The following is a 57,671-nucleotide window of genomic DNA, read 5'->3' as shown; positions in this document are numbered from 1 at the left end:
ATTTTAGTTTGTCCAGTAAGTATGATTCAGCCATGACGAGTGCGATCGCTCCTTAAAAAAATAACAAATTGGCTCGAGCATATAAATGAAAATCGACCCAGCTGATGCAGGGCCGTCGTTAACAGCAGAGCCAACCCGCTACTTTTTGTTTTGATCGTCGCCAGATGTTTGAGTGCTGCTCATGCCGTACTTGCGGAGGAAGCGCTCTACTCGACCCTCAGTGTCAATAATCTTCTGAGTCCCGGTGTAAAATGGGTGATTTCCAGACCAAACATCTACGTGCAATTCTGGCTTAGTAGAGCCAATGGTCATAACAACTTGACCGTTGCAGTAAACTTTAGCATCTGGATACCACTTGGGGTGAATATCAGATTTAGCCATTGTTCTTTTTGTGATCAATCTATATCAATTATAACTTTCAGGTTTCAGTTGAAGCTAGGGAGTGGAGAGATGCCCCACGCCCAATTCCCTAACGCTTAGAGTACTGAGGCGCTTTCCGAGCTTTATGTAAACCATATTTCTTCCGCTCTTTTGCTCTGGGATCGCGAGTCAAATAACCTTCAGTTTTCAAAGGTGGGCGGTTGTCTGGGTCTAGTTGGCATAAAGCACGAGCAACTCCCAAACGAACAGAATCAGCCTGTCCGGTCAAGCCGCCGCCTTCTGCTTTCACCAAAATGTCATATTCGTTTTCTAGTCCCAAAGTTTCCAGGGGTGCTTTGATCACTCCCAGATAGTTGGGGTTGAATTGGAAATATAAAGTTCCATCTTTACCGTTCACAATCAGTTGACCGGTGCCTGGAACCAAGCGTACTCTTGCTACTGCGTTCTTACGACGACCAGTACCCCAGTATACGGCGCGACCGCTATTAGCATCTGCTACTACCATTAATTTTCTTCTCCAGGAATTGTACTAACTTTTAGTTCTTTAGGTTTTTGAGCATCATGGGGATGCGTAGGCCCAGCGTAAACTTTCAGCTTGGTGAACAACTGCTTACCAAGGCTATTTTTAGGTAGCATACCTTTAACAGCTTGTTCTAAAATCCGTTCTGGTATGCGCTCTTGCAGTTTAGCGAAAGTTTCCGTTTTCATCCCACCGGGGCGACCAGAATGGCGGCGGTAAAGCTTTTGAGTGCGCTTTTTGCCTGTGACTGCTACTTTCTCGGCATTGATGACAATTACAAAGTCACCTGTATCTAGATGGGGTGTATATTCGGGTTTCTTTTTGCCTCTCAATACCTGGGCGATTTCACTAGCGAGGCGACCGAGACGTTTATCGGTGGCATCTACTATGTACCACTCACGCTCAAGGGACGCTTGAGAAGGAAGGTATGTTTTAACTGTTGTCATTTGTCATTTGTCCTTTGTCATTTTTAATTTGTCATTAGTCATTTGTTATTTGTCCTTTGTCACTACTGACCAATGACTAATGACTCTTGACTAGTGACGAACTTTGGTAAGGTGTCGTACCAAATCTCTTTTGGAAACGGAAAATCGGGATAGCCGACTCGCAACAAGCATAAGCCTTGAGGCGGTGCGGCGTATTTCACTTCTTGCCGACGTTGTTCTTTCCAGAGTTCGGTGAAGCTAGAAAGTGTTCGTTGTCCAGAACCTACTTGTACCAGCATCCCTACCAACAGCCGTACCATGCCATACAAAAATCCATCTGCCTGTATTTCAATATGGATAAATGGCCCACTGCGACGACACTCTGCTGCTTGCACCTCTACCCAGGAATGCGATCGCTTTGAGCCTGCACGATGAAAAGCAGCTAAGTGATGCTTTCCCAACAGAGGTTTCAAGGCAGCTTGAATTAAAGATTCATCTAGGGGTGCATAATAATAATGCCAACTGAAGGGTCTTATAAACAAGTTAAGCCGATCTTCAGTATATATTGTGTAGCGATACCGTCGATAGGCTGCACTAAAGCGAGCGTGCCAACGGTTATCAACACTAGCTGAAGCCCTGATTAATATATCTGGTGGTAGATAGCTATTTAGGATTGTTGCCCACTTGTGAGGCGGAATTAAACCTGTAGCTTCAAAATGGGCTACTTGAGCAGCAGCGTGAACTCCAGAATCGGTTCGCCCAGCACCGTGTAATGTTACATGATGCCCAATAATAGTAGCGATCGCAATTTCGATTTCTTCTTGGACAGTCCGTTGGTTTTTTTGCCGTTGCCAGCCATGAAAATGAGTGCCCAGGTATTGGATTACCAAGGCTACTCGATGAGTTTGTGTCGGCTGGTGGCTTTCTAACATACAGATTTTGTCTTTGAAGTTCTGATCTAAGGAAGCCTTAGCTCAGACTTATCTCTTTGTCATTTGTCCTTTGTTATTTACTAATGACCATTGTACAGACGCGATTAATCGCGTCTCTGACCAATGACTAATGACTTAAACCAATTCAATTATTGCCATTTTTGCATTATCACCCCGACGTGGTACGGTATGCAGGATGCGGGTATAACCGCCCTGGCGAGCGCCATATCGAGTTGGAGCTTGCTCAAATAGAGCGTGAACCAGTTGTTTGTCGAAGATGTAGCCAAGAGCTTCCCGACGTGCTGCCAAGGAGCCATTTTTGGCTAGGGTAATCATTTTTTCCACTTCACTTCGCAGAACTTTTGCTCTAATTAAAGTGGTGGTGATTTTACCATGACGGATTAGCTCGGTGGTGAGCGATCGCAGTAAAGCACGGCGTTGATCTGCTGGTTTACTGAGTTTTTTGACGCGACAACGGTGACGCATAATTATGCACTATGAATTATGAACAGTTTTTCTTAAGGGTGTTTAGAGCCTCTTTCCATTGGCAGGGTGATGCCCAAGCGTCGCTGCAAAGCTTCCACGACTTCTTCTGCTGACTTCTGCCCAAAGTTCTTAATTTCTAAGAGGTCTTCTTGGGTATAATCCAACAAATCTGCCACAGAGTTAACTTGTGCCCGTTTGAGACAGTTATATGCCCGTACAGAAAGTTGCAACTCTTCGATGGGTATCTGGGCAGTTGGGTCGTCTGGAATGTCCGAACCTGTGTCTGTTGGTTCTAGGGAGATATCTTTCAACGGGTTGAATAAATCTACCAATATTGCAGCGGCCGAAGATAGTGCTTCCTGGGGGGAAATACTGCCATTTGTCCAAACTTCTAACAGTAGTCGGTCTTTTGGAATCAAGCCGTCCCCACGAGATTCTTCAACACTGTAGTTGACTTTTCGCACCGGCATAAATATTGAGTCGATTTGGAGAAAATCCAACGATGTGGCTTCCTCACGTCCTCGCTCTACGGTGCGATAGCCTTTGCCTTTCTCAATCCGAAACTCCATTTCCAGCTTTCCACCCTCAGCGATGGTGGCTACATACTGGGTCGGATCGATGACTTCTACTTCACTGGGCAAATCAAAATGTGCCGCAGTGATTGTTGCTGGGCCGCTAACGAGTAATCTACCAATCTGGGGCTGCGAAGAATAGTTTTTCAGGATAACTTCCTTCATTCTCATGAGAATTTCGAGCACATCTTCCCGTACGCCTGGAACTGTGGCAAACTCATGTGAAACTTTTTCAATCCTCACTGCTGTAACTGCCGTACCCTCTAGATTAGACAGTAAAACCCGCCGCAGTGCGTTGCCAACAGTTGTTCCTTGACCGCGTTCTAGAGGTTCCAAAACAAATTTACTGTAATGGTTCCGACTTTCCTCGGTATTCGACTCTACACATTCAATTTGAAACTGCGCCACGGATGAGCCTCCCTTTTTCTAAGGTGCTGCTAGCAGACAAATCAATTGCCTCCAGAATTGATTGCCAATTTTCGATTTTGGACTTTGGATTTTGGATTGTGCTTCTTTCGTTCATGCTCCACCTCTTATTGGCGGAACAAATCTTAAATAATCAACTTAAAATCCACGAGGCCCAGCACCCTTATATTCGGGTTCAATCTAAAATCGCAAACCTAAAATCCAAAATTGATTAATAATATTTTGGGTAGCCTGAAGTTTAACAGCTTTTCCGGCGGGAAAATCTGACGCGCTTCTGGTCGCCCAAGCTTTGACTCAATAACAGTTTGCACGTTAGACGCCCAAGCGGTCATTGCTGAGTGTAAGTTTTCGTCCTTACTGCCCAAGTCTTGGTGTTTAAACTCGACGGCGCTTGGGTGGACGACAACCATTGTGAGGAATCGGGGTAATATCCCGAATCAGTGTAATTTCCAGTCCTGCTCCTTGGAGTGCCCGAATAGCGGTTTCTCTACCTGCTCCTGGCCCACTGACCATTACCTCGATTTGGCGCATTCCTTGATCTATAGCTCGGCGAGCTGCACTTTCAGCTGCGGTTTGCGCTGCAAAGGGAGTCCCCTTTTTTGCTCCCTTAAAACCGCTAGAACCAGCGCTAGCCCAGGAGATAACATCTCCATTTTGATCGGTAATGGTGACAATGCTATTGTTGAAAGTAGACTGGATGTAAGCCATTCCACTGGGTACATTCCGTTTCTGCTTCTTGCTCCCGGTTTTTTTAGTTGGTTGTCTCGCCATACTTGTTTAGTTGATTTAAGGTAAAACTTGCTCGGATTAGCAAGCGTTGCAAAATTATTTCCCTGGAGCCTTCTTCTTCCCTGCCACTGTCTGCCTTCTGCCTCGACGGGTTCTGGCATTTGTGCGAGTTCTTTGACCTCTGACTGGTAAGCCCATACGATGACGACGACCTCTGTAGGTACCGATATCAATTAAGCGCTTGATGTTCAAACCTTCTAAGCGCCGCAAATCGCCTTCAACTTGATAGTTGGTTTCTATTTCCCCTCGTAGGGCTGTCACATCGGCATCACTTAAGTCTTTAACGCGGGTGTCTGGGTTCACACCAGTAGCCGCTATAATTTCTTGAGAGCGTGATAATCCAATTCCGTAGATGTAAGTTAGACCGATCTCGACGCGCTTATCGCGTGGAAGGTCTACTCCGGCAATACGTGCCACAATGAACTCTCCCTATTGTTCTCGCAATTACTTTTGGTTGGAAAAACGTGATTGATCGCGTCTTTTCGTTTTAATGATGATATGCGTCCTGCAACTGACTCTGTTGGTAAAAGTGTTATCCTTGACGTTGTTTGTGCTTGGGGTTCACGCAAATCACCATAACGCGACCACGACGTTTGATCACGTTACACTTTTCACAAATTTTCTTGACTGAGGCTCTAACTTTCATGCCTTTTATTTTTTGACTCCAAATATAAAATTATAGCATTTCTAAGAAAATTAATCCAGTTAAATGACTAGCAAACAGTCAAAAAAATGGTTTTATGGTAATATTCTCTACATATACTTACTTCTTTCGTAATCGATAGGTAATTCTGCCTTTGGTCAAGTCGTAGGGGGTTAACTCCACCTTGACGCGATCGCCAGGCAAAATCTTGATATAATTTCGGCGAATCTTGCCGGAAATATGTGCTAGCACGTTAAAGCCATTGTCCAAGTCAACGCGAAACATTGCATTGGGCAAGGACTCTGTAACCGTGCCTTCCATTTCAATCAAATCTTGCTTAGACAATTTGTTTTTTCCTCAACTCAACAATTTCGTGTTCAGTTGCAGCGCTTCATCTGCAAATAAACACATTTTCAGAAATATATCAATAGTTTATTAATATATCTTAGCTAAAATTGATCTTTTTCTTGGGAGGAGGCATTGGGCATTGGGCATTAGGGGATTGGGAAAGAGGAGGCAGAAGGCAGAAGTTCTTTAATGCGTGAATTTTGAATTTTGAATTTTGAATTTTGAATTGATTTCTCCCTCATCCTCCTCATCCTCAGGCGATTACCTTTTGTAGTTCACCAGTGACATCTTCTTGGGACTGATTGCCATTGACTGTTAGGAGTTTTTGGCGATCGCCATAATAATCAATTAAAGGTGCAGTTTCAGCGCGGTACACTTCTAAACGACGACGAATCACCTCTTCGGTATCATCTTTTCGTCCTCTAGCTAGCAAACGTGCGATCACAATTTCATCTGGTGCATCTAGATTGACTACCTTTTCGCCACTCTGATGTATTTCTTCTAGTAACTTCTCCAGAAAACCTGCTTGGGTCACTTTTCGGGGAAAACCATCAAGAATCCAACCATTTTTGGCATCTTGTTGACTGAGGCGCTCCTGTACCAAGTCCTGCACTAACTGATCGGGTACTAACTCGCCGCTATCAACGTAACTTTGAGCCTTGATTCCCAAATGAGTTTGCTCTTTCATGGCTTGTCTTAAAATTTCACCAGTAGAAATATGGGGAATATTCAAGTGTTCAGCCAAAGTTTGAGCTTGTGTTCCTTTACCTGCTCCAGGTGGCCCCAAGAAGATTAATCGCGTCACTATTATTTCACCATTCCTTCGTAGCGCTGAGAGATGACATAAGTTTGGACTTGTTTGGCTGTCTCAATTGCCACACCAACTAAAATTAACAACGAGGTTGCACCAATTCCCCGGAAAGTTTTCACATTCAAAGCGCTTTCCACAGCTGTGGGGATAATAGCAACAAAGCCCAAAAAGATCGCACCCAAAAAAGTTAGTCGGTTGGAAACGCGTTCGATATACTCGCTAGTTGCCTTGCCAGGACGAATTCCAGGAATACTAGAACCCATTTTCTTCAAGTTCTGCGCCACATCTACCGGGTTAAGAATCAACGAAGAATAGAAGTAGCTGAAGAAAACAATGGAAATCATGTATACCAAAGCATAGACCCAGGAGCTAGAACCGCTTGGACTCAAATAAGTGTTAACTATATTTGCCAAATCGGCATTTTTAGTAAAATTGGCGATTAGCAGTGGCAAACTGAGGATGGCAGCAGCAAAAATAATTGGCATTACGCCGCCTTGATTTAACCGCAGGGGCAGATAACTACGCTGCTCTGCCAAAACTCGCCGACCTACTTGGCGACGGGCCGAAATAATTGGGATGCGCCGCATTCCTTCTTGGACAATCACAATACCAACAATTGTTGCTAGGAAGACCAAGATCAGGACGATCACTCGACCGACTGCTTCCCGACCGCCGACTTGCACCAAGTCGATGGTATCGCCTAAAGCTTTTGGTAATGAGGCAACAATGTTGACAAAAATCAGCAATGATGCTCCATTGCCAATGCCCCTTTCTGTAATCAGTTCTGATGCCCACATGACGAACATTGAACCAGCAGTCAAAGCGATCGCAGTTTCAGCTACAAAGATTGGCCCTGGCTTTAGGGCGAATTGCTGGAGGAATAATGCCGAAAAAGCTGTACTTTGAAGAATTGCCCAACCGACAGTGACATAGCGGGTAATTTGCGATATTTTTCGCCGACCGGCTTCCCCCTCATTTTTCTGTAAATTTTCTAAAGATGGAATCGCCGCAGTCAGCAATTGGATGATAATAGACGCATTAATGAAGGGCAAAATTCCTAAAGCAAAGACTCCCAAAGTCGAAAGTCCTCGCCCGGAAAATATATCCAATAAGCCGAATATGGAATTACTCCCCGATATGGCTTCGGCAAATCTCGGTCTATCAATCCCTGGAACGGGCAAAAAGATACCTAAGCGAACCAAAATCAAAATACCGACAGTGACAAGCAGCCTACCTCTAAGGCCAGCTGCCTGTGCCATCTGCATAAAAGTTTCTTGAGCCGTTGGGGCTTTATCTCGACTGATCATAGAGTGCTACCTTTATAGTGAACCAAGCACTGGCAGCGAGTTGGCTTGCATTTAAGTGCGCTATTCCGGCTCACTCATAAGACTTCACAACTACCACCAGCTGCCTCAATTTTGCTACGAGCTGAACCTGTGAAAGCTGCCGCTTGTACTTTGAGCGGAATGCTCAATTCCCCGTTACCTAAAATTTTCAATGGCCCCTTGACAGCAGTCAGGATACCTGCGGCTTTCAATGAGGTCAAAGTTACTTCCGTATTCGCAGGAAGGGAGGCTAGCTTCTCTACATTAATCGTAGTGTAAATCTTCTGATTAATTATCGGAAAGCCCTTCAGCTTAGGTAAGCGGCGGTACAATGGCTGTTGACCACCTTCAAAACCTGGTCGTGTACTACTACCAGAACGAGATTTTTGACCCCGCATACCTAGACCGGCACTAGCACCTTGACCAGCAGAAATACCTCTAGCTACACGGCGCTTGCGTTTCTTTGAGCCTTTTTGCGGCTTAACATCATGGAGTCTCATAATTTATCAAGTTTTCATTTGTCGTTTGTTATTCACTAATGACCATTGTACAGACCCGATTAATCGCGTCTCTACTGACCGATGACTAAATTAGATGTAGAGATTTTGAATAGGAATATCGCGATCTTCAGCGACTTCAGAAAGGGTACGCAGTGTAGATAAGGCATTAACTGCGGCTCTAGCATTATTGAGCGGATTGTTGGAGCCTAGTTGTTTGGCTAAGACGTTACGAACTCCTGCTAATTCCAACACAGTTCGCACAGCACCACCCGCAATTACCCCAGTACCAGGTGCGGCTGGACGCATAATCACTTTTGCACCGCCACCGATACCATCAATCGGATGGGGTATGGAGTTGGACTTGGTGATTGGAATATCAATGAGGTGTTTTTTGCCGTCGGCTACGCCTTTTTTGACGGCGCCAATTACATCTGAAGCTTTGCCTACTCCGACTCCAACTTGACCGCGTTCGTTACCAACGACAACGATCGCTCGGAAGCTGAGTTTTTTACCACCTTTGACCACTTTACTTACGCGTCGGATTTGGATAACCCGCTCTTGCCAAGTGGTTTCTTCTTTTTTGGCACGCTTTGTTCTACTTTTACGCTCTGTTGCCATAATTTCTGCCTCTTTTGTCATTAGTCATTAGTCATTAGTCATTAGTCATTAGTCATTAGTTCTTATACAAGGGACAAAGCGCAAAGTCTGAGCGCCGGATTCCGGCGATTGGAACTTTGTAAGAGAGGACAAATGACAAAGGACAATTTAAAAATCTAAACCAGCTTCGCGTGCTGCTTCAGCTAGTGCTTTGACACGACCATGATATAAGTTACCACCACGATCAAAGACTACTTTGGTAATGCCTTTTTCTAGCGATCGCACTGCGATCAACTTACCAACTTGCACCGATGCATCGCGGTTTGCACCTGACGCTAAACTAGATTTCAACTCTGGTTCTACAGTCGATGCGGCCACGATGGTTTGATGCTGAGTGTCATCAATTATCTGGGCATAAATATGCTCATTAGAACGAAATACCGCTAAACGCGGACGTTCTGGGGAGCCAATAACTTTGCCGCGAACGCGTCGATGACGACGGCTTTTTGATTCTCTACGAGTAAGTTTCATTTCTACTTCTTACCACCCTTACCAGTCTTACCAGCTTTCCGTCTGACTACTTCACCGGCATAGCGAATGCCTTTACCTTTGTAAGGTTCTGGTGGACGAACGGCACGAATTTTGGCGGCTGTGTTACCGACAATTTCTTTGTCATAGCCGCTGACAATGACGTTAGTAGTACCTTCTACAGCAAACTGAATCCCTTCTGGGGGTTCAATTTGCACCTGATGGCTGTAACCCATATTTAAAATTAGGTTACGCCCTTGAATTTGTGCCCTGTAACCAACACCTTGGATTTCTAAACGGCGCTGAAAACCTTGGGAAACTCCCTCGACCATGTTGGCAACTAAAGTACGGCTCAAGCCATGCATTTGCTTTGAGGTACGAGTTTCATCCCGACGGTTTACCTGTAATATTTCTCCCTCTTGAGAGAGTGAAACATTCGCAGCTAGAGTGCGAGAAAGTTCTCCCTTGGGCCCTTTCACCACAATATTTGTACCATCGATCGCCACTTGAACTTTGGCGGGAATAGTAATTGGACGTTTACCAATACGAGACATGACTTTTTGTCCTTTGTTATTTGTCTGTTGTCTTTTGTCCTTCACTAATGACCAATGACTACCAAACGTAACAAAGTACTTCGCCACCCAAGTTCTGACGCCGCGCTTCGCGGTCAGTCATAATCCCACTGGATGTAGAAATAATGGCAATGCCAATGCCGCCTAGTACCCTTGGTAATTCTTTTCGATTTGAATAAACACGTAAGCCAGGCTTACTGACCCGCTTTAAGGCGGTGATTAGAGGCTGACGGTTTTTACCTTTGTATTTCAGGGAAATCACTAAATTGCGTTTTACCCCTTCTTCTGTTTCTTCAATTTCAGCAATAAAGCCTTCCTCCCGTAGCACTTTGGCAATGCTCCGGGTCAATTTTGTCGCTGGCACTTGTGTAGTTTGATGCCGCGCCAGGTTGGCATTGCGGATGCGCGTCAGCATATCTGCAATTGTGTCGTTAGCCGCCATCGTTCCCTCTATAGATGAACTTATTGATCGCGAAAGGGCATTCCTAATTCTTTAAGTAAGGCGCGTCCCTCTTCGTCGTTTGTTGCTGTGGTGATGATGGAAATATCCAGACCACGCACTTGATCGATGCTGTCGTATTCTACTTCTGGAAAAATTAGCTGTTCTCTCACACCCAGAGTATAGTTACCACGTCCGTCAAAGCTTTTAGGGCTAACGCCGCGAAAATCTCGAATTCTGGGTAGTGAAAGGCTAACTAACCGATCAAAAAAGGCATACATCCGTTCGGCTCTGAGTGTCACCATGATCCCTACAGGCATCCCTTGACGAATCTTAAAGCCCGCGATCGCCTTTTTCGCCCGTGTCACCACTGGTTTTTGACCAGTGATTACTGAAATTTCGTTTATGGATGCTTCCAGCGCCTTCGCATTTTGAGCCGCTTCACCCAAACCTCGGTTAATCGTAACCTTTACCAACTTCGGTACTTGATGAACGTTGGTATATTGAAACTGATTGATCAGTTTGGGGACGACTGTCTCTTGATATAAGCTTTTGAGTCTTGTTGTCGCCATAGTTTTTTGTCCTGATATCCCTGGGCTTGGTCAGGGAACTTTTATTGTCCTTTGTCTTTTGTTATTTGTCTTTTTACTAATAACTAATGACCATTGTACAGACGCGATTAATGAGCTAACGCGTTGCGGGGGTTCCCCCCGTTGTAGCGACTGGCGTCGCGTCTCTACTGACTAATGACCAATGACTAATGACTATTTATCTATAATTTCGCCAGTTTTCTTGAGTTTTCTGACTTTTTTGCCTTCTGAGGTAAAGGTATACCCAATACGACTGGCAACGTTTTGCTTGGTAGAATAAAGCATCACATTGGAGCTATGAATCGGGAATTCTTGGGTAATAATTCGCCCTGATTCCCCTTCTTGCTGGGGTTTGACGTGCTTGGTCTTGATGTTGACACCTTTGACGATGACTTTACTCAGTTGGGGAAGTGCTTGGATAATTTCACCAACCTTTCCTTTGTCTTTGCCAGCAATCACTTGTACGGTGTCGCCAGTTTTGACATGCATTTTGTAGAATACTTTGGGCCTACCCTGTTTGGCTGCCATTAAAGCACCTCCGGAGCCAGAGAAACAATTTTAGTAAAGTTTTTATCGCGCAGTTCCCGAGCAACTGGGCCAAAAACCCGTGTACCTCTGGGATTACCGTCTTTGTTGATGATTACAGCAGCGTTATCATCAAAGCGAATGCTCATGCCGCTGTCACGATTTACAGCTTTTCGAGTCCTGACAATTACTGCTTCTACAACATCAGACTTTTTTACAGCCATGTTGGGTGTAGCATCTTTGACAACTGCGATAATTTTATCGCCGATAAAACCATAGCGGCGGTTGCCTCCACCCAAGATGCGGATGCACATTAGTTTGCGGGCGCCGCTATTATCTGCGACATTCAGGTAAGTCTGGGGTTGAATCACAATTATTTTTCCTTGTAATGTTGTTAGTTGCTAACAACGATGAGGTTTAAGTGGGCTTGACGTTGAGGATTTCTGTGATTTTCCAGCGCTTGGTTTTACTCAGGGGTCTAGTTTCCTGAATGCGAACGCGATCGCCTACTTTACACTGATTTTCTTCGTCGTGAACTTTATATCGTTGGGTGTTAACCACAATCTTGCCGTACTTGGGGTGAGGAGCGCGGTTTTCTATGGCGACTACCACAGTTTTTTGCATTTTATCGCTCACTACCAAGCCAACTCGTTCTTTAACTGCCATAATCTCCTACTTTTTTTCTTTAGCCGGATTGACTTGCTGCCCGTTTGCGTTCTGTTTCTACCGTCAGCAATTGGGCTAGGCGGTGGCGCATTTGTCGGAACTGGTGGGGCTTTTCTAATTGTCTGGTGGCTTTTTGCAAGCGCAACTGAAATAGTTGTCTTTTGATTGCGACAATTTCATCAGAGAGTTTCTCGTCGCTTAATTCTCTAGCTTCTGAAATCTTGGGAAGAGGCATAAGCTACTCCTGCTCCTGTGGTTGAGAGCGCACAATAAACTTGGTTTTGATGGGCAGTTTAAATGAAGCCAAACGCATCGCTTCACGGGCGATTTCTTCAGAAACTCCAGCAATTTCAAACAAAATCCGTCCTGGCTTGACTACAGCTACCCAAAACTCTGGCGAACCTTTACCGGAACCCATCCGGGTTTCAGCAGGACGCATGGTTACAGGTTTATCAGGGAAAATCCGAATCCAGATTTGTCCACCCCGACGAATATAACGAGTCATCGCCCGACGGGAAGCCTCGATTTGCCGGGAGGTAATCCAAGCAGGTTCTTGCGCTTGGAGTGCAAAATCACCGAAGTTGAGAGTACTACCACGGGTGGCTAGTCCCTCCATCCGTCCGCGCTGTTGTTTGCGGAATTTAGTTCTTCTAGGGCTTAACATGATTGGCTACTAGGCATTGGGCATTGGGGAGCCAGCGCTGTGGGCGGGTTTCCCGACTTGAGGCGACTGGCGTCATTGGGCATTGGGCATTGTCAATTCTTTATGCCCCATTCCCTTTTTATCCTTCATTTGAGCGGTCTTCAAATTGCTGGCGACGACGTTGTTGTTGACGGCGACGGGGATCGCGTTCGCGATCCCCGCGTTCGCGATCTCCGCGTTCGCGATCGCGGCTTGCGGGTGGTAACGGAGTTTCTTCCTGTCCAGGAATAATTTCTCCCTTAAACACCCATACTTTTATACCCAAAATGCCGTAAACAGTTTTTGCTGTGCAATAAGAGTAGTCAATGTCAGCCCGTAAGGTATGTAAAGGTACTCTACCTTCACGAGTCCACTCTGTCCGGGCAATTTCTGCACCATTGAGGCGACCGCTAACTTGGATTTTAATACCTTGGACACCGGCGCGCTGGGCACGTTGAATCGATTGCCGGACTACCCGCCGAAAGGAAACCCGACGTTCCAATTGTTGAGCAATGTATTCGGCAATTAGGTAGGCATCAGCATCAACCCGTTGAACTTCAACTACGTTAATGCGAATTTGGCGATTACTACCCAACAATCCTTGGAGTCCGGTACGTAAGGATTCAATACCTTGTCCACCGCGACCCACTACTACGCCTGGTCTAGCTGTGCGTATTTCTAAGTCGATTTGGTCAGCTTTGCGCTCAATCCGCACTTCGGAAATCCCGGCGTTGTTTTGAGCCTGTCTACCCAGCTTTTGTTCTATGTATTGACGGAGTTTGTGATCTTCTTGGAGAAGTTCTGGATAGCGATCGGGAACAGCAAACCAACGGGATTGATGTTCTTGTGTAATACCCAGGCGAAAACCAACTGGATGAATCTTTTGTCCCACGAATGCTTCCTCTAAAATTTCTGACTTTACGCAATTTATTCCTGTAAAAAAGCTTATTTTTCTGGGGCGGCTGCAACAGCCACAGTAATATGACACGTCGGCTTGCGAATTTGGTAAGCTCGACCTTGCGCTCTTGGCTGGAACCGCTTCAATGGTGGCCCTTGATCGGCATAAGCCTGAGTAATCACTAGTTGAGTCCGATCTAACCCAGCGTTGTGTTCGGCATTGGCAGCAGCGCTTCTGAGAACCTTCAAGATGGGTTCAGTGGCGCGATAGGGCATAAATTCCAGGATGATTAACGCTTCTCGGTACGATCGCCCGCGGATTTGATCGAGTACCCGACGCACCTTGTAGGCCGAGATCCGGATAAAACGAGCGATCGCTTTTACTTCAGTAGTATTAGTAGCCATAATTTTCTCCAATTTTGTCCTTTATCTTTTATCTTTTGTCCTTTGCCTTTTGTCGAAAGCTAGTAACTAATGACCCTTCAAGTAAGCCAGTTGCTCATGGGGGAAACCCCCAGACGCTCGTTCGCTCTTAGCGTCTCCCCTTGGGAGATGACTCGAAGAGGCTGCGCTATCGCCTTTGGCGTCTCCCCTTGGGAGAAGACCGCACTGGCTCACCAATGACAAATGACAAATGACCAATGACTAATAACTACCTACCTGCTTTTTTGTCGCTTTTTCCATGACCTCTGTAAGTGCGTGTCGGGGCAAATTCACCCAACTTATGTCCTACCATCTGTTCATTTACAAAAACGGGAACGTGTTGGCGTCCGTTGTGAACAGCTATGGTATGTCCTACCATCAAAGGTAAAATTGTCGAAGCTCGTGACCAAGTTTTAATAACTTCTTTTCTATTGTTATCGTTGAGCTTTTCAATTTTCTTTAGGAGATGATCCGCAACAAAAGGACCTTTTTTTAGAGAACGACCCATAGTTCAATTTTTGATTTAGGATTTAGGAATTATGAGTGAGGAGTTAGGAGTTAATAAGTTAAATTCAACTCATAACTCATAACTTCTAACTCTTTAAGATTCACGACCACCGCGACCGCGTTTAGAAGACTTGCGACGACGACGCACAATCAACTTGCTGCTAAGTTTCTTGCGATTGCGTGTCTTCGCACCCAATGTAGGTTTACCCCAAGGTGTAACAGGACCCGATCTACCGATAGGCGCTCTACCTTCACCACCACCATGTGGGTGATCCACTGGGTTCATGACGCTACCTCTAACCTTAGGACGGCGACCTTTCCAGCGATTTCGTCCGGCTTTACCTGCACTCAGGTTTCTTGCATCGGTATTGCCTACTTGCCCTATGGTGGCGTAACACTCACGTCGAATCAAGCGGACTTCTCCTGAAGGCAACTTGAGAGTTACATAATTACCTTCTTTTGCCACGACTTGAGCGCTAGCACCAGCAGCACGTACAATTTGACCACCTTTACCAGGAGTAAATTCTACGTTGTGAACATTAGTACCCAAAGGAATCTTTGAGAGCGGTAAGGCATTACCATCTTCAAAAGGAGCCTCAGGGCCAGAAATAATTATTGTTCCAACTTTCAAGCCGTTGGGGTGAAGGATGTACCGTTTTTCGCCGTCTTGGTAATACAAAAGGGCAATTCTGGCATTGCGGTTAGGATCATATTCAATTGCTGCAACTTTGGCAGGAATATTATGTTTATCCCTTTTAAAATCGATGATTCGATAAAGCTGTTTGTGTCCGCCACCCCGGCGACGACTAGTAATCCGTCCGTGATTATTCCGACCTTTGGCGCGATGTTTCGAGGTTGTTAAGGATTTCTCTGGCTCGGTTTTGGTAATTTCCGCAAAGTCAGAGATTGTAACTTGGCGAGTGCTGGGGGTATAAGGACGATAAGAACGAGTACCCATATTTTTAAGTGCTGAGTGCTGAATACTGAGTTTGAAATTTTGAGTGCTGAGTTTTGAGCGTAGTAACTCATAACTCTTAACTTTTAACTCACAACTTTTTTAGACTTCTGGGAATAGAACTTGTCTAATCTTGTCTTCATCCCCAGCTGCGACGGTGACAATGGCTCGCTTATATTGAGGTTTATAACCAATAAATTTACCAACGCGCCGCTTTTTACGCGGTGGTAGAGTGGTGTTGACTTTTACAACCTTGACCTGAAACAAGTCTTCGATCGCAGCCTTGATTTCTGGCTTAGATGCTTTGGGAATTACTTCAAAGGTATACTTGTTTTGCTCCATTAAGATGGTCGCTTTCTCGGTGACAATTGGGCGACGCACTAAGTCAGCAAGGTCGCGGGGGTCAAAGCTAGGCACTGTAGACCTCCTGAATTTTTTCTAGGGCTGATGCCGTAACTACAATCTTGTCAGCGTGCAGTAAATCAAAAACATTTAGCTGGTCGGCTGCAATTAGTTTTAAATTTTCAATGTTGCGGCCTGATAAATAAACGTTATCTGTAGCCGCAAGTTCAGATAAAATTAATAGTGTCTTGCTTTCTGGTACTACTCCCCAACGGGCAAGCGCTGCCACTAATTCTTTAGTCTTCGGGCGAGATAGCTCGGTGCTAAATTCTTCTACTACGATCAAGTCGTCAATCCGGCTGACAAATGCTGTCCGTAGTGCTAAACGTCGCTCTTTGCGGTTCAACTTCAGGTCGAAGTCTCTGGGCTTTGGCCCAAATATCACACCACCACCACGCCACAATGGTGAACGAATAGAACCTGCACGAGCGCGACCTGTACCTTTCTGTCGCCAAGGTTTACGACCGCCACCTCTGACTTCCGAACGAGTTTTTGTACTGGCATTTCCTTGACGAGCATTGGTCAATTGCCGTACTAAGGCGCGGTGCACAATATGAGACGCTGTTTCTTCCTTGGCAACGCGTAACTCGAAGGTCGTCTCGCCCACCTGTTCTCCTTGCCAATTTTTAACTACGCTTTCAACCATTTTTGTTATTTGTCCTTTGTCATTGGTAAGCCACTGCGGTCTTGGGGTCTCCCCAAGTGAAGCATGTGGCGTCTTTTGTCATTGGTCTTTTGCCATTTGTCTTGTGTCATTTGTCCTTTAATCAATTGACTAATGACCATTGTACAGACGCGATTAATCGCGTCTCTACTACTGACCAATGACTAATGACTTCTGACTATCCCACTATTTTTGCAGGCACAACACTTACCAGAGCGCCTGGTTTACCAGGAATGGCTCCTTTAATTAGCAATAAGTTGCGTTCTGGATCGACTCGCACTATGGTCAGTTTGCGGATTGTAATACGTTTTCCACCTAAACGCCCTGCCATCCGTTTACCTGGATAGACACGACCGGGTGTTGTACCAGCACCAATAGAACCGGGTGCTCTGTGGTTTTTGGAACCGTGTGACATTGGCCCGCGACCAAAGTTGTTGCGCTTCTGGTTTCCCGCAAAGCCGCGACCTATGCTTGTACCGACGACATCGACTATTTGACCAGCGCTAAAAATATCTGCTTTAATCTCTTGACCTAAAGCATAATCACTAGAGCTATCGGTGTGATATTCATTTAAGTGACGCAATGCTGGGGCAGATGATTTAGCCAAATGACCCAATAATGGTCTGTTTAGTGCCTTGGGTTTGACTTCGCCATAACCAACTTGAATGGCAAAGTAACCATCGGTTTCTTTCGTTTTAACTTGTGTAACGGTGCATGGCCCTGCTTGAATGACAGTTACAGGAATAGACACTCCTGCTTCGTCAAATATTTGGGTCATGCCCAGCTTGGTGCCGAGAATACCTACAGACACAGTAACTGGTTCTCCTTTCTACTTGCTGACCTTGGAATTGGACTCTAGCGGACACGCTTTGTACGCATCAGTTTAGGCTAGGTTAGCCTGCAAAATTTGGAATGGCTTTAGTAAACCGCTCCAAATGCTTTCGGACACAACAAACCGTGTCCTTACTGCTTGGTGAATTTGTTTAGCTTCACTCATTAGATCACCAGAACAGCCACAAGTTTCTTCCCCTTGGGAAGGAGTAACTTCTGGAATCAATGCAAGGCGCTACAGCTTTAAGCTGTGTGCAGCAATGCTTTCGTCCAAGCAATTGCTCTGGCACTTTCTGGAGGCAGCGCTGTCGGCGGGTTTTCCGATTTATATACGCCTGAAGGGCGGCTTCCCGGAGATTGGCTACTGCCGTGTTGCAGTTGGACTTAAGCGGTTATTACCGCCCAGTATCCGTTAACTGAGACTGACGTAATGCCATAAAACCAACATTGCTGCTCAGTTTTTACTTCCTTAAACACCTTAAACTATTGTTTAAGCTTTTGCCTGCTTTTTTACAGGCACAGGAGTAAACGTACCTTAGAGCTTAGGATTAACTTTAGTTATTCTTCCATAAACTCTAATGTTGACCTGAAAGCTTTCTTAGTTTACCAGTCTACGATCGCTCTGAGTTAAATTATCCAATTTGGATTAAGTCATCAGCTTTTGATGCTAACACTACTTCAGAATGACAGTAAAAAGTCAACTTAATTTGCGTTTTTGGTCACAATCTAATAATATAAATTATTTATTTATGTTTGTCCAGTAATTTCTAGAACTATTTTTAGGGAGTGAGGGAAGCAGGAGGACAAGGAAGAATAACTATGCCCAATGCCCCATGCCCAAAAAAATGCTTTTAATCTATCGGTTCACAGTAAATAATAGAGATATCTAAGTCGGATAAGACGAAAATCTATGGCACTAATTACCACTGGCAACGGTTTAATCCGCGATCTGGAAAAGTTTGGCGCTTTGGGGGTGTATGTACCTCTGGAAGGAGGTTATGAAGGTCGATATCAGCGCCGACTACGGGCAGCTGGCTATACTACCCTCCACATTACTGCTAAAGGACTGGGTGATGTCGCTGCGTATCTCACAAGAATTCATGGAGTCAGACCTCCTCATCTTGGTAAAAAAAGTACTGGTAGCGGTGCGGCAGTAGGTCAAGTGTACTATCTGCCACCAATTCTCAATTCTCATTTAGAACAGCTACCTCCAAAGTCTAAGGGGCTGGTCTTGTGGATTATTGAAGGGCATATTCTTTCCAATCAGGAACTTGAGTATTTGACAAATTTGCCTCAACTAGAACCACGTGTAAGAGTAATCATTGAGAAGGGTGGCGATCGCTCTTTCCGTTGGACTTCTCTAGAAAAAACTCTGTTAGTTAGTTAGTCCTTTGTCATTAGTCATTAGTCATTAGTCATAAGCAAATGACTAATGACTCAATTCAATCAGCATTTCAATAATGCTGAATCGAAAACCACAAGATGCAAACAACTGCCGTGCAGCCTCGTTAGCAATTGCTGTATCTAGACGAATTTGCTTGATACCCATCTGCTGAAAACGTTCAATACTTAGCATTACCATCTGCCGCGCAATTCCTTTTTGACGGTATTCTGGCTCGACCCAGATATCATGAATAAAAGCAAATTCTTGTAATCGGTAAATTGGTATTTCTTGCTCAACTGTTGCCACCAGAAACCCGACAATTTGCCCTTCATTTTCGGATACTAGAAATATACTGCGTCCATCGCTATTTGCCAAACGTGTCAACCATTGCTCATAACGCTGTTCTGGATGCGGTAGAAAACCATACTTGGCGGAATCCCAAGACTCATGCAAAGCACAAATTTTGGCAACCATTGGTAAAACTGCGGGTACGTCAGTTATTGTAGCGGGGCGGATCAGCATAAGCTTTCAAGTACAAAAAGCACAAACAAGAAAGAATGCCTTGCAGTGAGGTATTAGTTTTTATTCACTTACTCGCAGGCATAAGACGAGAGTAATCAGAACAATGAATTAGGCGAAGGTGACATTCGATGATCACCTAATCATAAACCTTTACCACCGAGGATTTGCCACAATTAAAGCTTCTGTTGCATTACTGTCCAAGGGCTTAGAGAAAAAATATCCCTGTGCATATTCACATTTCATAGTTCTGAGGAATGCTAGCTGTTGTGCCGTTTCCACCCCTTCTACAGTCAAATCTACAGCTAGTTTTTTGGACAGAGTTACAATTATCTCGATAATATCTAAATTCCCTTGATGATCGCTGTTCGTACTAATGAAGGAGCGATCGCTCTTCAGCTGATTAATTGGAAAGCGCTGAAGACGACTTAATGAGGAATAGCCCGTACCGAAGTCGTCAATTGCCAACCGAATTCCTAAATTTCTCAGTTGCTTTAGCTTGATGATGGCTTGCTCGTTGTTTTCCGTAATTACGTTTTCTGTAATCTCTATTATCAAACTTTGTGCAGAAAGTCCAGTCTCTTGTAGGACTTGATTTAGTTGCGACAGCAAATTCTGTTGATTGAAACTCAAACTACAAAGATTGACGCTAATGGACAAGGGGCGCTTACTTAGATGCTTCCACCGAGAGAATCGCTCTTGCCACTGCTGTGTCTGACGACATGCCTCACGCAGCACCCACATGTCAATTTCTATGCCCAGTCCAGCTTCTTGCGCGGTTGGCATGAACTGCTGTGGTAAAACAATGCCCAGTTCGGGATGGAGCCAGCGTACAAGCGCTTCCAAACCAGCTATCCTGCCGCTGCTCAGTGACATTATCGGTTGATAGTGAATCCGAAACTCTTGACGGTCAATAGCTCGGCGCAGATCGTTAACCAACTGCAATTGTGCCATTGCTTGAATATGCATCTCAGTGTTAAAAATCTCATAGCGCGCTCTGCCTTGTGTCTTAGCTCGGTACATCGCAATATCAGCGTTACGCAAGAAGTCTTCTGGTTGTTTACAATCTGTCATGCTTAAGACAATGCCAATACTGGCTGTAATAAACACTTCTTGCCCGCCTATAACCACTATCTGTGCCAGTTTCTGTTGTATCCGTTCAGCAACGGCTACCGCTTGTTTGACATCTTTAATTTCCTCCAGCAAGACGATAAACTCATCTCCTCCTAGTCGTGCAGCTATATCTATAAAGCGCAAGCATTCTTGAAGCTTTTGAGCAACAGCAAGCAGTACTTGATCTCCAAATATGTGTCCCAGGCTGTCGTTGAGCAACTTGAAGCGATCTAAGTCTAGAAACAGGACAGCAAATAGATAATCTGAACGCCGTTTTGAATAATCGAGTGCCTGTCTTAGGCGGTTCATAAATAAAGCGCGGTTTGGCAGTCCCGTCAGTGCATCGTGAAACGCAAGGTGCGCCACTTGTTCTTCAGCTTGTTTGCGTTTGCTGATATTACGTAGCAACCAACGCCAGCCAATTGGCTTTTCTTGCGAGTCGAAGATTGGAGATGCCTTAATACTAGTAGGGAAGGGCGGACCAAACCGTGGCTTTAGAGAAATTTCCCAGTCATCTAGCTGTTGCAAATTGTTTAAATAAGAGATAAAGGTCTGGCGTTCTTGTTGAACAATAAAGAGAACTAATGGTTTACCGATTAGATATATTTGGGGCACAGAAAACATGGTTGCTGCTGCATAGTTAACCTCTTGGATCTTGCCTTTGGTATCAGTTACCAAGTAAGCATCCGGCGCCAAATCGAATAATTCTTGGTAACGCTGGCGCTCTTTCTCTGCTGTCGCTGTTGTTGCTTCTAGCTGCTCAAAGACAACCAATAGTTCTTCTACTGCAATTTGGAGCGGCTCGAAAGTTTCTATTATTAACTCTTGTTGTAAGTTCGGTTCAGTTTCAGTGCGCTGCAATAGTTCTTGTACCCATGAGCGCAATTTCTGTATTTGTTGACTAAACTTATCTATGTTCATAAAATTAATTTGCCAACAGTATCTGCACTGTCAAAACTGCTTTAAAAGATTCGCTATGACGTGGTTACAAGAGTACTACTAATTCTCTAACTCTGTAAGTGTCTGATTAGGATAGCTCAAAGATCTCTGCCTTCGTTAGCGACATAGCAGAAAATTCTGAGCGCCGTCAGCCAGCACTCAGAACTTTCAATTCTAAGAAGCGTCAGCCCCTTCGGGGAATTCAAAATTCAAAATTCAAAATTCAAAATTCACGCATTGAAGACTCCACAGATGAATCTGGGGGCTTGAGTAATGTTGCCGAGCATTTATTCCTGTCCATGAATAAATTCAGGGGCTTGTATCCTTTTCTTTTTCGGTCACTTTTCAAGACAGGCATCCAAGCTTCGAGAGAAGTTCAGTTCGTCGTCGCGATCGCATCTTTGTAGGAGAAGCCATTGCCGTCAGCCGACGCTCTGACTTCTTTATCAAGTGGCTTGGAAACCAGCTATTAGAGCGCTACCTCACCAGAGCAAATATATTTTTGCTCAACTTCCAAATTTCGGTGATCAAAACCCAGAGGGCTTTGATCACCGAGCTTGCTTTTATGAGTTTCTACCTTTTGATTCGTATGCAATTCTCATAATATATTATTTATCAAGCAATTACAATGTTATTATTGTACTTAACAACATTGGGTGGGTTTAAGGAGAATGGCTGGCAAAAGCCGCAAGTTTTGTGGTGGGGTCGCGCATTCCCATTACAAAACTGTACTTCCGACTTCTTTAATTCTTTTTTGCGTACGAATCAAGAATGCACACACTAGAAAAACTTCAATCTGCCCTAAACTTACTCAAAACCAAACGAATAGAAATCACTTGTGAAGGTTGGTATCTACAAGACTGCTGGCTAGTGCAAGTCAAGCCAGGAGGCAATGCCCGAACAGATCGCAAATATTGGCAAGTCAGAAGCCGTCAAGCAATCTTTAATGGTAAGACGCTTAAACACTTAAAACAGGATCAACTAGAGGATTACAGAACTGCGATCGCTCGTGGTCGGCAGTTAAAGCAGATTGACCGCCAAATTCAGAAGCTTCAACAGCAACTTGAACGACTGATGTTAGAGCAACAGATTTTAGAGGTGATTCGTACTCTTAACTTCAAAGCTCAGGAAGTTCAAGACGAAGATGGACATTGATATGATTTACGGATTCGCCCCTATCGAACTATCGACAATAAGATTGATGGCGCTGTACTAATATTGGTTGATATTGATGATCTCAAACGCAATCGCGCTCAGTTGATAGAAGTAAGAGATTATGCTAAAGCGATGGTAGAAACCGTGGGATCGCCTATGCTGGTACTGAATCTTGATTTGCAAGTGATGGTTGCAAATCTTTCTTTTTATGAAACGTTTCAGGTTTTGCCAGCCCAAACCGAGCAGCATCTCATCTTTGAGTTGGGCAATGGAGAATGGAACATTACTAAATTGCGATCGCTATTAGAAGAGATTCTTACCAGTAATACCCAGTTTCAAAATTTTGAGATCGAGCATGATTTTAGGCAAATTGGGCACAAAATCATGCTAATCAATGCTGGGAAGATGCCTGTACTCAGCAATACGCAAATGATTCTGTTGGCAATCAAGAACATTACCCCTAATTAACGTGAGTTCGACGATTAGAAAAAGGCAAAAAGCTGCCCAAAAAACCTTCGATTGATGTTTACCCAAAAGATTTGCCTGCACTACCTCCTGCCATTTTTTAGTTCGTCGAACTTACGTGATATCTGAAATGGTTATAAGATTTAGAGCTATGGTAAACAGCCGTCTATTTATAACCACTCCAGAAAGAAACAGCAATCGCACCAGCAAAATCGTTATTGCGCTATGTGCAACTTAAATGCTCATTAGCTGATAAGTTTTTTCGTAACTCCACGCAATCGGGTTAACACTGGCTTTGCCCAATTTCCACCTAGCAAATCGTGCAGCAGAGTATAAAAACAAGGGATGATAAATAATGTCAGCATCGTTGCGATCGCCATCCCAAAAAAAACTACAATCCCTAAAGGCTGCAAAAACTCAGAACCTTCACCAATGCCCAATGCCAAAGGAAACAGTCCCAAGATAGTAGTGACTGTAGTCATGATAATTGGGCGCAAACGTTGAGGAGCAGCTTTCACGATCGCAATTTGGCGAGTACAACCAACTTCTTCCCGAATTTGATTCGCCAGTTCCACCATCAGAATCCCTGCGTTCACTACAATTCCCACCAGCAGGACGACACCAACAATTACAGTTGCGCCAATTGCAGTTTGGGTAATGTAAAGTCCAAAAATTCCCCCAGCTAACGCCAGTGGTACGGTGAACATAATTACCAATGGGTCAATCAGCGAGTTGTATTGTACCGCCATGACTACAAAGATTAAGAACGTTGCCAACGCTCCCAAAGTTTTTAAAGCATCCTGAAGTTGCTGATTCGTTTCTTCGGCAGAACTAGGCACAATGGAAACACCATCAGGTAAGTCTACATCTTTAAGTACCTCGTTGACTTCTGCGATCGCTTCACCAAGACTAGCTCCCTCACTGAGATTTCCGGCGACAATAAAAGCTTGGCGCTGATTAATCCGTTGCACCTCACCAGGCGCTTGACCTTCTTGAATCTTCGCAACATTAAAAAGGCGGATTAGTTGATTGTTTTCTGTAAATAGCGGTAATTGCTCTAACTGGGAAGGACGCCCAATCGCTTCTTTATTTAGCTGCACCCGCACATCAACTAAACGATTACCGCGTTGAATTTGCGTGGGAACTGAACCTTCAATTGCTGTTTGAACTGTTGCACCAATTTGCTCGGCGCTCAACCCTAAAGCTGAAACCCTTTCCCAATCCGGGCGAATTTGAATTTCCGGTTGCCGGGGGTCGGCATCTGGTCGGAATGTCGCTAATTTTGCCCTTTCCTGCAATGCTTGCAGCACTTGAGCGCCTGCTTGCGTTAAGTTTTCTTCGTTCTCACCTTGCAGAACCACGTCAACTTCTGACCCTTGCACTGGAGAATTACTCAAGATTAAACCCCGCACCTGACCTGGATTGAGGCGTAGCAGAATTCCTGCTAAGTTGAGTTTGTTAAATTCCTGAGTTACTTTTTTGACGAAAGCTTCGACATCTGTGCCTGGTTTCAGATTGATAGTGCTACTGGCACGTAAAGGATTTTCTGTAGTACTGCTGCCAAATAAATTACCACCCACAGTTGTAAAAGCAGACTCGGTTTCTGGTTGTTTGAGCAAAATGTCATCGACAATTTGCATAACTTTTTGAGAAGTTACTAAAGGTGTACCTGGAGGAAACTGCGCTCTCAAGTTAGCTTGTCCGGTACTGATCCGGGGTAAAATTTCTTGGGGAATTTGACCAAACATGAAGAAGCTACTGCCGCCTAAAATTACTAAAGCAGCAGTTACTACGAAAAAGCGATAGCGTAAGACCTTGGTTAAGAAGTTACCGTATCCCCGCGTAGCATCTTCAAATCGCTGATTAAACTGTCTAAGCAGCCAAAATTCACTAATCCGACTAGACCAGCGGATTCCCAAAAGTCGAGAAGACAGCATTGGCACTACTGTAATCGCAACCATAAGAGATGCTGCGACTGCGAAGCTAATTGTCAAAATCAGTTCATTAAATAGCAGTGCAATAAAGCCGCCAATTAAGAGGAATGGCACTACAGAAACTAAGTTGGCACCTGTAGCAGCAACTAAAGCAGATTCTACTTCTTGGGAAGCAGTAGTCGCACTGTCAATAAAGAATTTAGAATTACCCAGCCTCCCCTGCTCCCCCTGCTCCCCCTGCTCCCCCCTCTCTCTTTGATTGGGAGTCATCCCCGCTTTTTCGGAAATGTTCTCCAAGATCACAACCGATGTATCAATTGCTTGACCGACTCCTAATGTCAGACCTGCCAAACTAAACACATTCAAGGTTAAACCAAATATTCTCATTAAAGCGATCGCCGCCAAAGTACACAGCGGAATCGTCAAACTAATAATGAATGTTTGCCTGAACGATCCCAAAAATAACAACACTGCTGCTGCTGCTAACAATGCCCCGGAAATCCCGGAAAAGATAACATCATTTAAAGAATTGCGGATGAAGACAGATTCATCTGTGGTGGGACTCAAAGTCATGTCTGCTGGAATTAAACCCGATTGTCGTAATTGTTCAATTCGCCGCTTAACAGCATCTACAACTGTGATTGTGTTGGCTTCAGGCTGCTTTTGGACTGAAAATTTCACCGCAGGCTGACGATTTAGATAAACAAATACTCGCTGTTCTTCTGTATCGTCAATTACCTCAGCAAAGTCTCGCAAGTAGACGCGGCGGGAAGGTGTAGGGGAAGTAGGGGAGGCTGGGGAGGCAGGGGAAGCAGGAGAAGCAGGGAGAGAGGAGACTTCTAAGGAAAGGTTTTCAATTTCCTTGGCATTTTGGAAGCGTCCGACAGTGCGAGTCAATGGCTCGGTATTTTGCCCCAGAATCCTACCACCAGAAGTATCTTGGTTACGGGCTGTTAATTCATCTAAGACATCATTTAACCCGACACCCAAAGCTTGCAATCGGTTTAAGTCAACAAGCACTCGTACTTCTTCCTCTGCGCCACCAGATACATCAACGGAAGCGACTCCCGGCACGACACTGAGTTCACGGGTTAACTCTTCATCAGCAAATACGCGTAAATCTTTACCTGGCAATGAAGCAGAGGTCAGCGCCAATTCATAAACCGGCAATTGAGAAGGATCGACTTTGAATAATCGCGGCTCCTCTATTGTATCTGGTAGTTGTCCTCGATTTCGGTTAAAAGCAGCAGTTGCATCGTTTAGAGCTTGGTCAATATCGCCTCCTGGTTGGAAGTATAAATCGAGGCTTACCTGTCCTTCACGGGTGCGGGAGAAAACTTGCACTACATTCTCGGTTGCTGATAAAGCTTCTTCTAAAGGTCTGGTGATTTCATCTACTGCTACTTCTGGTGAAATACCAGGGGCTTCTAGCCGAACGCCAATTCGGGGATAAGTAATTGACGGCAGGAGATCGACTTGGATCGTTGTGAGAAAAAATACCCCAATGACAATTACTGCCACAGTGAGCATGAGTGTGCCAATGTGTTGGCGGATAGCGATCGCACTCAGGCTAAATCCGCTATTGCCATTATTTGCTTGTTGCATGATCCTAAGTGATAAGTGTTAAATGCCGACTACTGAGTACTTTTTTCTTTGGTATGGTGATTATTGCTCACCCGACTACTACTTTTCTGAAAGAATTGAAAGACTTACAGTGTCACCTTCTTTTAACGGCTTACCACTACGAACAACATAGCGCTCTCCCGCTTGCAAACCGGATAAAATTTCCACTTTGCTATCAGCCCTTTTTCCTAAGGTGACAGCACGCGTCGCTACTTTCGTCTTGCCATCTGTGTCTTTCACTACAAATAGCATCCCTGACGGGTTTTCTTGCTCTTTTCCTGCTTCCTTTGCTGCCCCTGCTTGTTTTTGAATAGCTGTTTGCGGCACTACTACCCGCTGTTGAGTCTGGTTTTCAAAGTTGACTCGCGCCAGTAGTCCACTGCCAATATTACCTTGAGTGTTAGGAATCAATACCTCTACAGGTATCAAGCGAGCTGTGGCATCGGCAGCTGGGGAAATGCGCGTAACTCTGCCAATTAATACTTGTTTGGGGAAGGCATCTAAGCGCACTTGTACAGACTGTCCAACCTGAATTTGTGCTAGTTCTAATTCGGAAACTTGGACGACGACTTTGACACGGTTAAAGTCGCCAATTTTCAAGACTTCGTTACCTGCTTGCAGCAAGTTGCCTGGTTCTGTCACCTTTTCTGTGACTACGCCAGTGATCGGAGATACCAGCTGAGTATAAGACCTGCGCTCTTTGGTTTGAGCAACCAATGCCTGTTGAGCAAGTACTCTACCTTGGGCGGCAGCAACAGCTTGCTGTTCTGTCCGAACTTGTTCTTGGGCTGCCCGGAGTGCCTGGGCGGCTGTTTGTGCCTGGGTACGTGCTTGCTGGGCAGTTTGTTCAGCGATCGCTCCAGCTTTGAAGAGTTTTTGCTGCCGCTGTGAGTCTGCTTGAGCTTGTACTACTTCTAGGCGCGCCCGTTCAACGTCTGCACGAGCATTGCTTACCTGATTTGTTGCCCTAGCTACTTCTGATTTGAGGGCTGCTAGCTCTGCTTCTACCTGCTTTAATTCGGTCGAAAGTATCGCATCATCTAACCGCCCGACGTTTTGCCCAAGCTTTACTGCATCGCCGACATCAAGGTTCAAAGCCAACAACCGAGCTTCTACTTGCGATCGCAGTGACACAATTCGGAAGGGTGTTGTATTACCTGTGTATTCTGGTTGTGTTTGTAGCGTATCAGTTCGAGCGATCGCTACATCTACAGCTGTCGCACCACCACGTTGTCCACTTCCAGGACTCTGAGATTGTGCATCAGCCGGTTCTTCCTTGGATAGCGCTCCACAATTCGCTGTCAGCAGTCCTATGCCCAGCAGACAGGGAATCAATAATATGGATGCAAAAGGGGAAGACACCTTTGTGTCAAAACTATTTTTTACATCTGCAACAGTCACATCAGTCTTCATAACTGAGTTTAACTGGGTATTAATTACCTGGTTAGCAGCTGCCAAAGGTGAGATTTTCGCCTGCTTGTGCGGCTTATTTCTGTCCAAAATCATTTATTTTTCTCGTATTTGGTGAGCTTTTTGGGTTAAACAGCCGTGCATTACCAAGTAATTTTGAGACATTATCAATAGTGAAAAGCGGCGAGAGTCAATTGGCTATCTTCTTGCAGAATTTTGTATCAAAAATTACTTTTTATTTTAAAAAAATTCTCACCACTTTAACTCATTAAATTGAGTCGCCCGCTTTCTAGCTGACAATGCAATTATTAACTTAGTATAAATATTTTTAAATTTCTTGCAATCTGCCCTTAGTAGAAGACTTGTATTTACTGAAGATACGGGACTTTCACACCCCTACTTCTAATCTAAGCAGGATTGAGTAATTATATTTAGACATAGCTCAGATGCACGATTTGCCTGATAGAGATAGTTTGATTTGTGGTGCAGCAGTTATAGCAGTTAATGATTGGTCAATATTTAGAAAAGAGAGTGGATTATATCGATCTCGTGGGTGCGGTTCACTAGAGCCTCACCCGTTTTGAGACTAGCCAGCATCTAGCTATTAACCGCTTATATAACTTTTTATAACAGTTTTTCAAACCTTTTTCCCAGAAAGTGAGTTGTTATGTCATCATGGGAAGTGAAATGAGAATTAATTCGGCGACAGTGTTTGTTTTTAGTATTGACAGGCTTTTCCCTTTTGGTATTACAGACTTCTCTCCGAAATCTAAATCTCTACAAACTTATGATTTTGGAGACATTTGATGTCAATTTACGTAGGTAACCTCTCCTATGATGTTACACAAGATGCGCTAAGTGCTGTATTTGCAGAATATGGTGCTGTAAAGCGTGTTCAACTACCCACTGACCGTGAAACAGGTCGTTTACGCGGCTTTGCTTTCGTGGAAATGAGTTCAGAAGATGAAGAAGCAAAAGCCATTGAAGCTCTTGATGGTGCTGAGTGGCTTGGTCGCGACCTCAAAGTAAATAAAGCCAAGCCCAAAGAAGACAGAAGTGGTGGTTCCTTTGGGAACCGAGGTGGTGGCGGCTACAACCGTAGCAACAACCGCTACTAAGCTTAATTGAATTTAGAAAAGGCTCAGGCAGGAATGCTTGAGTCTTTTTTATGCAAAACTTTGACTTTAAATAATCTCAAGCAATTACTTCTCATACCGCACTGATGATTTTCTAACCACAGTGCCCTGATGAAAGATCATTTTCCATTGATCGTTGTTTAATTTCCAGATGGAACTTCGCAACGAATGAACAGGTTGTTCACCAGATATATGTCTGACTATACGATAAGTTACTAAAATAACCCCTGTTGCTAAAACTAACGTTTTGAATTCTGTTATCAATCTTTGAGTCAGGGGTTGGATGGGTTCATTCTGCAAGCTTTCGATAATTTGCTGTTTATTAAAAACACGCCCTGAGATTCCCAATTCAATGAACTCGTCAGCAAGTAAATCCATGATATCTTTAGCTGACTTTCGGACATCAGGTTGAAGCAAACGCTCCTCCAACTCACGAAAAAGTGATTCTTCTAAATAGTCTGCTTTCATATATGTTTTGAAGACTAAATTGGATAGTGGCAAGTATGATTAGGCGATCGCTACTAATTATATTTTGCTGACCCCCAAAATCGAGATTTAGGCATTATCAAACAGCAGCGAAAACCAAACGTTAAGTTAATTGTCGTTTTTTTTCCCGATCTTCAACCAGGGTCTGACCAGTTTTTTCTCAATAATTCTCTGAAAGCCTCTTGACAAAACAGTTACAGGCTTAACTTGTCACCAATGATCATAGTTCTATATTTACGTATCAAGGAGCAATAGTATTAAAATCACTATAAATCCCAAAAAAGCTAGTTTTGTGATTTTATATGTAGTAAATAAGACATTTTTTAATTAATGCTTAGGCTGCTCAATAAAGAATACATACGCTAGTTATTTAAAGCGTCCTATAGAATTGAGGATACAGGTTATGGCTCTCATTGATGAAGTTAAACAGGTTTGCTCGCGCCTAGCCTCTGTTGGTTGGCGAGACTTGCTACTCGAGCAAGGGCTAGATATCACCGCAACAAACCTCCAGCAGGAATTAACTAAAGAACTATCAGCTATCAATCGTCAGATAGTAGGGTTTGAAGATTTTGCCTTTGAAGGGAAACGAGGAATAGAAGCAGGAAATGCATCTCGGAGTTTGCTGTTTCATGCCTTGGCTTCACCTAATGTTGTAAGTGCCAATCTCAGTGCATATCCCACCCTAGCGGAACTCGAAATTATTGAAAATTTTGTTTATGGAGTGGAGCCTCCTTCTTTACAAGATTTGCAAGTTATGGCTCCAAGACAACCGTTAGCGATTGCTGTGTTTGCTTGTGAATATCGCCCGGCTTCGGAAACTGTCCACCGTCAGCACGCTGATCTATGTTTTTCGCGCACAGGTGTGGCGCGAGTCGGAACCGCTCAACCACTATATAGTGATAAACTGCGCGGATTTATCCCAGCCGTGGAAGATGACTTAAAAGAGACTTTTCGCGTCTTGCCAACACGTTATTCTGCATATATTGCAGTTCAACGCACTGGTAATCGAGATGCCTTCGGCCCGTTGCGTTTTCAGGATGGAGATAATAGCAGACTATTCTGGGTTCCCCTGCACAAGCTATTCAACGGTACAGAATGCATTCGTGGTTTTGACTTACAGGTAACTTTGAATGCTCATCATGTCAATCAAAAACTGCGGCGAATTCATTTAGTGCTCCAAAACACAGGGTGGGGTGAACCAGACATTAGCAACCCGCCATTTATTTTTACAGAAGGCATTGCTGAATTCACAACAGTGTCTGATTTTGGCACAGGGCTTTTAGTTCCAGTTGTTCAGCCAAATCTTATTGAAGCAGCTACTTATCAAGGAAAGCTGCTCACCTTTAAGGTTCCACCGAATAGTCCAACCCTATCTTCTAGCCTAGCAATTCCTGCGGATGAAACGACAGAAGCAAGACACGCTCCAGAGTATGTTCATGTCCGCCATAAAATATTGCCCAATGGTCAACAAGAAAATCTTAACGACCAGAAAGATGTGGAAGCGGTTGTGAAAGCAGGTGGGTACGATGCTCAACACTACCTTGACTTTACAGGCGATGGGTCGATTGAAGCAATATGTCCAGAGTTAGCGGTGGCAATTCCTCGCAACGTGCCAGCCTATTCCCTGGTGACAGCACCAGATTTTTTCCCCAGTTGCGACCAGCGAGAGCTATTAGAATGGACAGAGCAGTCAGTACCTAGCAAACTCAGACAGAATCTCTGGCGAGTTTCCCCAGAAACATTATCTGACAATCGCTTTGCTCCCAACCTGCAATTAGAAGATGTTGATTTTCGACCAGAAGATAAAACTGTAACTGCAATTGTCTCTTTACCCCGTCAGGATTCGGTGCGACAAATGCCGTTGACTGGTTCCCCAACAATCCGACAAGCATATCTTCCAGATGCGGCAGCTGGAGTGTTTGCTCCTGGTTGGGATGTGAGTTTTGATCGCACCAACGAAGTGGAACACTTAGCAAGCTACGGCTTAGGCAGTCCTTTTCCAGAGGACTCCAAACTTTGTGCTGCACTTAGTACATTTTGGCCCGCTGTAGCTCCTGATGCAGCCCGGACGTTTCAGCCAAATCCTATTTGGCCCACCGTTAGCCCGTTAACAGATGCAGAAATTGGTCAGGTTGGCAATTTACCGTGGGATGGAATCTCTGGGCCTCGACGCGTCACCAAGGATGGCGAAGAGTTGATAGAGTATTCAGATTTTGCTCATGCAGATTATGTAGAGAGTTCTTTGCAGAAGAAATTTTCGCTCTCATTGACAGCTAAGGTTGATGTACGTGAATACGAAGCCAGAGTGTTGGCAATGGCGAATGTTTACGAAGTCTTAAGGATCAGACCTGAAGATAGGGGAAAATGGAGCGTGTTTTCGTTCCAACCAGTGCAACCGACCAATTCTGAATTACAACAGGCACAAACTCAAACACAAACTAGGCTTGGTGGAAATATCTATCGGTTTGAGATTTATCGTCATGGAAATTCATTTTTAGACCCAGAAAATTCTCGAAAACGCTTAGTTAAAATCGAAGAAACTGTGACGCTGTTTGTTACACCAGTGAATATTCTGTTGAAACGCGGCAATGGAACCTGGTCTAGAAGACGTGTCTAATCCTGATGTAATTGTAGTTGGGGGTGGGCCCGCAGGTTGTGCTGCTGCTATTGGCTGCGCCCAATTTGGGCTAAAAGTTATTCTGATTGAGTCGAAGCCATTTCCTCGTACACACCCTGGTGAAACATTACACCCTGGTGTTGAACCACTACTTAAGCAGTTAGGGGTACTTGAGCCAGTGTTAGCAGCTGGCTTTCTTCGCCACCAAGGAAACTGGGTACAGTGGTCAGCCGAAAGCGAGTTTGTTCCTTTTGGCGAAGATGATTCGGGAGCATGGCTCGGATTTCAAGCTTGGAGAGCCGATTTTGATGCAATTTTGCTTAATCGGGTAAGAGAAATCGGTGTTAAGGTTATACAACCTTGCCGCGCTTCCCGTTTAGTTATGGATGGGTGCAGAGTAACTGGCGTTGAGACATCCCAAGGAACTTTTTGGGCAGCTAAAATCATTGATGCTGCCGGAGATCATCATTGGCTGGCTCAACAATTAGGGTTACAAATCCAATATCACTCTCCGCGTCTGATTGCATATTATGGTTATGTAACAGGAGAATGCCCAGTGCGAGATCATGCCCCAGCGATCGTTGCTGACTCCTGTGGTTGGACGTGGACTGCGAAAGTGCGATGTCTACGACGGGCTACGCCTACCCAACTTTATCAATGGACGCGCTTATCATTTGTAGAGCAAAAAATCGCAAAAGACTGGCTACCTAATGAATTCCTTGGGTTAAAGATTTACCAAGCAATGCGGGCCGCTAATGTTACATGGCGAATTGTTTCACAACCAGCCGGCTATGGTTACTTTCTTGTTGGGGATGCAGCAATGGTACTTGACCCAACATCAAGTCATGGCGTTCTCAAAGCAATTATGTCTGGTATTTGGGTTAGCCATTCAATAGCATCAGAACTGTTAGGTAATCTTACACAACAACAAGCTATTGACCATTACTGTTTATGGATTCATAACTGGTTTCGACACGATGTAAAAAACTTAAGTAGCCTAATTGCTAAGTTGCCTAGTCCTCCCTTTTGGATCTAAGCAAATAGAAATTTTCTATATCAATAAAGGCATTACTCAGAAGTCAACACCACACCAATTGCAATCGCTGATGGGGAGCCGTTTTGGAACGCATATCTGAACCAGTGGTAGCTTTGGGTTAACTTTAGGAGCGGGTGTACATCCATCAGTGAGAGATAAAGATAAATTTATTTTTGTAAATTAGAAATTATACTGAAAATTTAGAAATAATGTGGATAAAAAGTTGACTTCGGTACTGAGCTTATGGGGAAAGAATGAATCATACCTATCAAGATTAAGCGTAGGCATAGCCTGCCGTAGGCATCGCCTGCTCAAAAATCATGTTTTCCAACCCCATTTTCATCAATGTTTTAAGTATGTTTGCTTATTGACCGTCGCTTCGCTCCAATTCAAAATTCTTGCATTCAAAATTCAAAAATAATTGAGACCCCGCCCTTAAGGGCGAGGACTATTTTTCCTACATTTTTAAATTGCATGAATTTTGGATTTTAGTTTGGATTGGAGCAACGGTCTTGCACCAATTTACAACTAATAGTAACTATTTATAAATTTTATGAGCTAGGTTTTTAGTATGATGTCTGTGATGTCTCCTATGATGAACTTTAGCAGATTTTACGCTAGTATGATGGATAGTTTTAGCTTGAGCTTGAGATGAAAAAGCGGTTACAGGCGCAGCAAAAATTAGAGCCAAAAGTAAAGCTTTAGCGAACTTATTCACTTGAAAATCCTCATCAGGTAATCAACAATTTAACTATCCGATAGACGTATGTCATAAGTTTGTAATTGATATGAATCTTTCATGTCTATTTTTACATCTATCAAATATAAAACTTACGTCAATACTGTTCGGGTAAGGCAAGAAACGCGATGAATCGCCGTCTCTACAATGATGATTTATCGCATCTTTAGCGAGCTAGAATTTTCATCAAAAAACCTTAACCGAATCGTATTGGATCTGACGTGAACCTATCTCACTATTCTAAAAATCCCTACTTTTTGTCGTAAAATATGCTTCAAAACCTTAATTTTTCGTTTTCATTTCTCAATAAGTTTAAGTTTTGTAGCACAAAGATTATTAGTAGGATAGGTTCGTGGAATACTTAGCTAAAAAATACTTGCTGGCATTTCAATCTTAAATGTAACAATTTAGATATCATCCAAATAACTGTAATTTGGCTATGATACCTGGGTTAATTTTGATTAAAAAATGCTGAGAGCCATCAATTCTTCTGCTACGTCAAAGTTAGCTGTGACATTTTGCACGTCATCCAAGCTTTCTAGAGTATCAATTAACTTGAAAAGCGATCGCGCCCGCTCGGGATCGGTAACTTCTACACTATTACTAGGAATCCAGCGCAATTCGGCATCAGTTACCTTAAAGCCTTGATTTTTGAGTGTTTGACTAAGGGTTTCTAAATTTACAATATCAGTAAATACCTCAGCCATCTCATCTTCAGTCATCTCATAAGACTGGGCACCGCCTTCGAGGGATGCTTCTAAAAGCTGTTCTTCGTCAAGTACACCCTGCACTACACAAACGCCTTTTTGTTCAAACATCCAGCTAACGCAACCTGTTTCACCAAGATTGCCACCATTTTTACTAAAAGCTACACGCAAGTCAGCAGCAGTGCGATTGCGATTATCTGTGAGGGCTTCAATTAAAATCGCTACACCACAAGGGCCATAACCTTCGTAGCGAATCGTTTCAAAGGTAGCATTATCGCCGCCAAAAGTCCCTGCACCTTTAGCGATCGCTCGTTCAATATTATCATTGGGAATACTCGCAGCCTTTGCTTTGTCAACTGCCGTGCGAAGTTGAAAATTCAGCGCCGGATCTGGTACACCGCTTCTAGCCGCAACGATAATCGCCCTAGATAACTGAGTGAAGGTTTTTCCCTTTTTTGCATCTACTACCGCTTTCTGGCGCTTAATATTTGCCCATTTACTATGTCCTGCCATAATTTGAAATTATCATAACTTTATTCAAGATTAGGATATACCTAGCTTTTGTCTCAATGCAAAGGTGCATTTGGTAAAAATTCGCCAATATAATCATTCAAAGCAACCCAGCAGCACTGAGATTTGATTTTCGGCGTTGCAGAACAGTGGGATGAATTGGGGCAAGCAGGGGAGGCAGGGGAAGCAAGGGGAGAATTTTGGAAGTTACTAAATCATCCCGCAACTATGCAACGCCTGATTTTCAAGTGAGATGAGGAATGGTGTAGTTCAATTACTTCGTATCCCGTTTAGATAACAAAAGGTTTAAGTTCCGTGTTATGCCACTTTTGTTCAAACCGTTCTGTAATCAACGGTCTGATGATAAACCTGGGCGGGCTACCATCGAGAACATCAATCCGCACACATGAATAAGGCAGTCGGTTCTGGAAATTGTAGTTATGACGGCCCACAAATAGCGTTGAATCCGCAACTTTCCGAGTGGATTTACCTGCAATCTCAGCAAAAGTTTCCATCAATTCAGTTCCTTCTCGCCGTTGATAGCGGGGACGATGACCGCTACCACCAGAGATAATACAGTTAATGTGCGAGTCTGCAAATCCGGTATTAGTTGTGCAAAGATGCTCTAAACAGTGAGCGTGTCCATTTAAAATCAAATCGACTATGGGACGTTCTTTAATTAGAGAACCAAGAGTTTCTGCTACTTGTTCAAACACCCAGCGCAAACGGTGGCGAACCGCCAAGGTTTGTGCCTGATTCCATTTGGTAGCTTCTGTGACGTAAGGAGGATGGTGGAAAAAGATTACACGTCCGCGCACTTGGGAGGTATTCCAAGATTCGATTAATCTGCTTCGCAACCATTCAAGTTGTTCAAAGTCGATCGCAGGCATTTGATGAGATGCTAGTTGTTTTTCAATGTCGATTTTGATTTCGTTTATTTGGTCTAATTTGGCACTAAGGTCATCAAGTTGTTCCGCTTCGGTGGGTTTATCAGGGTTGAGGCGATCGTATATTCCCAAAATCTCTAATTCTTCTCGATCTATTTCCTGGCGACGCTTTTGTAATTGCCGACGGTAAATTTCCCCCTCTTGAGTTGCAGGTAAAGGTGATGGTGTATTAAAAGTATTAGAATCGAGTGCAAAAAAGTCAATCCCGCCGTAACGAAAGGTGTAATAGCGATTGGGTAAACGGGTAAACTGTCCAGGTTCATAACGCAAACAGCGCCCTGTGTCGGTCTTTGCAGTGTAGTGCCGATCTAAATGATGTTCTAACTCTTGTGGAGATATCGCCTGAGTATAGTCCATAAATGCTCGTGCATAAGCATTACCTTGATACGATCCATGCCAGCCAATCTCGATATCTTTATAGCGAAACAGGCGACGTAGTGACGATGTTGTGCCAGTAAATAAACGGTACATCAACGGCACATCGTAGTAATCATGATTACCAAGTACTGGCAAAAACGGTAGATTAAACACCATGCGGTCATAAGGAATGCCTTTCGGGTTGTCACCACCGACAAGAAATTCCCGGTAAGGCTCAATAAAGTTTGTTGAATAATATTCTTGGGAACCCACCACATAGATGACATCGCCAGTATGCAACACAAAGCTGCAATCATCGCGGTGAGTCAGCATCAGTTCGGCAACTTTTCGTTGGGGGTGGTGTCGAGAATGGGATTTAGTACCAGAATCACCGATAACCATAAAGGAAAATTCTGGATTATCCTGTCTGCGATCGTCAATAACTATACTAGTTTGGTCAATTCCCCGTTGCACAAAACTTGGATGCATCCACCGCACCCGTTCCTTCATCTTTTGAATTTTCACAGGAATCGGTGGATCAAAAATCAATTTCATGGCTGATAACTCTTGAATGTCTTTAGAAGATGTTTGAAAAGTCCAAAAATAAGTTATACTGCAAAGATTTCATGGATGATGAGCAACACCAACATAGTATATATGTATGTTTATTCTTCTTTATGATAATTGTCTTGTTTAAGGTGTTACGAAGGCAGATTCAGGCAAATTCCTTCCCAGTAGCTGAACAGCAGGCAATCAGAGTTTTATTTATTGGCAACAGCTATACCTATTTCAACGATCTTCCTTTGTTGACACAACAGTTGGCTGCTTCAAAGAAAGCACCTAAAAAATTAGAAACTGAAATGGTTGTGATTGGTGGAGCTACACTCAAAAACCACTGGAAACGTGGTGAAGCACTCAGGCTTTTGAAAGCAAAACGCTGGGATTACGTAGTACTGCAAGAGCAAAGTACTTTACCAATTACCAATCCCAAGGAAATGTATAAGTACGCTACTCTGTTTGATACTGAAATTAAACGAGTTAATTCCCAAACAGTGTTTTACTTGACTTGGGCAAAGCAAAATCAACCAGAAACGCAACAGATATTGACTGATGCTTACATGAGCATTGCTAAAGAACTGAAAGCTAAAGTTGCACCTGTGGGAATAGCTTGGCAAAAAATTCAAGAAGCGAATCTGAAATTAAACCTTTACAGTTCGGATCAAAGCCACCCTAGCCCGATTGGATCGTATGTAGCAGCATGTGTATTCTATATAACATTTTATGAGAATAGTCCCGTAGGCTTGAGTCGCCGTATATATAGTAGTAATGCTAGTACTCCACAACAAAGTAATAGAATTGAGTTGGAAATAAGTGAAACAGATGCCCAAATGATTCAACAATTAGTTGAGTACATCGTCAAAAAGATATAGGAACAGCCTGTTGTGTGGTTTAAAGGATAAGAGAAAGTTTTTAGCCTGCACTCAGACTTTTCACTTTGAAATCAACTTGGCTTTAGATAATTTAGTGAAGCTAGTACCGCAAGGCGGAAGTCAAAAGTCAAAAGTCAAAAGTCAAAAGAATTGTATTCCGGACTTTTGCGCCATTTGAAATGGTATGTTTATTTACGCCGTGCTGTACTGGCGTAATTACTGCGTTAGTTTTTTGGGGTAGGTGGGTAGTATAAATTACCTAAAAACTAATTTGGTATATAGCAATGTTCAAGACTAAATTATCAGAATCCCGTACTTGGGGGGAACTTAATACCTCAAAGTTCATGGATCGCCATATTGCGGCGATCGCAGCTTTAATTTTAATTAGCCTACTCACTTCATTGAGTGGTATACCAGTTGACCATAGCATCTCTAACGCCTGGGAAGCCTTTCTCTGGGGATTGGCAAATCCAGTAATTAGCTTGAATTGTTTAGTTGGTATTGTTGCCATTGGCTTACTCTCATCTATGTTTGTTCGTGGGGCTGCGATCGCTGGATGTTTTGTTTTCGCAACAATTTTGGGTATTGTAATTCATTTATTTCAGCTAAATTTAACAGGCACAGAAATAGCCATCGCCATTTCTATCATTGTTTTTGGTACTATGCTGATGATGCCAAATCAACTAAACTTTTTGGTGCTTGCTCTGGTGGGCATCAGTGCTGGTTTATTTCAGGGTTACGCTAATGCTAAATCTATTACTGGAGTAGGAATGATACCAGTAATTGCTTATGTACTAGGCATTACCTTAACTCTGTTTGCGATTGCCATGAGTGCCAGAGAAATTGGTGTTGCGATGGGTATGGGAGAAATAAACCGAATTTCACCTTGGAAAATCAGCCTTGCTGGCTTCGCTTTTTGTGCGATCGGCATCGTGTTTTTGAGCAATTCGATAAATTAAATCACATATTTCAATTCGGTGGATACATTCATTTGTGGGGGCGTACAGCTGAAGTGTGCGTCCCCACTGCATGTTCAAGAGAAATACAGTTCAGTTAAGAAAATTATCTGTTGAGACAAGCTGTTCTTGAACATGGAAAGCAGCACCATTCTTTATGTTTTAATACATTACGCTGTTGGTAACGCACCCTACATATCTTTTCAAAAATCAAATAGTAGTCGTATATGTTAATCTGTTTCAGTGTATATGTAAAAAATTAGCCATTAAACTTACATAATGAGGTTTTAAGTTGTGGTGTTTGAACCTGAAGATATTCTGGAGGGAACCCGTTCGATTCGTCCCTTTCTTCCAGAACTTTTAGGAGATGATGCGGTTCGACTAGACCGCCAATTGTCTGAACTGTTGGCAGAAGCTAAAGTAGGGGGGCAAGTCCATGAGCAGATTTTGGAAAAGCTCAAAAGTTACCCAAATACTCGCAACTGGATGGCTGAGTTTCTCAGTGACAAACAGGTATCAAAAGGTTTTGAGCCACTTCCAGGTAAAGGTCAACCAATATCTGCTTCAAAATATAGATCTTTACTAATTGCTGTGATGGTAAGTGGTTTACTGATTATTGCTGTCTCAGCTTTTGTGGTTCAAAGGTTCGATTTATTTGTTTTAAGATTTTTAGAAGGCTATTGGCCTGGTTGGCTGTATCCCTTCCTTTTCTTACGACGCTGGATGATACAGCAAAAAAAGCTTCATTTGGCACGAAAAGACGAGCGTTGGCAAACTCTGGCTGATAAAAAAGATAAACAAGTTATAACTAACGAGGAATTAGAGGAATATGTGACGCTGGATGGACAACTTATGCAGTTTCCATCTCAATCTAATAGATTAATGCCTACAAAGTTAGGTAATATTCTTAGAGCATCTGAAAGCCGCCCTTTTGATAAGTATGGCTTGGATGCTGTAATTTGCTGGTCTCGCCTTTGGCTAGTATTACCGGATGGAGTAAAAAAAGAATTACAGGAAGCACGGTCAAACTTGAATACAGCAGCCCGTTTTTGGCTCTGGAGTTTGCTATTTATCGTATGGACTGTTTGGGCTTGGTGGGTTGTTCCTGCTGCATTACTGGGGTTAATATTTGCTTATTATTGGGCAGTTGATGCGGCAGGTGTCTACTGTAGCTTGTTGGAATCTGCGTTTGATTTGTATCGCTTAGAACTTTACAAATCTCTTCGTTGGGCAATACCTATTAATCCTAAGCAGGAAAAAGAGTTAGGTCAGCAATTGACAATTTATTTATTGCGAGGTTCCGATCGCGACAGACCAATATTTACGCCTCTAAAGGAAAAGTGACTTTCAGGGGTAAATATTTAGTAAGGAAAATTTACTCGATTATTGCCTGTGAGATCCGATTAATATCAAACAATAGTTAGAATATTGATAAAATTTCTCAAATTTTTACAAAAAGTCGCATATTAATGAGTAGGGATGCTTTAGTTGTTGGCATTAATCAGTACAATTTTTCAGGATTGTTACCCTTACGATCGCCTGCTAACGATGCAGAAGCGATCGCCAAGCGACTCAGTGAAGCTGGAAATTTTCATGTCAAGCGATTGCCCCAATTCCTAGATCCGTTTGAAAATAATGCTCCACGGATAGCACAGAATCAGGAAGTCAAGGTGGCAGAGTTAGAAAAGGCTTTAGAACAACTATTTTATCCTGAAGGCAGAAGCATTCCAGATACAGCTCTATTCTATTTCTCTGGGCATGGTCTTCGTAAAGATGGACGCATCAAAGATGGATTTCTGGCAACTACTGATACCAATCCTGATTTAGGGAACTGGGGACTGCGATTAAAGTGGCTGCGGGAATTGTTAGAGGAAAGTCCAGTACGGCAGCAGATTATCTGGTTGGACTGTTGTTACAGTGGGGAACTACTCAATTTTACAGAAGCTGATCCAGGCGATCGCGGAAATACACGCGATCGCTGTTTTATTGCTGCTTCCAGAGAATTTGAGCCAGCCTATGAAAACGTGGGCGGAGCCAGTAGCGTATTCACTGGCGCTATTTTGCGGGGCTTTGACTCAGCACCTCTCTCTAACCAATGGGTGACGAACGAAACACTAGTAACATTCTTGCGGCAGGAATTAGAAACAGCACCCCAAAAATTCACCTCCAACAATTTGGGGTCTATTAATCTTTTCTTTAGGAAAGAAACAACAAATAAGCAAGCTGTTGAATCTGCTGTACAAACTTCGAGTCAACTAAATCAGACAGCTAAATTGGCAGAGCAATTGCGGGCTTGGTTCACTGCCTTACGCTATGACTTTGAACAGTATGAAATTAACAATGAAAATTATTTTGAGTGGATTATTAATGTCATTAACCCTGTAGGGAAAAAGCGGTATAACCGAGTTTTGGTGCGCGGCATCACCGGAGAAGCCGGAATGCCAGATGTTGCTGCCTTGCGACAGTCAGTAAATGCTCGAAAAACAGATGTAGGCTGGCTAATTACCAACCGCCGTGTCAGTCCGGCTGCCAAAGATGAGGTGAACAAACAAGAAAATCAGGATTTGTTCTGCTACACCCTTGATGAGTTGTTAGATCAAGATGCCGATTTTAGTGGCTACCTCAACTGGCTAGAAGATGAAATCAAGCAACGGGGAATTGACCGCACCTACGTACCCCTAGCTTGTACCAAAGAGGAGTTCAATTCCAAATCAAAGCAGAAAATGGGCATGAGCCGTTATGCTCAAGCTGAGGGTTGGATTGATGGTTATGTTGAGCGCTGGCTTGATGATCCTGCCAAAGAACACCTTTCCATTTTGGGTGAATTTGGCACTGGTAAAACTTGGTTTGGGTTGCATTATGCCTGGACTGCCCTACAACGCTATCGGGATGCTCAACGCCGGGGAGTAGAACGCCCACGTCTACCATTAGTCATTCCTTTACGGGACTATGCCAAAGCAGTCAGTGTGGAATCGCTGTTTTCAGAATTCTTTTTTCGTAAGTATGAAATCCCACTGCCTAGTTATTCTGCCTTTGAGCAACTCAACCGCATGGGAAAGCTGCTGTTGATTTTTGATGGCTTTGATGAAATGGCAGCTAGAGTCAATCGCCAACAGATGATCAACAATTTCTGGGAACTGGCGAAAGTAGTAGTACCAGGGGCAAAGGTAATTCTCACCTGTCGCACCGAACATTTCCCCGAAGCTAAAGAAGGAAGGGCTTTGCTAAGTGCGGAGTTGCAAGCATCTACAATTAACTTGCCTCTTGAGACACCGCGCTTTGAAGTGCTGGAGTTAGAAAAATTTGATGATGACCAAATTCGGCAGGTACTAGCGTTTCGTGCTGAACCAGAGACCGTAGAACGGATAATGAATAATCCGATACTGCGGGATTTGGCACGTCGTCCGGTAATGACGGAACTGATTATAGAAGCCTTGCCAGAAATTGAGGCGGGCAAACCAGTGGATATATCACGGGTATATCTATATGCTGTGCGGCAGAAGATGCAGAGAGATATCAAAGCCGAGCGCACCTTTACCTCATTGGCAGATAAGCTCTATTTTTTGTGTGAACTGTCGTGGGAAATGCTCTCAACAGAGCAGATGAGCATCAACTACAAAGAATTTCCCGACCGGATTCGGCGTTTATTTCCTTCTATAGTCCAAGAAAAAAAAGATTTAGACCACTGGCATTACGACATGATGGGGCAGACAATGCTAATCCGTAATGCGGAAGGAGACTACAGTCCTGCCCATCGTTCATTATTGGAGTTTTTTGCTGCCTACAAGCTGGTAGCAGAGCTAGGCGTTCTAGCCCCCGACTTCACAGAACTGGCTCAAGCACAGTCTTGTTTAGACAATACTGTTCCACCACAGGATTACACTTGGTCAGAATACTTCCAACGACAGTGCGGGGAAGATAAGCAACCGCTCCCTTTAGCAGCGCTAAGTTCATTCGCCAAAGCATCTTTAGAAAAATTATTTAATTATTTTGGTACGGCTCCCTTGGCAAAAGCTGTGCTGGATTTAGCTGTGCCAATGTTAGATGAGCAAAGATTTCAACAACAATTGCTCAGACTAATTCAATTAACCCGTGGCAAAACCCAGACTCAGGTGGGTTATATGGGTGGCAACCTAGTGAAATTATTACTAGAAAGAAATCCTTTTAGTCTAGAAAATTCTGATCTCAGCCATACTGTTATTACAGACGTAAACTTTGCTAATGCCAGTTTGCGGTGGATAAATTTGATGGGAGCGGATCTCACAAACTCAGTCTTTGCGCCAGTTCTGGAAACGGTCTTGTCAATGGCATTTTCTCCAGATGGCAAAAAATTGGTGATTGGAGATAGTAACGGTACTATACAGGTTTGGGAAGCATCCTCTGGCAGGGTCTTATTATTCCTTCAGGGGCATGAAGATGAGGTCAATTCAGTGGCGTTTTCCCCCGACGGTCAGCGGATTGTCAGTGGCAGTAATGACAACACAGTACGGTTGTGGGATGTGAATGGTCAGCCCATTGGTCAACTCTTTGTCGGGCATGATTCTAGGGTCAATTCAGTGGCGTTTTCTCCCGACGGTCAGCGGATTGTCAGTGGCAGTAATGACAACACAGTACGGTTGTGGGATGTGAATGGTCAGCCCATTGGTCAACCCTTTGTTGGGCATGAAGATCGGGTCAATTCAGTGGCGTTTTCTCCCGACGGTCAGCGGATTGTCAGTGGCAGTAATGACAACACAGTACGGTTGTGGGATGTGAATGGTCAACCCGTTGGTCAACTTTTTGTTGGGCATGAAGATGGAGTTAGATCTGTGGCGTTTTCCCTCGACGGTCAACGCATTGTCAGTGGCAGTGATGACAAAACAGTACGGTTTTGGAATGTCAATGGTCAGCCCATTGGTCAATTTTTTGTTGAGGATTACTTTGGGGTATATTTAGTGGCGTTTTCTCCAGACGGTCAGCGCATTGTCACTGGCAGTTGGAACAAACTGCAGCTGTGGGATGTGAATGGTCAGCCCATTGGTCAACCCTTTGTTGAGCATAAAAATAGGATCAATTCAGTGGCGTTTTCCCCCGACGGTCAGCGCATTGTCACTAGCAGTAATGACGACACAGTGTGCTTGAGGGATGTAAATGGTCAGCCCATTGGTCAACCCTTTGTTGGGCAGAATTCTGGAGTATATTCAGTGGCATTTTCGCCTGACGGTCAACTCATTGTCAGTGGCAGTTGGGACAAAACATTGCGGTTGTGGGATGTGAATGGTCAGCTCATTGGTCAACCCTTTGTTGGGCATGAAGATGGGGTCATATCAGTAGCGTTGTCTCCCGATGGTCAACTTCTTGTCAGTGGCAGTTATGACAAAACATTGCGATTGTGGGATGTAAAAAATGGTCACCCTATTGGTCAACCCTTTGTCGGGCATGAAAATGGAGTTAGATCTGTGGCGTTTTCTTACGACGGTCAACTCATTGTCAGTGGCAGTTGGGACAAAACATTGCGGTTGTGGGATGTGAATGGTCAACCCATTGGTCAACCCTTTGTTGGGCATGATTCTACGGTCAGTTCAGTGGCATTTTCCCACGACGATCAGCGCATTGTCAGTGGCAGTCTTGACAACACGGTGCGATTGTGGGATGTGAGAGGTCAACCCATTGATCAACCCTTTGTCGGGCATGAGGATAAAGTCTGGGGAGTGGCGTTTTCCCCCGACGATCAACTCATTGTCAGTGGCAGTGATGACAGGACGTTGCAGCTGTGGAATGTAAATGGTCACCCCATTGGTCAACCCTTTGTCGGGCATGAAAATGGAGTTAGATCAGTGGCATTTTCGCCTGACGGTCAACTCATTGTCAGTGGCAGTTGGGACAAAACATTGCGGTTGTGGGATGTGAATGGTCATCCCACTGGTCAACCCTTTGTTGGACATGAAAATGGAATCATGTCAGTGGCATTTTCCCTCAACGGAGAACTTATAGTCAGTGGCAGTAATGATGAAACCATCCGTATTTGGGACGCAACTACTGGCGAGTGTGTGCGGGTAATCAGCTATAAACTTTGTGCAGGGCTGAATATCACAGATGTAACAGGGCTAACGTCTGCACAACGCATAGCATTAAAACTAATGGGAGCAATTGATAATTAATCAGTCGAGATGCTGTAGTTATTGGCATTAATACAGCAAATTTCAAGGAAAGCGAGGTACAAAAATGCCCTACCCGTGCTGTCGCTGTCGCGCACCCTCCCCTTGGTAAAATTATCCCCCTTAATCCCCCCGAAAATTAAGGGAAAACAGGAATCTAGTTCTCTCTCCTTGACAAGGTACGGTGTACACACAAGGCTTGTAAAGCTGCTTTACACTTTGACCTGCAATGCCAATGTATCAACCTGCAATGCCAGTGCATCAACCTGCAATGCCAATGTATCAACCTGTAAAGATTAGCCCATCCTACGTTACGCAGCAATAAAAGACTTGTGTGTACACGGTAGCCCCTTGGTTAAAGGAGGGTTGGAGAGGGGTGTATTTAATTTACTTGCAAAGTGCTGTACTTCTTATTTTTCAGAATTGCCCCGTTTGCGATTTTATTGGAGCTAATCAAGAGTTTAAAGAATCCTGAGTTTTTTATGAACGGAGTCCACAGCATTCTAGTGAATAAGCTGATCCACCTCTGCGCTAATCTAGAGGCTATATCTAAGCAAAGGTTAATTGAACGCGATCAAGATTTGAATGTTTCGATTAATTTAGATAAAGCGGGCAGTTCGGTTGTTTCAGCTTGCTGACTGGGTAGCGCCGACGCTTCCAGGTTGAAGCGAGAAGAAAGTGTGAAGCTTCGCTACACATCGTAAAAGTAATTTTTAGTATTTTTGGATCGGCTTATGACACCTGAAGAAATTACGGGTACGCTCACAGAATTATTTGATACAGCAGCTATTAATGCGATCGCTCCTGGTTCGTGGCAAGTAGACACTCCTACTTTTCGGCTGTTGGTGCTGCTTTCCGAAGATAATACTTGGCTGCGAGTTTTACTGCCTATTCTCCCTATTCAAGAAGCCCGACCATTTTTAGAACAGTTCCTAGAAGCCAACTTTGATAACACTCAAGAAGTACGTTACGCTTTATATGAAGGGGTAGTTTGGGGAGTCTTTCAACATCACAGTGGTACTTTAGTGAGTGCAGATTTATCCAATGCAATCAACCGACTTGTATCTCTCCATCAGGCTAGATTAGATAATGTCTTTAATCGACTAGTTGAAAGCCGCATCCGGCAAGTTATTCTGGCAGCAAAACAGCAAGGACAATCTTTGCAAGCTACCATGCAAAGCTTAGAACGCTTTTACGCCGAAGGAATGATGGGCGAAATAAATCAAACTTCACAAGGGCGAGAAGAAGTCCTAACTGCTTGGCGGCGTCAGTTAGAACGTTTATGGAATGAGGGTTAATTTCCATTTTTTAGTTTTCGTATTAAACCAATTTACAGATATATTTATCTATCATGGATATCATTGAAATCCTTAAAGAAGACTATCAAAGATTCCCAGTCAATCAAACTTACAGCATCTACACTCCAAACGTTTATTTTCAAGACCCACTGAATAAATTTCGTGGTGTTAAACGTTACAAAGCAATGATTAATTTTATCGAAACTTGGTTTTTAAATCCCAAGATGGATTTACATAATATTCAACATTTAGGAGACACAATAAAAACTGAGTGGACACTTAGTTGGAATACTCCTCTCCCCTGGAAGCCACGGATCTCTATTCCTGGTTGGAGTGAATTAGGTCTTAACTCTGATAATTTGATTGTCTCCCATATCGATTATTGGAACTGTTCGCGCCTAGATGTAGTGAAACAGCATTTTTTCTCTTGAAAAAGTTAATAACAACGAGCGTAGCTGCGGCATTTTTGAACATTTTTTAATCGCTACTCTGGCAATGCCAGCTAAATAAGCGATCGCACTCCAGCACTTTCAATTAAAACTTGTTAACGACCAGATATAATGGGGCGATCGCCTTTTTGAAACCTGAGCCACGACTGTTGTAAAGCAGCAGGAGCAGGATTTTTAGCATCATAAACAACAAAAGTAGTGCCAAAACTTTCCCACTGGCTGGGGACTGGGGAAGATGAGGGAGAAATCAATTCAAAATTCAAAACTCAAAATTGAAGATTCAATCCCCATGCCTAATGCCTAATTACAAATAACAAATGACTAATCATTACCGATATATTATTTTTTACAAACCCTATGGCGTTCTTAGCCAATTTACAAAAGATGCCCCCACACATAGCACCCTAAAAGATTATATTGATGTGTCCGATGTGTATCCTGTAGGACGCTTAGACTGGGACAGTGAAGGATTGCTACTGTTAACGAACGATGGACAATTGCAACATCGCCTCGCTCATCCGCGTTTTGGTCATAAACGTACTTACTGGGTACAGGTGGAGCGAATTCCAGATGCAGAAGCCATCAAAAGGCTGCAATCAGGTGTAGAAATTCAAGATTACCACACTCAACCAGCAGAAGTTAGGCTCTTACGAGAAGAACCACAGTTACCCGAACGCACCCCACCGATTAGATTTCGCAAAAATGTACCAACAGCTTGGTTGGAAATGACTTTGACAGAGGGAAAAAACCGCCAAGTACGACGTATGACCGCGGCTGTCGGGTTTCCGACTTTGCGACTGGTCAGAGTCAGCATAGCTCACCTACAATTAGATGACCTACAATTAGGTCAATGGCGCAACCTCACCGCCTCTGAACTCCATAATTTTAGTAAATTGAAAAGTTTTCCCCCAAAAGCCGCCCGATAATAGAAAGTTGACTTGTGATTAAATAGTCAAGCGATCGCTAATAACTCCAAAGACTCAATCTGCTAGGAATTGCCCAAATTACTGAATTTCTTTATACCACGAATTATCAGCCAAGCTCCTCCAGAGGAAATCAATAATAACGGTGTTAACCAATCACCCCAACGCACATATAAAGTCTGTGTCTGTCGCCGATAAATTGTTTCAGCATAAGTTTCGTAGGTATTATATCCAGACATCCATAAGGTTTTGCCATGAGGATCTACAAAGGCTGAATATCCGGTATTAGTTGCTCGTACTGACCAGCGATCGGTTTCAATTGCCCGCATGATATCCTGTGCATGATGCTGGAATGGCATAGATGCAGTGTAATGAGCATCGTTAGAAGAACTGAGGATAAACTGACCACCTGCTGCCGCTTGACGGCGAAATTGTTCAGGAAAAGCAGATTCATAACATATACTAGCGATCGCTCGACCAAAAGGAGTGTCAAATAGCTGATTTGCTGAACCAGCAACTTGGTGCGCATCCAAAGGCGACAAGCGTTGAACTAATTTGCCTAAAATTCCTTCAAAGGGAATATATTCTCCCAAAGGTACTAATTTAGCTTTGTCGTAGCGGCTAACAATCTCACCTTTAGTATTGAAAGTAAACAAACTAATTGTATAACTGTCTCCCCGTTCGCCAAAAGCCCCAATCCAAGCAACTACGCCTTTTTCTTTCACGGCTGCAACTAAGGCCGTTTCCAGCAAATTACGCTGGAAAATAGGTAAGGCTCCTTCTGGAGTCAAGACTGCATCTACACCTTGATTTGCTAAAGTTATATACCCACTGGTGTAATTTTCTTGAGCGCGACGAAACCCTTCAGAACTTCGTAAAAGTCGGTTCGGGATATTACCCTGAACAATCCCCACTTTTAAGGCTGCTTCTGGGGATTGGACGATGGGACGGCTGTACAAGATAAAACCGATGAGGTGTAAAGTAATTAATAATCCTGTGGCGGTAGCTAAGTATTTATTAACGAACCGCAGAGGCGTAAAGAACACAGAGAAAATCTTGGTGTCTTGGCGGTTTATATATGCTTCAGCGATCAACCCATTAACAGCAGCGATCGCTGCTGTGACAGTATTAGGCCCAGAGAGCTGACCAAGGTGTACAATTACGAGATTGTGCGGACTTTGTGTGTAAGCAAGAGAACTCCACCACAAAGGCCCAGCACTCCACAGACTCTCTAAGCCGCACCAGACAGCTGTACCAATCAGTACACGTAGCCACGGTTTTTGCTCGCTCAGGTGAACCATTACAGTCGCCCAAATAGCAACAAATACCCCTCCCAATACAGTGATAAATCCCCAACAAAAAAGGGTGATTGCCAAACTCGGCAACCAAGGAACTCCCAACCATGTCATCGGATGAATTCCGGTAATCCACCATAGGGCGACACCGTGAAAACCAATACCCCAGAAGAAAGCAGGAGGGAATTGGTTTTTGCGTTTGGCCGAAGTGACAACTAACACCCATAAAGGAATTAGAGCAATCCAAGCCAAGAACCATGCACCTACTGGGGCTACAGTTAGCCCCATTAAAATGCCGCTAGCTAAGGCAATTAACCAAGGGAGCAAAAAGATAAACCTCTCCCCCTGCCTCTCCTGCTTCCCTTGCTCCCCCTGCTTCTTACTCTGCTTCTTCTGCATCGCCAGCATCAGGTGGAACTATTGCCACTCCAGTAATGGCGTCGTCTTCATCTAAACGCTGCACTCTGACTCCAGTTGCCGATCGCGATTGGATAGAAATCGCATTTACCGCTTGACGGATGATAATACCGCGATTTGTCACCATCATCATTTCATCAGTATCGTTGTTGACAATGCGTAGGGTTGCTAACTTGTCTTTGTTTTTGCGGTTTTTGAACTTGGTTGCCATTAAACCCTGACCAGCACGATTTTGCAGTCGGAATTGGGCAACTGGTACGCGCTTACCATATCCTCCCATTGTAATTACCAACACCCAAGGGCCAACAATGCCACTGCTAGAGACTTCTACTGACTCTTCATTAATTTCGGTAATTTCGATATCTTCTGTTTCAATTGTCTCGATATCTTCATTTTCGGCTTCTATAACTGTATCCAAAGTTTCCAGAATTGCTGCGGGAAGAATATCCATACCCACCAGTTCATCTTTATTTTTGAGTTTCATCGCTTTTACCCCACGAGTCGCCCTACTTAAAGGACGCAGTTGTTCGTGGTTGCACCGGAAGTGAATTGCCATCCCGTGACGAGAACCAATAATTACACTGTCCTCGACTCTAGCGCGTCGCACCCAGCGGAGTTGGTCGCCTTCTTCTAAGGAAATGGCAATCAAACCATTGGCGCGAATATGACTAAAGGCTGCCAATTCGGTTTTCTTGATATTGCCACCTTTGGTGAGCATGACCAAATATTCTTCGTTGCTAAACTCGTCAACCGGGACAATTGAGGTGATTTTTTCCTCTTTGGGTATCGGTAGCATCTGAACGATTGGGGTACCGCGACTGGTACGCGAACTAACAGGAATTTGATACGCTTTTAAGCAGTAGACGACGCCACGTTCGCTAAAGAATAAAATACTGTCGTGATCGCAGCAAGTCAAAAAATGCTCAACAGTATCATCATCTTTCACCTTGGCTGCGGCTTTACCTCTGGTAGCACGGCTTTGCGCCTCAAAAGTATTGACGGGCATCCGTTTGATGTAGCCTTGTTCTGTCACCAGAATTATCGCTTTTTCATTGGCAATTAGGTCGCGATCGTCTAATTCCCCTTCCCCTGGTAAAATCACCGTGCGGCGGGGTGTGGCGAAGCTAGTTTTCAGTTGTGTGACTTCGGTTTCAATAATTTCTAGCACTCTCTCCCGCCGCGCCAGAATATCCTGCAAGTCGGCAATCTTCGCTTGTAATTCTTCGTGTTCTAGACGAATTTTGTCTGCTTCTAAAGCAGTCAAGCGCCGCAATTGCATTTGCAAAATCGCATCTGCTTGCACTTCTGAAAGTCCGTAAGTTGTGATTAATTCGCCTTTCGCTGTGGGTGCATCTGGAGCATGACGAATTAAGACAATAATTGCATCTAAATGAGACAGGGCAATTAATAATCCTTGGAGGATATGGTCGCGCTCTTCGGCTTTCCGCAGTTCGTAGCGGGTGCGTCTGGCTATGGATTCGATCCGGAAATCCAAGAAGACGGTTAAGAACTGCTTGAGGGTGAGTACTTGGGGTTCGCTATTCACCAACGCCAGCATATTTGCGCCGAAGTTGGCTTGCAGTGGCGTTTGCTTGTAGAGATTGTTCAGCACAACACGGGGATAAGCATCACGCTTGAGTTCGATCACAATTCGCATCCCGTCGCGATCGCTTTCATCTCGGATATCTGCAATCCCCTCTAGACGCTTTTCGTTCACCATTTCGGCGATTTTTTCAATCAGCGCCGCTTTGTTAGTTTGATAAGGCAATTCAGTAATGATAATTGCTTCTCTATCTGGGCGTCCCCGTTGTTCAACGGTTTCAATGTTAGCGACACCACGCATGGTAATGGAACCACGCCCGGTAGTATAAGCTTCTCGAATGGCAGATGTTCCTAAAATCTGCGCCCCAGTCGGAAAGTCTGGGCCGTGGACATACTGCATTAATTCGATGTCGGTGATTTCGGGATTGTGGATTACTGCCACCAAAGCATCAATTAATTCCCCCAAGTTGTGGGGCGGAATGTTAGTGGCCATGCCCACAGCAATACCAGAGGAACCGTTGAGCAATAACTGCGGAATCCGTGCTGGTAAGACTGTGGGTTCTTGCTGGGAACCGTCGAAGTTATCGGCGAAATCTACAGTTTCATACTCGATGTCGTGGAGTAGACCAGCACTAGTTAAAGCTTGCAAGCGGCATTCTGTGTACCGCATGGCGGCTGGCGGATCGTTATCTACCGAACCAAAGTTACCATGTCCGTCAACTAATGGCGATCGCATGGAAAAATCTTGCGCCATCCGCACCAAGGCGTCATATACTGCCGTGTCACCGTGGGGGTGATATTTACCCAATACTTCACCCACCACACGGGCGCATTTCTTAAAAGGGCGATCGTGGAGCAGACCTAGCTCGTGCATTGCGTAGAGAATGCGACGATGCACAGGTTTTAGACCATCCCTAGCATCTGGCAGCGCCCGACCCACTATCACGCTCATGGCGTATTCCAGATAAGACTGCGACATTTCGTTTCGCAAGTCTGTCGGGATAATCCTCTCCTGTGAGGTTGTCATAACCTAAAAATCTCCAAAAATCGTAGATTTTAGCTTTTTTACTCAACAAAGCGCAAAATTATTCTAAATTGCTCTTGAATAATTGCTATAATTTGATACAATTCTATCATATATTGCTTGTTTATGCCTGGGTAGCTAACTCAGGCGCTTGTTCAATCCGTAGCTTCTCTGGGGGATTTGAGTTGAGATGCAATCAGAGGAACTTTAGGGGCAAGAAAAAATCCAATTAAACTGGCAAAAAGGATCGGCGTCAAAGGACTCAAGTTGGTCAGTTTTGACAGTAGTAAAGTCGTACTTATGGGTGTGCGCGTTACGGCGGCATTGACAGCCGCCATTGTACAAATCATCGCTAAGGCAGGATCGAGTGCTGGAATTAAGACTGCTACTGCTTTACCAATGCAAGCACCAGTGAAAAATAGGGGAATGATGAATCCACCGCGCCACCCACCTGTTACTGTAATGCTAATGGCAGCCATTTTCCCAAGAGCTAGAGTTAAAAGAAAAACAGCACTAAAGTTAGCTCTCAGGACTGAATCTAACTCTTCATGTCCAAAATAACGGGTGAGGGGTAATAAAACTGCTAAACTGCCAATTCCCACTCCTGCTAGTGTTGTGCGTACATAAATGGGAATAGGAGTTGGTACAGAGACGCCCAGACGTGAAACAGCTTGCCAAAAGGCATCGCAGCCGCGAAAAATACCCATAAAAATCCATCCTGCCACCGCCCCGATAATTCCAAACGCGATCGCGATCGCAAAATCATCAATACTTTCTAAGTGATACTGAGGAAAATGCCAAGTGGGCGCAATACCCAAATGTGTGATTGCTGCAAACACCAGATAGCTAGCGCAACTCGAAACAATAGCTGGCATTAAAGCTTCGTAATATTCCACAATATGCTCGTGGTGCAAAATCTCCAAGGCGAACATTGCACCGCCAAGAGGTGCACCAAACAAGGCAGTGAAGCCAGCCGCCATTGCTGCTAAACTCATAGTTCTGAGGTCTTCACCTTGGAGTTTTAAGCGATCGGCAACCCAAGTACCAAAAGAACCTGTTACCTGTACGAGTGGTGCTTCTGGGCCAGCACTACCGCCTGCCGAGATGCTGACTAGAGAAGCAAGAATCATTGAAGGATTTTTGCGAACATCTAGGCGTCCGCTATGAAAATGAATATTATCAACAATCACAGCGATTTCACCGGGATTTCCCAAAAAATGAATCACCAGACCGATAACTAAACCGCTAAGTGGCATCGCTATCAGGAGGCTAAAACCCTCAAATCGCTGGAGTCTGTGAGTTAAAAACTCTAAAACATTCCAGTACAACGCTGCAAATAGACCACCAGCAGTCCCCACAACTACCCAGCGAATCGCCCAGTGCGAAATCATTAGGGGATTACGCTTTACCAGTCCAAAAAGTTGAGCAAATGTCCAGCGCTGAGTTTGATTGGTAGCGGGGGGCTTCTTTGGTAACACTGCTTATTTCCTATTTATGAAACTGAGAGTACTGAATATTTACGCTTTTTATCGTATAGGCTATTTAGTTTAGTGAATCATCTATTTCTTATGTTTGATATTGATATAGCAGTCCTAAATTAATTGTGAAAACTTCTCTTTCTTTTCTTCTCTACGAGACGCTGCGCGTTTGTGTAGCGTTCTGAAGGAAAGGCAGTTCGTTAATTTTCACAACTCAAATAGGATTGCTATACAAGCTAAAGATCGGCAAATAGTCATTTATAATTAGCAAATAAACCGATTAATGTTGACAATAAAAAGGGGCGTACAGATGTACGCCCCTAAAATATTTATCTACGTAGGCGTAGCCCGCCGTAGGCATCGCACCTTCTTTAACGAGAGTAAGGATTATTGAAGGTTTCCCAAGCAGCAATAGCCGCCTTTTGTACGCGAAAGCTGAAGTCTACGAAGTCTTTCATCAATAAGTGCCAGTTTCTCTCAGCTTCATCTTGAATTACCGCCCAAGAGTTTTCTAAGCGATCGCTTTCCATCAGTAAATTTAGAAGCTTGTATCCTTTCTTATTTTTTTGACTTTTGACTTTCCGCAGGGTGGTCATTAGTCATTTATTTCACAAAGGACTAATGACAAATGACTAATGACAAATTAATAAGTTTTTGTTGGCAGTTGTTGCTCTAATTTCAGTAATGCTGCAACTCGCATTTCTGTAGCTGGGTGACTGGAAAATAAGTTACCCATAAACTGTCCAGAGATGGAATTGATAATTAATAACGGCTCATAAGCTGGATTAGCATTTAAAGGCATCTGCTTTGCTGAAGCTTCTAAGCGTTGCAATGCCCTAGCTAAGGCGCGGGGATTACCAGTTAATTTAGCTGAACCTGCATCAGCAGAGAATTCTCGTGTGCGCGAAATTGCTAGCTGAATGATTGTCGCCGCCACTGGCGCAAGCACGACTGTTAATAAAACACCTAAAGGATTTCCACCTCTGTTGTCATCTCGTGAACCACCAAACCATAGGCTGTAACTAACTATTTGGGCTAGGAATGAGATCGCACCAGCCACAGTAGCAGCAACAGCTTGAGTGAGAGTGTCACGATTAATAATATGGGTTAGCTCGTGGGCGATAACACCTTCGAGTTCATCATCTGGCAATATATTTAGAATACCTTCAGTGACAGCCACAGCAGCGTGTTCTGGATCGCGCCCTGTAGCGAAGGCGTTAGCACCTTGGCTGGGAACGATGTAAACTTTAGGCATGGGAATATTAGCGCGATCGCTCAATCTCTGCACCATCCGATAAAGTCCTGGTGCTTCCCTTTCACTCACAGGCTGGGCTTGGTATACTGCTAGGGCAATCTTATCTGATTGATACCAGGAAAACAGGTTGGTTGCTGCTGCCAAGCCAATCCCGATAATCAAGCCACTAGTACCGCCAATTACCCAATAACTAATTGCGATCAAAAGACCACTTAGCGCAGCTAGCAAAGCAGCCGTTTTCAATTGATTTGTCATCTTTTCGCTCTCCTGCTAATGCTGTATAAATTTTTTAGAAAACAGCATTAATATAAGCCACGCTTTGATTGTATCCAGCTAAACTTAGATATATGGTACAGAAAACCTATTAGATAAGTACGGTTTTCCCGCTTAACTTTTATCAATGATAATTTAGTTGTTTTTGATACTTTATTTCTTCAGAAGTATATTTATCTTTAATATATAAAAAATACATCTATCTTTAGCGGGAAGTTTGTAAAAAAATTATTGATGCAGGCGGAACTTCCACTTTTAGGAGCGTCACTTTTCAAGATAGGCATCGCTACTGTGTAATTGCTGATAATTTAGAGGAACAAATAGTAAAACTTTTAAAGTAATACAAAAGCAAAAATGGTATTGTTGAATTAATTAAATAGTATTTATGGCGATGGAGCTCGCCAAAACCGCCTTTCCAGTACAGGTTAAATTAATAATTGGAAGGCTGATGGCTCCTACTTTCCTGACTTACTGCGGGAGAGTAGGGCTTGGCTAAATGCATTACCTGACTCCCCTGTAGAAAGTGTAAGTCTACAAATCGCACCTCAAGGAGTCACGGTATGAAACACTTTCGTCAGTCCGAACCGTTTATAGCTTTACCCCACCTAATTAAATGGTTGCCCATTTCCTTTGTAGTTGGCATTCTTGCTGGAACTGCCTCCGCAGCTCTTTTAGCATCATTGGAATGGGCAACTGATTGGCGAGAATCGCATCGATGGATTATCGCCTTGCTTCCCCTTGGCGGCTTCTTGAGTGGTTGGATTTATCATCAATTTGGTCGGACTGTAGAAGCCGGGAATAATCTTTTACTTGAAGAAATCCATAAACCCAAAAATATTATTCCCTTTCGTATGGCTCTTCTTGTTCTACTAGGAACAGACCTGACTCACTTATTTGGAGGTTCAGCCGGTCGTGAAGGTACAGCATTACAGATGGGTGCTTCTTTGGCAGACCAGTTAACTAAAATATTGCGTTTTCAAGGAGCTAATCGACGGATTTTATTAACAATAGGTATCAGTGGAGGATTTGCTTCAGTTTTTGGTACTCCCCTAGCTGGAACTGTATTTGGTCTAGAAGTCTTAGCGATTGGTAAAATTCATTATGATGCTCTTTTTCCCTCTTTAATTGCTGCGATCGTGGGAAATCAAGTAACTTTGTTATTGGGTTTGCATCATACTGCATACCGACACGCTCCCTCGATACCAACGTTGACAATTTGGGGGCTGATTTCTGCCATTATCGCAGGAGCAATCTTTGGAATTGTAGCGAGATTCTTTGCTCAAGTAACTCATAAAATTAGTCACTTCTTTAAAGCTAAGATATCTTATCCTCCAATGCGTCCTTTGCTCGGTGGTGCGATCATAGCAGCAATTGTTGGGTTAAGTGGAACAACTAAGTATATTGGGCTTGGTATCCCAACTATCGTTGATTCTTTCTATACTCAGCTACCTCCTTGGGATTTTGCTGCCAAATTGGGTATGACTGCTTTAACTTTAGGTGCTGGATTTAAAGGAGGAGAAGTAACACCTTTATTTTTTATTGGTGCAACTTTAGGTAATGCTTTATCGTTACTTTTAGCATTACCTGCACCACTGTTAGCAGGAATGGGATTTGTAGGTGTATTTGCGGGTGCAGCAAATACACCTTTGGCATCAACCTTAATGGGAGTTGAACTATTTGGTTTGGAATCAGGAATATTTGTTGCTATTGGCTGTGTTGTAAGCTACTTATTTTCGGGTCATTCTGGAATTTATACTTCACAACGTATTGGGTTGAGTAAATACTCTGCTGTATATCTGGAAGAAGGGGAAACTTTAGCTAATTATGGACGACCAAAAGTTGAGCCAAAAGTTGATTTAGCCGATAATAGCAAAGAAAGAGGAAACAATTCTCAGGAATAATTTATGGATGCAATTCGTGGATAATTAGGAAAGTGCATAGTTTACTGCTGTAGGCATTGCATAGTTAGAGTAGTCATGTATGTGCGATCGCCTTCTCTAAGCAACCCATAAACTAAAACATGGAAGTAGCTACCTAGTATAGGACTTTTACTTTAGCGCGATCGCGTTTTATGCTAAACGAGTAGTATTTAATAGCTGATATGATTTGATAATCGCTATGGTAAACTTATATATTTGTGAAGGTGAAAAAACCGAGCCAAATTACTTCATGAGTTTTCGCGTTTCCACGACTGTCAAGAAAATTGATGTTAGAGGTTTTGGCTACAATCCAAGTAAACTAGTACAAGAAGCTAAAGAATTAAAAACTCAAGGAGATTACGATCAAATTTGGTGTGTATTTGATCGCGATGATTGGCCTAAGCAAGATTTTAACAATGCTCTTGCGATCGCTGAAAAAGAAGGATTTAAAGTTGCTTACTCTAATGAAGCTTTTGAATTATGGTATGTCTTACATTTTGAATTTTTAAATACTGGGCTTCCTCGGAAAGATTACATAGATAAGTTAGAGAAATGGCTTGGATGCAAATATAAAAAAAATAGTGCAACAATCTATGAGGAAATATAAAATCGACAATCTACTGCCATCAAACACGCTAAAAGTCTTCTCAAGCAATATAATTATCCCCAGAAATGTTGAATGTTAAGAAAAATCAGATAAAAATAGCCCAAAATATGGTAATTTTGGGCGAAGGATTAAAATATATTAGTTAAGTTGTGATT

The 57,671-nt window shown here is 43.6% G+C and carries 60 protein-coding genes and 1 riboswitch (1 of these 61 running past the window's edge); of the genes, 16 read left to right on the top strand and 44 right to left on the bottom strand.

Going from position 1 to position 57,671, the window contains the following annotated elements; translation table 11 throughout:
• From prfA to rplC, 31 genes are all read right to left on the bottom strand, one after another.
• A protein-coding gene (gene prfA / locus V7K56_RS14875; RefSeq protein ID WP_334911661.1) for a peptide chain release factor 1 crosses the window boundary here: on the bottom strand, positions 1–34 show its beginning. Its footprint begins 1,064 nt before the window's first position; 34 of the gene's 1,098 nt are visible here — the first part of the coding sequence; it begins with the start codon at positions 32–34; the stop codon falls past the left edge of the window.
• 104 nt (positions 35–138) lie between these two features.
• Complete coding sequence (rpmE, locus tag V7K56_RS14870; protein WP_292759704.1) at positions 139–381, bottom strand: 50S ribosomal protein L31; 243 nt, start codon at positions 379–381, stop codon at positions 139–141.
• 88 nt (positions 382–469) lie between these two features.
• Positions 470–886 (bottom strand): 30S ribosomal protein S9, encoded by a 417-nt coding sequence (rpsI, locus tag V7K56_RS14865; protein ID WP_104906415.1) that lies wholly within the window; start codon positions 884–886, stop codon positions 470–472.
• Positions 886–1,347 carry a 50S ribosomal protein L13 gene (rplM, locus tag V7K56_RS14860; protein WP_334852177.1) on the bottom strand — a complete coding sequence of 154 codons (462 nt, stop codon included), beginning with the start codon at positions 1,345–1,347 and terminating at the stop codon, positions 886–888. The genes rpsI and rplM overlap by 1 nt, the downstream gene beginning before the upstream one ends.
• Before the next feature lie 62 nt (positions 1,348–1,409).
• The gene (gene truA, locus V7K56_RS14855) at positions 1,410–2,258 is read right to left on the bottom strand and encodes a tRNA pseudouridine(38-40) synthase TruA (RefSeq protein ID WP_334911660.1); all 849 of its coding nucleotides are present in this window, start codon (positions 2,256–2,258) and stop codon (positions 1,410–1,412) included.
• A 135-nt stretch (positions 2,259–2,393) separates the two neighbouring features.
• Positions 2,394–2,744, bottom strand: coding sequence for a 50S ribosomal protein L17 (rplQ, locus tag V7K56_RS14850; RefSeq protein WP_334911659.1), 351 nt, complete (start codon positions 2,742–2,744; stop codon positions 2,394–2,396).
• Positions 2,745–2,776: 32 nt separating this feature from the next.
• Positions 2,777–3,724: a DNA-directed RNA polymerase subunit alpha gene (locus tag V7K56_RS14845; protein WP_334911658.1), complete on the bottom strand. Its 948-nt coding sequence runs from the start codon at positions 3,722–3,724 to the stop codon at positions 2,777–2,779.
• Between the two features lie 393 nt (positions 3,725–4,117).
• Entirely contained in the window at positions 4,118–4,513 is a 396-nt protein-coding gene (gene rpsK / locus V7K56_RS14840; RefSeq protein WP_069070761.1) for a 30S ribosomal protein S11, read from the bottom strand.
• A 54-nt stretch (positions 4,514–4,567) separates the two neighbouring features.
• Positions 4,568–4,948 carry a 30S ribosomal protein S13 gene (rpsM, locus tag V7K56_RS14835; RefSeq protein WP_334911657.1) on the bottom strand — a complete coding sequence of 127 codons (381 nt, stop codon included), beginning with the start codon at positions 4,946–4,948 and terminating at the stop codon, positions 4,568–4,570.
• A gap of 115 nt (positions 4,949–5,063) precedes the next feature.
• Positions 5,064–5,177, bottom strand: a complete 114-nt coding sequence (gene rpmJ, locus V7K56_RS14830; protein ID WP_015129703.1) for a 50S ribosomal protein L36 — start codon at positions 5,175–5,177, stop codon at positions 5,064–5,066.
• A 117-nt stretch (positions 5,178–5,294) separates the two neighbouring features.
• Positions 5,295–5,519 (bottom strand): translation initiation factor IF-1, encoded by a 225-nt coding sequence (gene infA, locus V7K56_RS14825; protein WP_006276978.1) that lies wholly within the window; start codon positions 5,517–5,519, stop codon positions 5,295–5,297.
• Between the two features lie 256 nt (positions 5,520–5,775).
• A complete protein-coding gene (locus V7K56_RS14820; RefSeq protein ID WP_334911656.1) occupies positions 5,776–6,327 on the bottom strand; it encodes an adenylate kinase in 552 nt (183 codons plus the stop codon).
• A 2-nt stretch (positions 6,328–6,329) separates the two neighbouring features.
• On the bottom strand, positions 6,330–7,640 hold the full coding sequence (gene secY, locus V7K56_RS14815; RefSeq protein WP_104906409.1) for a preprotein translocase subunit SecY: 1,311 nt from the start codon (positions 7,638–7,640) through the stop codon (positions 6,330–6,332).
• Positions 7,641–7,714: 74 nt separating this feature from the next.
• The gene (gene rplO, locus V7K56_RS14810) at positions 7,715–8,158 is read right to left on the bottom strand and encodes a 50S ribosomal protein L15 (RefSeq protein ID WP_322679499.1); all 444 of its coding nucleotides are present in this window, start codon (positions 8,156–8,158) and stop codon (positions 7,715–7,717) included.
• A 90-nt stretch (positions 8,159–8,248) separates the two neighbouring features.
• Positions 8,249–8,776 carry a 30S ribosomal protein S5 gene (gene rpsE, locus V7K56_RS14805; RefSeq protein WP_334911655.1) on the bottom strand — a complete coding sequence of 176 codons (528 nt, stop codon included), beginning with the start codon at positions 8,774–8,776 and terminating at the stop codon, positions 8,249–8,251.
• Positions 8,777–8,923: 147 nt separating this feature from the next.
• Positions 8,924–9,286: a 50S ribosomal protein L18 gene (rplR, locus tag V7K56_RS14800; protein ID WP_334911654.1), complete on the bottom strand. Its 363-nt coding sequence runs from the start codon at positions 9,284–9,286 to the stop codon at positions 8,924–8,926.
• Between the two features lie 2 nt (positions 9,287–9,288).
• Entirely contained in the window at positions 9,289–9,837 is a 549-nt protein-coding gene (gene rplF / locus V7K56_RS14795; RefSeq protein WP_334911653.1) for a 50S ribosomal protein L6, read from the bottom strand.
• Between the two features lie 58 nt (positions 9,838–9,895).
• The gene (gene rpsH / locus V7K56_RS14790; protein ID WP_334911652.1) at positions 9,896–10,297 is read right to left on the bottom strand and encodes a 30S ribosomal protein S8; all 402 of its coding nucleotides are present in this window, start codon (positions 10,295–10,297) and stop codon (positions 9,896–9,898) included.
• 20 nt (positions 10,298–10,317) lie between these two features.
• The gene (gene rplE, locus V7K56_RS14785; RefSeq protein WP_334911651.1) at positions 10,318–10,866 is read right to left on the bottom strand and encodes a 50S ribosomal protein L5; all 549 of its coding nucleotides are present in this window, start codon (positions 10,864–10,866) and stop codon (positions 10,318–10,320) included.
• A 192-nt stretch (positions 10,867–11,058) separates the two neighbouring features.
• The gene (rplX, locus tag V7K56_RS14780; protein ID WP_334911650.1) at positions 11,059–11,412 is read right to left on the bottom strand and encodes a 50S ribosomal protein L24; all 354 of its coding nucleotides are present in this window, start codon (positions 11,410–11,412) and stop codon (positions 11,059–11,061) included.
• Positions 11,412–11,780: a 50S ribosomal protein L14 gene (rplN, locus tag V7K56_RS14775; RefSeq protein WP_099101129.1), complete on the bottom strand. Its 369-nt coding sequence runs from the start codon at positions 11,778–11,780 to the stop codon at positions 11,412–11,414. Before rplN ends, rplX begins: the two co-directional genes overlap by 1 nt.
• A 46-nt stretch (positions 11,781–11,826) precedes the next feature.
• Positions 11,827–12,075 carry a 30S ribosomal protein S17 gene (gene rpsQ, locus V7K56_RS14770; RefSeq protein WP_073641952.1) on the bottom strand — a complete coding sequence of 83 codons (249 nt, stop codon included), beginning with the start codon at positions 12,073–12,075 and terminating at the stop codon, positions 11,827–11,829.
• Between the two features lie 19 nt (positions 12,076–12,094).
• The gene (gene rpmC / locus V7K56_RS14765; RefSeq protein ID WP_334911649.1) at positions 12,095–12,310 is read right to left on the bottom strand and encodes a 50S ribosomal protein L29; all 216 of its coding nucleotides are present in this window, start codon (positions 12,308–12,310) and stop codon (positions 12,095–12,097) included.
• 3 nt (positions 12,311–12,313) lie between these two features.
• A complete protein-coding gene (gene rplP, locus V7K56_RS14760; protein WP_334690014.1) occupies positions 12,314–12,739 on the bottom strand; it encodes a 50S ribosomal protein L16 in 426 nt (141 codons plus the stop codon).
• Between the two features lie 118 nt (positions 12,740–12,857).
• Positions 12,858–13,649 carry a 30S ribosomal protein S3 gene (gene rpsC, locus V7K56_RS14755; protein WP_334911648.1) on the bottom strand — a complete coding sequence of 264 codons (792 nt, stop codon included), beginning with the start codon at positions 13,647–13,649 and terminating at the stop codon, positions 12,858–12,860.
• A 53-nt stretch (positions 13,650–13,702) separates the two neighbouring features.
• Positions 13,703–14,059 (bottom strand): 50S ribosomal protein L22, encoded by a 357-nt coding sequence (rplV, locus tag V7K56_RS14750; protein WP_069070777.1) that lies wholly within the window; start codon positions 14,057–14,059, stop codon positions 13,703–13,705.
• A 247-nt stretch (positions 14,060–14,306) separates the two neighbouring features.
• Positions 14,307–14,585 (bottom strand): 30S ribosomal protein S19, encoded by a 279-nt coding sequence (gene rpsS / locus V7K56_RS14745; protein WP_012410721.1) that lies wholly within the window; start codon positions 14,583–14,585, stop codon positions 14,307–14,309.
• Between the two features lie 93 nt (positions 14,586–14,678).
• Positions 14,679–15,542: a 50S ribosomal protein L2 gene (rplB, locus tag V7K56_RS14740; RefSeq protein WP_334911647.1), complete on the bottom strand. Its 864-nt coding sequence runs from the start codon at positions 15,540–15,542 to the stop codon at positions 14,679–14,681.
• A 99-nt stretch (positions 15,543–15,641) separates the two neighbouring features.
• Positions 15,642–15,956: a 50S ribosomal protein L23 gene (locus tag V7K56_RS14735; RefSeq protein ID WP_334911646.1), complete on the bottom strand. Its 315-nt coding sequence runs from the start codon at positions 15,954–15,956 to the stop codon at positions 15,642–15,644.
• Positions 15,949–16,587: a 50S ribosomal protein L4 gene (rplD, locus tag V7K56_RS14730; RefSeq protein ID WP_334911645.1), complete on the bottom strand. Its 639-nt coding sequence runs from the start codon at positions 16,585–16,587 to the stop codon at positions 15,949–15,951. The genes V7K56_RS14735 and rplD overlap by 8 nt, the downstream gene beginning before the upstream one ends.
• 196 nt (positions 16,588–16,783) lie before the next feature.
• Entirely contained in the window at positions 16,784–17,416 is a 633-nt protein-coding gene (gene rplC, locus V7K56_RS14725) for a 50S ribosomal protein L3 (RefSeq protein ID WP_289799260.1), read from the bottom strand.
• Between the two features lie 930 nt (positions 17,417–18,346).
• Here rplC and V7K56_RS14720 point away from each other — a divergent pair.
• On the top strand, positions 18,347–18,823 hold the full coding sequence (locus V7K56_RS14720; protein ID WP_334911644.1) for an NAD(P)H-quinone oxidoreductase subunit N: 477 nt from the start codon (positions 18,347–18,349) through the stop codon (positions 18,821–18,823).
• Between the two features lie 42 nt (positions 18,824–18,865).
• Here V7K56_RS14720 and V7K56_RS14715 read toward each other — a convergent pair whose 3' ends face one another.
• Positions 18,866–19,342, bottom strand: coding sequence for a GNAT family N-acetyltransferase (locus V7K56_RS14715; RefSeq protein ID WP_334911643.1), 477 nt, complete (start codon positions 19,340–19,342; stop codon positions 18,866–18,868).
• 150 nt (positions 19,343–19,492) lie between these two features.
• Positions 19,493–21,373, bottom strand: a complete 1,881-nt coding sequence (locus tag V7K56_RS14710; protein ID WP_334911642.1) for a sensor domain-containing protein — start codon at positions 21,371–21,373, stop codon at positions 19,493–19,495.
• A gap of 789 nt (positions 21,374–22,162) precedes the next feature.
• Between V7K56_RS14710 and V7K56_RS14705 the strand changes: the two genes are divergently transcribed.
• Both V7K56_RS14705 and V7K56_RS14700 read left to right on the top strand, forming a co-directional pair.
• The gene (locus V7K56_RS14705; protein ID WP_334911641.1) at positions 22,163–22,546 is read left to right on the top strand and encodes a hypothetical protein; all 384 of its coding nucleotides are present in this window, start codon (positions 22,163–22,165) and stop codon (positions 22,544–22,546) included.
• 63 nt (positions 22,547–22,609) lie between these two features.
• Positions 22,610–23,014, top strand: a complete 405-nt coding sequence (locus V7K56_RS14700; protein ID WP_334911640.1) for a hypothetical protein — start codon at positions 22,610–22,612, stop codon at positions 23,012–23,014.
• A gap of 242 nt (positions 23,015–23,256) precedes the next feature.
• On the opposite strand, the gene V7K56_RS14695 is transcribed toward V7K56_RS14700, so the two are convergent.
• On the bottom strand, positions 23,257–26,550 hold the full coding sequence (locus tag V7K56_RS14695) for an efflux RND transporter permease subunit (RefSeq protein WP_334911639.1): 3,294 nt from the start codon (positions 26,548–26,550) through the stop codon (positions 23,257–23,259).
• Positions 26,551–26,628: 78 nt separating this feature from the next.
• Complete coding sequence (locus V7K56_RS14690; RefSeq protein WP_334911638.1) at positions 26,629–28,074, bottom strand: efflux RND transporter periplasmic adaptor subunit; 1,446 nt, start codon at positions 28,072–28,074, stop codon at positions 26,629–26,631.
• A gap of 710 nt (positions 28,075–28,784) precedes the next feature.
• On the opposite strand from V7K56_RS14690, the gene V7K56_RS14685 reads away from it, so the two are divergent.
• On the top strand, positions 28,785–29,096 hold the full coding sequence (locus V7K56_RS14685; RefSeq protein WP_322672219.1) for an RNA recognition motif domain-containing protein: 312 nt from the start codon (positions 28,785–28,787) through the stop codon (positions 29,094–29,096).
• Positions 29,097–29,180: 84 nt separating this feature from the next.
• On the opposite strand, the gene V7K56_RS14680 is transcribed toward V7K56_RS14685, so the two are convergent.
• Complete coding sequence (locus V7K56_RS14680; RefSeq protein ID WP_334911634.1) at positions 29,181–29,582, bottom strand: nuclear transport factor 2 family protein; 402 nt, start codon at positions 29,580–29,582, stop codon at positions 29,181–29,183.
• Positions 29,583–30,003: 421 nt separating this feature from the next.
• Between V7K56_RS14680 and V7K56_RS14675 the strand changes: the two genes are divergently transcribed.
• Together V7K56_RS14675 and V7K56_RS14670 are read left to right on the top strand one after the other, a co-directional pair.
• Positions 30,004–32,217 carry a hypothetical protein gene (locus tag V7K56_RS14675; RefSeq protein WP_334911632.1) on the top strand — a complete coding sequence of 738 codons (2,214 nt, stop codon included), beginning with the start codon at positions 30,004–30,006 and terminating at the stop codon, positions 32,215–32,217.
• Complete coding sequence (locus V7K56_RS14670; RefSeq protein WP_334911630.1) at positions 32,189–33,253, top strand: NAD(P)/FAD-dependent oxidoreductase; 1,065 nt, start codon at positions 32,189–32,191, stop codon at positions 33,251–33,253. Before V7K56_RS14675 ends, V7K56_RS14670 begins: the two co-directional genes overlap by 29 nt.
• 1,200 nt (positions 33,254–34,453) lie before the next feature.
• On the opposite strand, the gene V7K56_RS14665 is transcribed toward V7K56_RS14670, so the two are convergent.
• A complete protein-coding gene (locus V7K56_RS14665; protein ID WP_334911628.1) occupies positions 34,454–35,212 on the bottom strand; it encodes a YebC/PmpR family DNA-binding transcriptional regulator in 759 nt (252 codons plus the stop codon).
• Positions 35,213–35,335: 123 nt separating this feature from the next.
• On the opposite strand from V7K56_RS14665, the gene V7K56_RS14660 reads away from it, so the two are divergent.
• Positions 35,336–35,461, top strand: coding sequence for a hypothetical protein (locus tag V7K56_RS14660; RefSeq protein WP_334911626.1), 126 nt, complete (start codon positions 35,336–35,338; stop codon positions 35,459–35,461).
• 38 nt (positions 35,462–35,499) lie between these two features.
• Here the strand turns inward: V7K56_RS14660 and V7K56_RS14655 are convergent, their stop codons facing one another.
• Complete coding sequence (locus tag V7K56_RS14655; RefSeq protein ID WP_334911624.1) at positions 35,500–37,068, bottom strand: metallophosphoesterase family protein; 1,569 nt, start codon at positions 37,066–37,068, stop codon at positions 35,500–35,502.
• A gap of 71 nt (positions 37,069–37,139) precedes the next feature.
• Between V7K56_RS14655 and V7K56_RS14650 the strand changes: the two genes are divergently transcribed.
• From V7K56_RS14650 to V7K56_RS14625, 6 genes are all read left to right on the top strand, one after another.
• On the top strand, positions 37,140–37,943 hold the full coding sequence (locus tag V7K56_RS14650) for an SGNH/GDSL hydrolase family protein (protein ID WP_334911622.1): 804 nt from the start codon (positions 37,140–37,142) through the stop codon (positions 37,941–37,943).
• Between the two features lie 284 nt (positions 37,944–38,227).
• A complete protein-coding gene (locus V7K56_RS14645) occupies positions 38,228–38,902 on the top strand; it encodes a HupE/UreJ family protein (RefSeq protein WP_334911620.1) in 675 nt (224 codons plus the stop codon).
• Between the two features lie 291 nt (positions 38,903–39,193).
• On the top strand, positions 39,194–40,243 hold the full coding sequence (locus V7K56_RS14640; RefSeq protein WP_334911618.1) for a hypothetical protein: 1,050 nt from the start codon (positions 39,194–39,196) through the stop codon (positions 40,241–40,243).
• 125 nt (positions 40,244–40,368) lie between these two features.
• Positions 40,369–45,039 (top strand): eIF2A-related protein, encoded by a 4,671-nt coding sequence (locus V7K56_RS14635; RefSeq protein WP_334911616.1) that lies wholly within the window; start codon positions 40,369–40,371, stop codon positions 45,037–45,039.
• A 731-nt stretch (positions 45,040–45,770) separates the two neighbouring features.
• The gene (locus tag V7K56_RS14630; RefSeq protein ID WP_334911614.1) at positions 45,771–46,334 is read left to right on the top strand and encodes a hypothetical protein; all 564 of its coding nucleotides are present in this window, start codon (positions 45,771–45,773) and stop codon (positions 46,332–46,334) included.
• Positions 46,335–46,387: 53 nt separating this feature from the next.
• Complete coding sequence (locus V7K56_RS14625; RefSeq protein WP_334911611.1) at positions 46,388–46,765, top strand: DUF2358 domain-containing protein; 378 nt, start codon at positions 46,388–46,390, stop codon at positions 46,763–46,765.
• 113 nt (positions 46,766–46,878) lie between these two features.
• Here the strand turns inward: V7K56_RS14625 and V7K56_RS14620 are convergent, their stop codons facing one another.
• Complete coding sequence (locus V7K56_RS14620; protein WP_334911609.1) at positions 46,879–47,046, bottom strand: hypothetical protein; 168 nt, start codon at positions 47,044–47,046, stop codon at positions 46,879–46,881.
• Positions 47,047–47,100: 54 nt separating this feature from the next.
• Here V7K56_RS14620 and V7K56_RS14615 point away from each other — a divergent pair, with 54 nt between their 5' ends.
• Positions 47,101–47,709, top strand: coding sequence for an rRNA large subunit pseudouridine synthase E (locus V7K56_RS14615; RefSeq protein WP_334911607.1), 609 nt, complete (start codon positions 47,101–47,103; stop codon positions 47,707–47,709).
• A 62-nt stretch (positions 47,710–47,771) separates the two neighbouring features.
• Here the strand turns inward: V7K56_RS14615 and lnt are convergent, their stop codons facing one another.
• From lnt to V7K56_RS14590, 5 genes are all read right to left on the bottom strand, one after another.
• Positions 47,772–49,400, bottom strand: coding sequence for an apolipoprotein N-acyltransferase (gene lnt / locus V7K56_RS14610; protein WP_442940044.1), 1,629 nt, complete (start codon positions 49,398–49,400; stop codon positions 47,772–47,774).
• On the bottom strand, positions 49,381–51,987 hold the full coding sequence (gene gyrA, locus V7K56_RS14605) for a DNA topoisomerase (ATP-hydrolyzing) subunit A (protein WP_334911603.1): 2,607 nt from the start codon (positions 51,985–51,987) through the stop codon (positions 49,381–49,383). Before gyrA ends, lnt begins: the two co-directional genes overlap by 20 nt.
• 152 nt (positions 51,988–52,139) lie before the next feature.
• Positions 52,140–53,462 carry a chloride channel protein gene (locus V7K56_RS14600; protein ID WP_334911601.1) on the bottom strand — a complete coding sequence of 441 codons (1,323 nt, stop codon included), beginning with the start codon at positions 53,460–53,462 and terminating at the stop codon, positions 52,140–52,142.
• A gap of 371 nt (positions 53,463–53,833) precedes the next feature.
• On the bottom strand, positions 53,834–54,058 hold the full coding sequence (locus tag V7K56_RS14595; protein ID WP_334911599.1) for a hypothetical protein: 225 nt from the start codon (positions 54,056–54,058) through the stop codon (positions 53,834–53,836).
• A gap of 47 nt (positions 54,059–54,105) precedes the next feature.
• Positions 54,106–54,972 (bottom strand): zinc metalloprotease HtpX, encoded by an 867-nt coding sequence (locus tag V7K56_RS14590; RefSeq protein WP_334911597.1) that lies wholly within the window; start codon positions 54,970–54,972, stop codon positions 54,106–54,108.
• Positions 54,973–55,368: 396 nt separating this feature from the next.
• Positions 55,369–55,455: riboswitch (Fluoride riboswitch) on the top strand.
• Positions 55,456–55,550: 95 nt separating this feature from the next.
• Here V7K56_RS14590 and V7K56_RS14585 point away from each other — a divergent pair.
• Together V7K56_RS14585 and V7K56_RS14580 are read left to right on the top strand one after the other, a co-directional pair.
• Complete coding sequence (locus V7K56_RS14585) at positions 55,551–56,891, top strand: voltage-gated chloride channel family protein (protein WP_334911595.1); 1,341 nt, start codon at positions 55,551–55,553, stop codon at positions 56,889–56,891.
• 217 nt (positions 56,892–57,108) lie between these two features.
• The gene (locus V7K56_RS14580; RefSeq protein ID WP_334911593.1) at positions 57,109–57,516 is read left to right on the top strand and encodes an RloB family protein; all 408 of its coding nucleotides are present in this window, start codon (positions 57,109–57,111) and stop codon (positions 57,514–57,516) included.
• The last annotated feature ends 155 nt before the right edge of the window (positions 57,517–57,671 follow it).

Source organism: Nostoc sp. (genome assembly GCF_036917535.1).
In the GTDB taxonomy this organism is placed as follows: Bacteria; Cyanobacteriota; Cyanobacteriia; order Cyanobacteriales; family Nostocaceae; genus Nostoc.
The sequence above is the reverse complement of the archived record's forward strand: the minus strand, read 5'-3'. Positions and strand labels throughout refer to the sequence as shown.

What these genes read in the sequence shown, in the direction of transcription:
- V7K56_RS14580 (WP_334911593.1), top strand. Translation starts at nt 57,109, where the DNA reads ATGGTAAACTTATATATTTGTGAAGGTGAAAAAACCGAGCCAAATTAC.
- rpmE (WP_292759704.1), bottom strand. Translation starts at nt 381, where the DNA reads ATGGCTAAATCTGATATTCACCCCAAGTGGTATCCAGATGCTAAAGTT.
- truA (WP_334911660.1), bottom strand. Translation starts at nt 2,258, where the DNA reads ATGTTAGAAAGCCACCAGCCGACACAAACTCATCGAGTAGCCTTGGTA.
- rplB (WP_334911647.1), bottom strand. Translation starts at nt 15,542, where the DNA reads ATGGGTACTCGTTCTTATCGTCCTTATACCCCCAGCACTCGCCAAGTT.
- V7K56_RS14625 (WP_334911611.1), top strand. Translation starts at nt 46,388, where the DNA reads ATGGATATCATTGAAATCCTTAAAGAAGACTATCAAAGATTCCCAGTC.
- V7K56_RS14680 (WP_334911634.1), bottom strand. Translation starts at nt 29,582, where the DNA reads ATGAAAGCAGACTATTTAGAAGAATCACTTTTTCGTGAGTTGGAGGAG.
- rplQ (WP_334911659.1), bottom strand. Translation starts at nt 2,744, where the DNA reads ATGCGTCACCGTTGTCGCGTCAAAAAACTCAGTAAACCAGCAGATCAA.
- rpsQ (WP_073641952.1), bottom strand. Translation starts at nt 12,075, where the DNA reads ATGGCAGTTAAAGAACGAGTTGGCTTGGTAGTGAGCGATAAAATGCAA.
- rpsH (WP_334911652.1), bottom strand. Translation starts at nt 10,297, where the DNA reads ATGGCGGCTAACGACACAATTGCAGATATGCTGACGCGCATCCGCAAT.
- rplD (WP_334911645.1), bottom strand. Translation starts at nt 16,587, where the DNA reads ATGGTTGAAAGCGTAGTTAAAAATTGGCAAGGAGAACAGGTGGGCGAG.
- V7K56_RS14685 (WP_322672219.1), top strand. Translation starts at nt 28,785, where the DNA reads ATGTCAATTTACGTAGGTAACCTCTCCTATGATGTTACACAAGATGCG.
- V7K56_RS14595 (WP_334911599.1), bottom strand. Translation starts at nt 54,058, where the DNA reads ATGACCACCCTGCGGAAAGTCAAAAGTCAAAAAAATAAGAAAGGATAC.
- V7K56_RS14590 (WP_334911597.1), bottom strand. Translation starts at nt 54,972, where the DNA reads ATGACAAATCAATTGAAAACGGCTGCTTTGCTAGCTGCGCTAAGTGGT.
- rpsE (WP_334911655.1), bottom strand. Translation starts at nt 8,776, where the DNA reads ATGGCAACAGAGCGTAAAAGTAGAACAAAGCGTGCCAAAAAAGAAGAA.
- rplE (WP_334911651.1), bottom strand. Translation starts at nt 10,866, where the DNA reads ATGGCGACAACAAGACTCAAAAGCTTATATCAAGAGACAGTCGTCCCC.
- V7K56_RS14650 (WP_334911622.1), top strand. Translation starts at nt 37,140, where the DNA reads ATGGATGATGAGCAACACCAACATAGTATATATGTATGTTTATTCTTC.
- V7K56_RS14630 (WP_334911614.1), top strand. Translation starts at nt 45,771, where the DNA reads ATGACACCTGAAGAAATTACGGGTACGCTCACAGAATTATTTGATACA.
- rplV (WP_069070777.1), bottom strand. Translation starts at nt 14,059, where the DNA reads ATGGCTACTAATACTACTGAAGTAAAAGCGATCGCTCGTTTTATCCGG.
- rpmJ (WP_015129703.1), bottom strand. Translation starts at nt 5,177, where the DNA reads ATGAAAGTTAGAGCCTCAGTCAAGAAAATTTGTGAAAAGTGTAACGTG.
- rpmC (WP_334911649.1), bottom strand. Translation starts at nt 12,310, where the DNA reads ATGCCTCTTCCCAAGATTTCAGAAGCTAGAGAATTAAGCGACGAGAAA.
- V7K56_RS14675 (WP_334911632.1), top strand. Translation starts at nt 30,004, where the DNA reads ATGGCTCTCATTGATGAAGTTAAACAGGTTTGCTCGCGCCTAGCCTCT.
- rplO (WP_322679499.1), bottom strand. Translation starts at nt 8,158, where the DNA reads ATGAGACTCCATGATGTTAAGCCGCAAAAAGGCTCAAAGAAACGCAAG.
- rpsK (WP_069070761.1), bottom strand. Translation starts at nt 4,513, where the DNA reads ATGGCGAGACAACCAACTAAAAAAACCGGGAGCAAGAAGCAGAAACGG.
- V7K56_RS14665 (WP_334911628.1), bottom strand. Translation starts at nt 35,212, where the DNA reads ATGGCAGGACATAGTAAATGGGCAAATATTAAGCGCCAGAAAGCGGTA.
- V7K56_RS14655 (WP_334911624.1), bottom strand. Translation starts at nt 37,068, where the DNA reads ATGAAATTGATTTTTGATCCACCGATTCCTGTGAAAATTCAAAAGATG.
- rplR (WP_334911654.1), bottom strand. Translation starts at nt 9,286, where the DNA reads ATGAAACTTACTCGTAGAGAATCAAAAAGCCGTCGTCATCGACGCGTT.
- V7K56_RS14670 (WP_334911630.1), top strand. Translation starts at nt 32,189, where the DNA reads ATGGAACCTGGTCTAGAAGACGTGTCTAATCCTGATGTAATTGTAGTT.
- V7K56_RS14720 (WP_334911644.1), top strand. Translation starts at nt 18,347, where the DNA reads ATGGCACTAATTACCACTGGCAACGGTTTAATCCGCGATCTGGAAAAG.
- lnt (WP_442940044.1), bottom strand. Translation starts at nt 49,400, where the DNA reads ATGCAGAAGAAGCAGAGTAAGAAGCAGGGGGAGCAAGGGAAGCAGGAG.
- rplM (WP_334852177.1), bottom strand. Translation starts at nt 1,347, where the DNA reads ATGACAACAGTTAAAACATACCTTCCTTCTCAAGCGTCCCTTGAGCGT.
- V7K56_RS14585 (WP_334911595.1), top strand. Translation starts at nt 55,551, where the DNA reads ATGAAACACTTTCGTCAGTCCGAACCGTTTATAGCTTTACCCCACCTA.
- V7K56_RS14715 (WP_334911643.1), bottom strand. Translation starts at nt 19,342, where the DNA reads ATGCTGATCCGCCCCGCTACAATAACTGACGTACCCGCAGTTTTACCA.
- rplP (WP_334690014.1), bottom strand. Translation starts at nt 12,739, where the DNA reads ATGTTAAGCCCTAGAAGAACTAAATTCCGCAAACAACAGCGCGGACGG.
- rplX (WP_334911650.1), bottom strand. Translation starts at nt 11,412, where the DNA reads ATGGCAGCCAAACAGGGTAGGCCCAAAGTATTCTACAAAATGCATGTC.
- gyrA (WP_334911603.1), bottom strand. Translation starts at nt 51,987, where the DNA reads ATGACAACCTCACAGGAGAGGATTATCCCGACAGACTTGCGAAACGAA.
- rplF (WP_334911653.1), bottom strand. Translation starts at nt 9,837, where the DNA reads ATGTCTCGTATTGGTAAACGTCCAATTACTATTCCCGCCAAAGTTCAA.
- V7K56_RS14695 (WP_334911639.1), bottom strand. Translation starts at nt 26,550, where the DNA reads ATGCAACAAGCAAATAATGGCAATAGCGGATTTAGCCTGAGTGCGATC.
- V7K56_RS14705 (WP_334911641.1), top strand. Translation starts at nt 22,163, where the DNA reads ATGCACACACTAGAAAAACTTCAATCTGCCCTAAACTTACTCAAAACC.
- secY (WP_104906409.1), bottom strand. Translation starts at nt 7,640, where the DNA reads ATGATCAGTCGAGATAAAGCCCCAACGGCTCAAGAAACTTTTATGCAG.
- rpsI (WP_104906415.1), bottom strand. Translation starts at nt 886, where the DNA reads ATGGTAGTAGCAGATGCTAATAGCGGTCGCGCCGTATACTGGGGTACT.
- rpsS (WP_012410721.1), bottom strand. Translation starts at nt 14,585, where the DNA reads ATGGGTCGTTCTCTAAAAAAAGGTCCTTTTGTTGCGGATCATCTCCTA.
- V7K56_RS14710 (WP_334911642.1), bottom strand. Translation starts at nt 21,373, where the DNA reads ATGAACATAGATAAGTTTAGTCAACAAATACAGAAATTGCGCTCATGG.
- V7K56_RS14645 (WP_334911620.1), top strand. Translation starts at nt 38,228, where the DNA reads ATGTTCAAGACTAAATTATCAGAATCCCGTACTTGGGGGGAACTTAAT.
- V7K56_RS14635 (WP_334911616.1), top strand. Translation starts at nt 40,369, where the DNA reads ATGAGTAGGGATGCTTTAGTTGTTGGCATTAATCAGTACAATTTTTCA.
- V7K56_RS14615 (WP_334911607.1), top strand. Translation starts at nt 47,101, where the DNA reads ATGACTAATCATTACCGATATATTATTTTTTACAAACCCTATGGCGTT.
- V7K56_RS14690 (WP_334911638.1), bottom strand. Translation starts at nt 28,074, where the DNA reads ATGATTTTGGACAGAAATAAGCCGCACAAGCAGGCGAAAATCTCACCT.